The 55,397-nt window shown below is 61.7% G+C and carries 54 protein-coding genes (2 of these 54 running past the window's edge); 26 read left to right on the top strand and 28 right to left on the bottom strand.

Features of this window, described 5'->3' with window-relative positions:
* A protein-coding gene (ptsP, locus tag K5Y35_RS09075) for a phosphoenolpyruvate--protein phosphotransferase (protein ID WP_123454403.1) crosses the window boundary here: on the top strand, positions 1-2,047 show its 3' portion. Its footprint begins 233 nt before the window's first position; 2,047 of the gene's 2,280 nt are visible here — the last part of the coding sequence; the start codon falls outside the window, past its left edge; the stop codon is at positions 2,045-2,047.
* A 357-nt stretch (positions 2,048-2,404) separates the two neighbouring features.
* Here the strand turns inward: ptsP and K5Y35_RS09080 are convergent, their stop codons facing one another.
* Complete coding sequence (locus K5Y35_RS09080) at positions 2,405-3,151, bottom strand: NRDE family protein (RefSeq protein ID WP_128615562.1); 747 nt, start codon at positions 3,149-3,151, stop codon at positions 2,405-2,407.
* Positions 3,152-3,282: 131 nt separating this feature from the next.
* Here K5Y35_RS09080 and K5Y35_RS09085 point away from each other — a divergent pair, with 131 nt between their 5' ends.
* From K5Y35_RS09085 to K5Y35_RS09095, 3 genes are all read left to right on the top strand, one after another.
* Entirely contained in the window at positions 3,283-4,065 is a 783-nt protein-coding gene (locus tag K5Y35_RS09085; protein WP_123469628.1) for a sulfite exporter TauE/SafE family protein, read from the top strand.
* Positions 4,066-4,144: 79 nt separating this feature from the next.
* Positions 4,145-4,960, top strand: a complete 816-nt coding sequence (gene lgt / locus K5Y35_RS09090) for a prolipoprotein diacylglyceryl transferase (RefSeq protein WP_123469626.1) — start codon at positions 4,145-4,147, stop codon at positions 4,958-4,960.
* Positions 4,961-5,010: 50 nt separating this feature from the next.
* On the top strand, positions 5,011-5,982 hold the full coding sequence (locus K5Y35_RS09095; protein ID WP_123469624.1) for a thymidylate synthase: 972 nt from the start codon (positions 5,011-5,013) through the stop codon (positions 5,980-5,982).
* A gap of 125 nt (positions 5,983-6,107) precedes the next feature.
* Here the strand turns inward: K5Y35_RS09095 and cadR are convergent, their stop codons facing one another.
* Positions 6,108-6,557, bottom strand: a complete 450-nt coding sequence (gene cadR / locus K5Y35_RS09100; protein ID WP_016983204.1) for a Cd(II)/Pb(II)-responsive transcriptional regulator — start codon at positions 6,555-6,557, stop codon at positions 6,108-6,110.
* A gap of 84 nt (positions 6,558-6,641) precedes the next feature.
* On the opposite strand from cadR, the gene K5Y35_RS09105 reads away from it, so the two are divergent.
* The 7 genes from K5Y35_RS09105 to K5Y35_RS09135 all read left to right on the top strand — a co-directional run bounded on the left by K5Y35_RS09105 (position 6,642) and on the right by K5Y35_RS09135 (position 15,739).
* Positions 6,642-8,897 carry a heavy metal translocating P-type ATPase gene (locus K5Y35_RS09105; protein WP_222834099.1) on the top strand — a complete coding sequence of 752 codons (2,256 nt, stop codon included), beginning with the start codon at positions 6,642-6,644 and terminating at the stop codon, positions 8,895-8,897.
* A gap of 16 nt (positions 8,898-8,913) precedes the next feature.
* Entirely contained in the window at positions 8,914-9,777 is an 864-nt protein-coding gene (locus K5Y35_RS09110; RefSeq protein ID WP_222834448.1) for a LysR family transcriptional regulator, read from the top strand.
* A 258-nt stretch (positions 9,778-10,035) separates the two neighbouring features.
* The gene (locus K5Y35_RS09115) at positions 10,036-11,112 is read left to right on the top strand and encodes a putative 2-aminoethylphosphonate ABC transporter ATP-binding protein (RefSeq protein ID WP_222834100.1); all 1,077 of its coding nucleotides are present in this window, start codon (positions 10,036-10,038) and stop codon (positions 11,110-11,112) included.
* Positions 11,112-12,836 (top strand): putative 2-aminoethylphosphonate ABC transporter permease subunit, encoded by a 1,725-nt coding sequence (locus K5Y35_RS09120; RefSeq protein WP_222834101.1) that lies wholly within the window; start codon positions 11,112-11,114, stop codon positions 12,834-12,836. Before K5Y35_RS09115 ends, K5Y35_RS09120 begins: the two co-directional genes overlap by 1 nt.
* Before the next feature lie 41 nt (positions 12,837-12,877).
* Positions 12,878-13,903, top strand: coding sequence for a putative 2-aminoethylphosphonate ABC transporter substrate-binding protein (locus K5Y35_RS09125; RefSeq protein ID WP_093429804.1), 1,026 nt, complete (start codon positions 12,878-12,880; stop codon positions 13,901-13,903).
* A gap of 142 nt (positions 13,904-14,045) precedes the next feature.
* Positions 14,046-15,179 carry a TIGR03364 family FAD-dependent oxidoreductase gene (locus tag K5Y35_RS09130; protein WP_222834102.1) on the top strand — a complete coding sequence of 378 codons (1,134 nt, stop codon included), beginning with the start codon at positions 14,046-14,048 and terminating at the stop codon, positions 15,177-15,179.
* Positions 15,179-15,739, top strand: coding sequence for a phosphonate degradation HD-domain oxygenase (locus K5Y35_RS09135; protein ID WP_222834103.1), 561 nt, complete (start codon positions 15,179-15,181; stop codon positions 15,737-15,739). The genes K5Y35_RS09130 and K5Y35_RS09135 overlap by 1 nt, the downstream gene beginning before the upstream one ends.
* A 160-nt stretch (positions 15,740-15,899) precedes the next feature.
* Here the strand turns inward: K5Y35_RS09135 and K5Y35_RS09140 are convergent, their stop codons facing one another.
* Complete coding sequence (locus K5Y35_RS09140; protein WP_222834104.1) at positions 15,900-17,285, bottom strand: GTPase/DUF3482 domain-containing protein; 1,386 nt, start codon at positions 17,283-17,285, stop codon at positions 15,900-15,902.
* Positions 17,278-18,651 carry a DUF2868 domain-containing protein gene (locus K5Y35_RS09145; RefSeq protein ID WP_222834105.1) on the bottom strand — a complete coding sequence of 458 codons (1,374 nt, stop codon included), beginning with the start codon at positions 18,649-18,651 and terminating at the stop codon, positions 17,278-17,280. Before K5Y35_RS09145 ends, K5Y35_RS09140 begins: the two co-directional genes overlap by 8 nt.
* An 85-nt stretch (positions 18,652-18,736) precedes the next feature.
* Between K5Y35_RS09145 and K5Y35_RS09150 the strand changes: the two genes are divergently transcribed.
* On the top strand, positions 18,737-19,249 hold the full coding sequence (locus tag K5Y35_RS09150; protein ID WP_128615986.1) for a dihydrofolate reductase: 513 nt from the start codon (positions 18,737-18,739) through the stop codon (positions 19,247-19,249).
* A gap of 73 nt (positions 19,250-19,322) precedes the next feature.
* On the opposite strand, the gene K5Y35_RS09155 is transcribed toward K5Y35_RS09150, so the two are convergent.
* Complete coding sequence (locus tag K5Y35_RS09155) at positions 19,323-20,711, bottom strand: L-cystine transporter (RefSeq protein ID WP_128615985.1); 1,389 nt, start codon at positions 20,709-20,711, stop codon at positions 19,323-19,325.
* Between the two features lie 241 nt (positions 20,712-20,952).
* Between K5Y35_RS09155 and K5Y35_RS09160 the strand changes: the two genes are divergently transcribed.
* Positions 20,953-22,008: a haloacid dehalogenase-like hydrolase gene (locus tag K5Y35_RS09160; protein ID WP_222834106.1), complete on the top strand. Its 1,056-nt coding sequence runs from the start codon at positions 20,953-20,955 to the stop codon at positions 22,006-22,008.
* A 190-nt stretch (positions 22,009-22,198) separates the two neighbouring features.
* On the opposite strand, the gene ilvD is transcribed toward K5Y35_RS09160, so the two are convergent.
* From ilvD to K5Y35_RS09190, 6 genes are all read right to left on the bottom strand, one after another.
* A complete protein-coding gene (gene ilvD, locus K5Y35_RS09165) occupies positions 22,199-24,040 on the bottom strand; it encodes a dihydroxy-acid dehydratase (RefSeq protein ID WP_007964170.1) in 1,842 nt (613 codons plus the stop codon).
* A 257-nt stretch (positions 24,041-24,297) separates the two neighbouring features.
* Positions 24,298-25,530, bottom strand: a complete 1,233-nt coding sequence (locus K5Y35_RS09170) for an MFS transporter (protein ID WP_222834107.1) — start codon at positions 25,528-25,530, stop codon at positions 24,298-24,300.
* The gene (locus tag K5Y35_RS09175; RefSeq protein ID WP_222834108.1) at positions 25,523-26,500 is read right to left on the bottom strand and encodes a diiron oxygenase; all 978 of its coding nucleotides are present in this window, start codon (positions 26,498-26,500) and stop codon (positions 25,523-25,525) included. Before K5Y35_RS09175 ends, K5Y35_RS09170 begins: the two co-directional genes overlap by 8 nt.
* Positions 26,497-27,570 (bottom strand): SagB family peptide dehydrogenase, encoded by a 1,074-nt coding sequence (locus tag K5Y35_RS09180; RefSeq protein ID WP_222834109.1) that lies wholly within the window; start codon positions 27,568-27,570, stop codon positions 26,497-26,499. Before K5Y35_RS09180 ends, K5Y35_RS09175 begins: the two co-directional genes overlap by 4 nt.
* A 449-nt stretch (positions 27,571-28,019) precedes the next feature.
* Positions 28,020-29,216, bottom strand: a complete 1,197-nt coding sequence (locus tag K5Y35_RS09185; protein ID WP_093429813.1) for a class I SAM-dependent rRNA methyltransferase — start codon at positions 29,214-29,216, stop codon at positions 28,020-28,022.
* A gap of 172 nt (positions 29,217-29,388) precedes the next feature.
* Positions 29,389-29,928, bottom strand: coding sequence for a type 1 glutamine amidotransferase domain-containing protein (locus tag K5Y35_RS09190; RefSeq protein ID WP_123469598.1), 540 nt, complete (start codon positions 29,926-29,928; stop codon positions 29,389-29,391).
* 228 nt (positions 29,929-30,156) lie between these two features.
* Between K5Y35_RS09190 and K5Y35_RS09195 the strand changes: the two genes are divergently transcribed.
* The 3 genes from K5Y35_RS09195 to K5Y35_RS09205 all read left to right on the top strand — a co-directional run bounded on the left by K5Y35_RS09195 (position 30,157) and on the right by K5Y35_RS09205 (position 32,188).
* On the top strand, positions 30,157-30,969 hold the full coding sequence (locus K5Y35_RS09195; protein WP_177490471.1) for an HDOD domain-containing protein: 813 nt from the start codon (positions 30,157-30,159) through the stop codon (positions 30,967-30,969).
* A 12-nt stretch (positions 30,970-30,981) separates the two neighbouring features.
* Positions 30,982-31,794, top strand: a complete 813-nt coding sequence (gene mutM, locus K5Y35_RS09200) for a bifunctional DNA-formamidopyrimidine glycosylase/DNA-(apurinic or apyrimidinic site) lyase (protein WP_025112080.1) — start codon at positions 30,982-30,984, stop codon at positions 31,792-31,794.
* Positions 31,795-31,864: 70 nt separating this feature from the next.
* A complete protein-coding gene (locus K5Y35_RS09205; RefSeq protein ID WP_123469595.1) occupies positions 31,865-32,188 on the top strand; it encodes a multidrug transporter in 324 nt (107 codons plus the stop codon).
* A 150-nt stretch (positions 32,189-32,338) separates the two neighbouring features.
* On the opposite strand, the gene K5Y35_RS09210 is transcribed toward K5Y35_RS09205, so the two are convergent.
* The 5 genes from K5Y35_RS09210 to K5Y35_RS09230 all read right to left on the bottom strand — a co-directional run bounded on the left by K5Y35_RS09210 (position 32,339) and on the right by K5Y35_RS09230 (position 36,999).
* Complete coding sequence (locus K5Y35_RS09210) at positions 32,339-32,590, bottom strand: YfhL family 4Fe-4S dicluster ferredoxin (RefSeq protein ID WP_003195146.1); 252 nt, start codon at positions 32,588-32,590, stop codon at positions 32,339-32,341.
* A 101-nt stretch (positions 32,591-32,691) separates the two neighbouring features.
* Positions 32,692-33,171 (bottom strand): pantetheine-phosphate adenylyltransferase, encoded by a 480-nt coding sequence (gene coaD, locus K5Y35_RS09215; RefSeq protein ID WP_003229157.1) that lies wholly within the window; start codon positions 33,169-33,171, stop codon positions 32,692-32,694.
* A gap of 115 nt (positions 33,172-33,286) precedes the next feature.
* Positions 33,287-34,882, bottom strand: coding sequence for a GMC family oxidoreductase (locus tag K5Y35_RS09220; protein WP_222834110.1), 1,596 nt, complete (start codon positions 34,880-34,882; stop codon positions 33,287-33,289).
* A gap of 111 nt (positions 34,883-34,993) precedes the next feature.
* Positions 34,994-35,539, bottom strand: a complete 546-nt coding sequence (locus K5Y35_RS09225; protein WP_222834111.1) for a twin-arginine translocation pathway signal protein — start codon at positions 35,537-35,539, stop codon at positions 34,994-34,996.
* A gap of 29 nt (positions 35,540-35,568) precedes the next feature.
* Positions 35,569-36,999 (bottom strand): coniferyl aldehyde dehydrogenase, encoded by a 1,431-nt coding sequence (locus tag K5Y35_RS09230; RefSeq protein WP_222834112.1) that lies wholly within the window; start codon positions 36,997-36,999, stop codon positions 35,569-35,571.
* 145 nt (positions 37,000-37,144) lie between these two features.
* Here K5Y35_RS09230 and K5Y35_RS09235 point away from each other — a divergent pair, with 145 nt between their 5' ends.
* Positions 37,145-37,816, top strand: a complete 672-nt coding sequence (locus tag K5Y35_RS09235; RefSeq protein ID WP_123469587.1) for a TetR/AcrR family transcriptional regulator — start codon at positions 37,145-37,147, stop codon at positions 37,814-37,816.
* A gap of 32 nt (positions 37,817-37,848) precedes the next feature.
* Positions 37,849-38,703 carry a sulfurtransferase gene (locus tag K5Y35_RS09240; RefSeq protein ID WP_222834113.1) on the top strand — a complete coding sequence of 285 codons (855 nt, stop codon included), beginning with the start codon at positions 37,849-37,851 and terminating at the stop codon, positions 38,701-38,703.
* Between the two features lie 31 nt (positions 38,704-38,734).
* Here K5Y35_RS09240 and K5Y35_RS09245 read toward each other — a convergent pair whose 3' ends face one another.
* The 5 genes from K5Y35_RS09245 to K5Y35_RS09265 are packed head-to-tail and all read right to left on the bottom strand — an operon-like array spanning position 38,735 to position 44,077.
* Positions 38,735-39,586 carry an AraC family transcriptional regulator gene (locus K5Y35_RS09245; protein WP_222834114.1) on the bottom strand — a complete coding sequence of 284 codons (852 nt, stop codon included), beginning with the start codon at positions 39,584-39,586 and terminating at the stop codon, positions 38,735-38,737.
* Positions 39,583-40,581 carry a hydrolase gene (locus tag K5Y35_RS09250; RefSeq protein ID WP_222834115.1) on the bottom strand — a complete coding sequence of 333 codons (999 nt, stop codon included), beginning with the start codon at positions 40,579-40,581 and terminating at the stop codon, positions 39,583-39,585. Before K5Y35_RS09250 ends, K5Y35_RS09245 begins: the two co-directional genes overlap by 4 nt.
* A 52-nt stretch (positions 40,582-40,633) precedes the next feature.
* Positions 40,634-41,242 (bottom strand): 16S rRNA (guanine(966)-N(2))-methyltransferase RsmD, encoded by a 609-nt coding sequence (rsmD, locus tag K5Y35_RS09255; RefSeq protein WP_123469579.1) that lies wholly within the window; start codon positions 41,240-41,242, stop codon positions 40,634-40,636.
* Positions 41,242-42,729 (bottom strand): M16 family metallopeptidase, encoded by a 1,488-nt coding sequence (locus K5Y35_RS09260; protein ID WP_123469577.1) that lies wholly within the window; start codon positions 42,727-42,729, stop codon positions 41,242-41,244. The genes rsmD and K5Y35_RS09260 overlap by 1 nt, the downstream gene beginning before the upstream one ends.
* On the bottom strand, positions 42,722-44,077 hold the full coding sequence (locus tag K5Y35_RS09265) for a M16 family metallopeptidase (RefSeq protein WP_123469575.1): 1,356 nt from the start codon (positions 44,075-44,077) through the stop codon (positions 42,722-42,724). Before K5Y35_RS09265 ends, K5Y35_RS09260 begins: the two co-directional genes overlap by 8 nt.
* A 344-nt stretch (positions 44,078-44,421) precedes the next feature.
* Here K5Y35_RS09265 and ftsY point away from each other — a divergent pair, with 344 nt between their 5' ends.
* From ftsY to rpoH, 4 genes are all read left to right on the top strand, one after another.
* A complete protein-coding gene (gene ftsY / locus K5Y35_RS09270) occupies positions 44,422-45,921 on the top strand; it encodes a signal recognition particle-docking protein FtsY (protein ID WP_222834116.1) in 1,500 nt (499 codons plus the stop codon).
* Positions 45,918-46,589, top strand: coding sequence for a cell division ATP-binding protein FtsE (gene ftsE / locus K5Y35_RS09275; protein ID WP_009051326.1), 672 nt, complete (start codon positions 45,918-45,920; stop codon positions 46,587-46,589). The genes ftsY and ftsE overlap by 4 nt, the downstream gene beginning before the upstream one ends.
* Complete coding sequence (ftsX, locus tag K5Y35_RS09280) at positions 46,586-47,611, top strand: permease-like cell division protein FtsX (protein ID WP_123469571.1); 1,026 nt, start codon at positions 46,586-46,588, stop codon at positions 47,609-47,611. The genes ftsE and ftsX overlap by 4 nt, the downstream gene beginning before the upstream one ends.
* A gap of 114 nt (positions 47,612-47,725) precedes the next feature.
* Positions 47,726-48,580, top strand: coding sequence for an RNA polymerase sigma factor RpoH (gene rpoH / locus K5Y35_RS09285; RefSeq protein WP_003229146.1), 855 nt, complete (start codon positions 47,726-47,728; stop codon positions 48,578-48,580).
* A 181-nt stretch (positions 48,581-48,761) separates the two neighbouring features.
* Here rpoH and mtgA read toward each other — a convergent pair whose 3' ends face one another.
* Positions 48,762-49,484, bottom strand: a complete 723-nt coding sequence (gene mtgA, locus K5Y35_RS09290; protein WP_123469568.1) for a monofunctional biosynthetic peptidoglycan transglycosylase — start codon at positions 49,482-49,484, stop codon at positions 48,762-48,764.
* A gap of 74 nt (positions 49,485-49,558) precedes the next feature.
* Here mtgA and K5Y35_RS09295 point away from each other — a divergent pair, with 74 nt between their 5' ends.
* The 4 genes from K5Y35_RS09295 (at position 49,559) to trmB (ending at position 51,801) form a co-directional block, all read left to right on the top strand.
* On the top strand, positions 49,559-49,930 hold the full coding sequence (locus K5Y35_RS09295) for a DUF423 domain-containing protein (RefSeq protein ID WP_222834117.1): 372 nt from the start codon (positions 49,559-49,561) through the stop codon (positions 49,928-49,930).
* An 80-nt stretch (positions 49,931-50,010) separates the two neighbouring features.
* Positions 50,011-50,211, top strand: coding sequence for a sulfur carrier protein ThiS (gene thiS / locus K5Y35_RS09300; protein WP_027610571.1), 201 nt, complete (start codon positions 50,011-50,013; stop codon positions 50,209-50,211).
* A gap of 60 nt (positions 50,212-50,271) precedes the next feature.
* Positions 50,272-51,066 (top strand): thiazole synthase, encoded by a 795-nt coding sequence (locus tag K5Y35_RS09305; RefSeq protein WP_110644432.1) that lies wholly within the window; start codon positions 50,272-50,274, stop codon positions 51,064-51,066.
* 9 nt (positions 51,067-51,075) lie between these two features.
* The gene (gene trmB / locus K5Y35_RS09310) at positions 51,076-51,801 is read left to right on the top strand and encodes a tRNA (guanosine(46)-N7)-methyltransferase TrmB (protein WP_016983240.1); all 726 of its coding nucleotides are present in this window, start codon (positions 51,076-51,078) and stop codon (positions 51,799-51,801) included.
* A 131-nt stretch (positions 51,802-51,932) separates the two neighbouring features.
* On the opposite strand, the gene K5Y35_RS09315 is transcribed toward trmB, so the two are convergent.
* The 6 genes in view from K5Y35_RS09315 to K5Y35_RS09340 are tightly spaced (at most 26 nt apart) and all read right to left on the bottom strand, a layout consistent with a single transcriptional unit that may run on beyond the window.
* A complete protein-coding gene (locus K5Y35_RS09315) occupies positions 51,933-52,256 on the bottom strand; it encodes a DUF3392 domain-containing protein (RefSeq protein WP_095186985.1) in 324 nt (107 codons plus the stop codon).
* Positions 52,257-52,278: 22 nt separating this feature from the next.
* Complete coding sequence (gene hemW / locus K5Y35_RS09320; RefSeq protein ID WP_261991436.1) at positions 52,279-53,484, bottom strand: radical SAM family heme chaperone HemW; 1,206 nt, start codon at positions 53,482-53,484, stop codon at positions 52,279-52,281.
* On the bottom strand, positions 53,481-54,077 hold the full coding sequence (gene rdgB, locus K5Y35_RS09325; RefSeq protein WP_128616408.1) for an RdgB/HAM1 family non-canonical purine NTP pyrophosphatase: 597 nt from the start codon (positions 54,075-54,077) through the stop codon (positions 53,481-53,483). The genes hemW and rdgB overlap by 4 nt, the downstream gene beginning before the upstream one ends.
* The gene (locus K5Y35_RS09330) at positions 54,074-54,508 is read right to left on the bottom strand and encodes a DUF4426 domain-containing protein (protein ID WP_222834118.1); all 435 of its coding nucleotides are present in this window, start codon (positions 54,506-54,508) and stop codon (positions 54,074-54,076) included. The genes rdgB and K5Y35_RS09330 overlap by 4 nt, the downstream gene beginning before the upstream one ends.
* 26 nt (positions 54,509-54,534) lie before the next feature.
* Positions 54,535-55,155 (bottom strand): methionine biosynthesis protein MetW, encoded by a 621-nt coding sequence (metW, locus tag K5Y35_RS09335; RefSeq protein WP_123469559.1) that lies wholly within the window; start codon positions 55,153-55,155, stop codon positions 54,535-54,537.
* Between the two features lie 7 nt (positions 55,156-55,162).
* A protein-coding gene (locus K5Y35_RS09340) for a homoserine O-acetyltransferase (protein ID WP_123469557.1) crosses the window boundary here: on the bottom strand, positions 55,163-55,397 show its 3' portion. 905 nt of this gene lie beyond the right edge of the window; 235 of the gene's 1,140 nt are visible here — the last part of the coding sequence; the start codon falls outside the window, past its right edge; it ends in the stop codon at positions 55,163-55,165.

Here is a 55,397-nt window from a genome sequence, read left to right on the forward strand (position 1 = left end):
CGGCACGCGTGAAGAACCCCTGAACCTCGAAAACGCCGCGGATCACCCGCGCTATCGCTACTTCGCCGAAACCGGTGAGGAGCGTTATGCCTCGTTCCTCGGTGCACCGATCATTCACCACCGCCGCGTCGTCGGCGTGTTGGTCATCCAGCAAAAAGAACGCCGCCAGTTCGATGAAGGTGAAGAAGCCTTCCTCGTGACCATGAGCGCGCAACTCGCCGGGGTTATCGCCCACGCCGAGGCCACCGGTTCGATCCGTGGCCTGGGCCGTCAGGGCAAAGGCATCCAGGAAGCCAAGTTCGTCGGTGTGCCGGGTTCGCCCGGGGCTGCCGTCGGTACCGCCGTGGTCATGCTGCCGCCGGCCGATCTCGACGTGGTGCCGGACAAGACCATCACCGACATCGACGCTGAGCTGGCACTGTTCAAGACCGCCATCGAAGGCGTGCGCGCCGACATGCGCGCCTTGTCGGCCAAACTGGCGACCCAGCTGCGTCCGGAAGAGCGCGCGCTGTTCGATGTCTACCTGATGATGCTCGACGATGCCTCGCTGGGCAGCGAAATCACCACCGTGATCAAGACCGGCCAGTGGGCGCAGGGCGCGCTGCGTCAGGTGGTCACTGAACACGTCAACCGTTTTGAACTGATGGACGATGCTTACCTGCGTGAGCGGGCGTCGGACGTCAAAGACCTCGGCCGGCGCCTCCTCGCCTACCTGCAGGAAGAGCGTCAGCAGAACCTGGTCTACCCGGAAAAAACCATTCTGGTCAGCGAAGAGCTGACGCCGGCAATGCTCGGCGAGGTGCCGGAAGGCACGCTGGTCGGTCTGGTCTCGGTACTCGGTTCGGGTAACTCTCACGTCGCGATCCTCGCTCGGGCGATGGGCATTCCGACGGTGATGGGGTTGGTTGACCTGCCGTACGCCAAGGTCGATGGCATCGAGATGATCGTCGACGGCACACGCGGCGAGGTCTACACCAACCCGAGCGAAGTGCTGCGCAAGCAGTTCGCCGAGGTCGTCGAAGAAGAGAAACAACTGGCGCTGGGCCTCGACACCCTGCGCGACCTGCCGTGCGTGACCCTTGACGGTCACCGCATGCCGCTGTGGGTCAACACCGGTCTGCTGGCCGATGTGGCGCGGGCGCAGAAGCGTGGCGCCGAAGGTGTCGGCCTGTACCGCACCGAAGTGCCGTTCATGATCAACCAGCGCTTCCCGAGCGAAAAGGAACAACTGGCGATCTACCGCGAACAGCTCGCCGCGTTTCATCCGCAACCGGTGACCATGCGCAGCCTTGATATCGGCGGTGACAAGTCGCTGTCGTACTTCCCGATCAAGGAAGACAACCCGTTCCTCGGCTGGCGCGGCATTCGCGTCACCCTCGACCACCCGGAAATTTTCCTGGTGCAGACCCGCGCAATGCTCAAGGCCAGTGAAGGCCTGAACAATCTGCGGATTCTGCTGCCGATGATCTCCGGCACCCACGAACTCGAAGAAGCCCTGCACCTGATCCACCGGGCCTGGGGCGAAGTGCGCGATGAAGGCACCGACGTGCCGATGCCGCCGATCGGCGTAATGATCGAGATCCCGGCAGCGGTGTACCAGACCAAGGAACTGGCGCGGATGGTCGACTTCCTGTCCGTCGGCTCCAACGACCTGACCCAGTATCTGCTGGCGGTCGATCGCAACAACCCGCGGGTGGCCGATCTCTATGACTACCTGCACCCGGCGGTGCTGCAAGCCCTGCAAACCGTGGTGCGCGACGCCCATGCCGAAGGCAAGCCGGTGAGCATCTGCGGCGAAATGGCCGGTGACCCGGCAGCGGCGGTACTGTTGATGGCCATGGGTTTCGACAGCCTGTCGATGAACGCCACCAACCTGCCGAAGGTGAAGTGGATGTTGCGTCAGGTGAATCTGAGCAAGGCTCAGGAGTTGCTGGCGGAGCTGATGACCATTGATAACCCGCAAGTGATCCACAGCTCGTTGCAATTGGCGCTGAAGAATCTCGGGTTGTCGAAGATGCATCCGCCGGCGGTCATCAAGGCCCTCTGAAGATCAAAAGCCCCTCACCCTAGCCCTCTCCCAGAGGGAGAGGGGACTGATTGGGGGATGCTGCAGAGGTACGCCGACCTGAAAGTGCATTGCTGAATCCACAATCGACCGGCACCGACCTGAAAGTGCATTGCGGGATCCATAATCGCCCCGCATCGACTTGAAAGTGCAGTGCAGAATTCATAATCGTCCGGCAGCAACTTGAAAGTGCAGTGCAGAATTCATAACCGCCCCGCGCCGACCTGAAGGTGCTGTGCAGAATCCATATTCGGCTCGGTCTTCCAGGTCGGCGTATGGCTCAAGACACCTCGGTCGGCCCCCTCTCCCTCCGGGAGAGGGCTGGGGTGAGGGTAGCTTTCAAGCGTTTATCTCCACCTCGCCCAAATGCCCGCCATAAGGCCCAAAACTGCGCTCCAACATCCGCCGCGTTCCGTCCGCCTGCACCACCAGCGCCGTACTCGCCCGCGTCCCGTAACTCTGGCTGGCGATAAACACACTCGACAACAATGATTCGGTGGCCAACCCGACTCCGGTGTCCGGCAACTCGGCAAACGGCGCCGTCTGCGCATCGCCCAGCAGCTCCAACAACCGCTCAGGCTGCGGATCATCCAGCACGGCGTGCAACGCTGCCTTGGCCTTGAGCAACTTCGGCCACGGCGTATCCAGCCCGGCATTCGATAGCCCGTAAACCCCCGGCTCCAGCATCACTGGTTCGGACGTCCGCGCATTGAAGTGCCACAGCTCGTGGGCATTGCCCAGCAGCAGGTTGAACCCGGCATATTCCGGCGCACGTCCGACCACATCGCTCAAATAATCATCAATCGACGCATCGCCGGTAAGAAACCGCGCCACCAGTTCTCCCCGTGACTTGCGTGCCGGCGGCTGGTGCGGATCGCGGATGTTGGTCAGCGCGGCAAAGCGGCCGTTGGTGCCGATCCCCAGCCACGTGCCGCCCGCTTCCAGGTCGCGTCCGGCATGCACGTGCGGCGCTTCCGGCCATTGCGCCAGCGGCAGGCTGGGCCGGGCGTAGAACTCGTCACGGTTGGCCGCGACGATCAGCGGCTGGGCATGGCCCGGGCGCCAGGCGAAAACAATCAGGCACATAAGGTGGTCCTTGTGTGTTTTTTGCTCACTCTACGCATCCGGCGTCCGTGCATCCATCGCAAGTGGAGCAGGAGGCCATGCATCCGTTACCATGCCGCTCCGGTTTTGGGGATGCGGTCTGGGAGACGGTCATGGAATTTCTGCTCTATCTGGCGCTGGGCGCCTGTGCGGGCGTGCTGGCCGGGCTGTTCGGGGTGGGCGGCGGGATCATCATTGTCCCGGTGCTGGTGTTCAGTTTCACCCTGCAGGGTTTTGATCAGTCGATTCTTACGCATCTGGCGGTCGGGACATCACTGGCGACGATCATCTTTACCTCGGTCAACGCCGTGCGTGAGCATCACCGTCGCGGCGCGGTGCGCTGGCCGATTTTCATGTGGATGACCGTCGGCATTCTGCTCGGCGCCGGTTTCGGCGCGCTGACGGCCGAGGCTATTTCCGGTCCCAACCTGCAAAAAATCATCGGCGTGTTTGCTCTGGTGATCGCTGTGCAACTGGCGCTGGATGTTAAACCCAAGGCCAGTCGAACAGTGCCGGGCAAACTCGGTCTGACCGTGGCCGGCAGTGTGATTGGCTGGGCCTCGGCGATTTTCGGCATTGGCGGCGGTTCGTTGACCGTGCCGTTCCTGACCTGGCGCAGCGTGCCGATGCAGCAAGCGGTGGCGACATCGTCGGCTTGTGGCCTGCCGATCGCCCTGGCCAGTGCCTTAAGTTTCATGATTCTGGGCTGGCATGATCCGTTGCTGCCGCCGCATAGTCTCGGTTTTGTCTATCTGCCGGCGTTGTTGGGCATCGCCCTGACCAGCATGGTGTTCGCCCGCATCGGCGCGCGCCTGGCGCACAAATTGTCGCCGCGCTTGCTGAAACGGCTGTTCGCCGCTTTGCTGTTCTGCGTGGGTTTGAGCTTTCTGCTTTAACCGCGCCGCAATCCTGGCTTAATCCTGAGGTGGCAGCGTCGCCCGGGAATTTTGGTTTCAACTCTAACGAGGAGTCGCAATGCTGCCTTACCCGCAGATCGACCCGGTGGCCCTGGCCATCGGTCCGCTGAAAATCCACTGGTACGGCCTGATGTACCTGATCGGTATCGGCGGTGCATGGCTGCTGGCGTCGCGCCGGCTCAACCGTTTCGACCCGACCTGGTCCAAGGAGAAGCTCTCCGATCTGATCTTCTGGCTGTCGATGGGGGTGATTGTCGGCGGGCGGCTGGGCTACGTGCTGTTCTACGATCTGAGCGCCTACCTCGCCAACCCGACGCTGATTTTCGAAGTGTGGAAGGGCGGCATGTCGTTCCACGGCGGGTTTATCGGCGTGATGCTCGCGGCCTTGTGGTTCGGCAAGCGCAACGGCAAGTCGTTCTTCCAGCTGATGGACTTCGTCGCACCGATGGTGCCGATTGGTCTGGGCGCCGGGCGTATCGGCAACTTCATCAACGCCGAGTTGTGGGGCAAGCCGACCGACGTGCCGTGGGCGATGATCTTCCCGCCATTCAGCGACCCGGCGCAGTTGCCGCGTCACCCGTCGCAGCTGTATCAGTTCGCGCTCGAAGGCGTCGCGCTGTTCTTGATCCTGTGGCTGTTCTCGCGCAAACCGCGTCCGACCATGGCGGTATCGGGCATGTTCGCGCTGTTCTACGGCATCTTCCGTTTTATCGTCGAGTTCGTTCGTGTACCGGACGCGCAACTGGGCTATCTGGCCTGGAACTGGCTGACCATGGGGCAAGTGCTGTGCGTGCCGATGATCGTCGGCGGTCTGTTCCTGATCTGGCTGGCCTATCGTCGTGCGCCGGCAGCGCCGGTTGCCCCGACGGCTTAAACTACGAACCCCGGTGCGCGACGCCGGGGCTCAAAGGACACAGGTAACTCATGAAGCAATATCTCGAACTGGTCTCGCACGTCATCAAAAACGGCACCAAGCAGGCCAACCGCACCGGCATCAACACCATCAGTTTCCCGGGGGCGATGCTGCGTTTCGATCTGCAGGAAGGTTTTCCGGCGATCACCACGCGCAAGATGGCCTTCAAATCGGCCATCGGCGAGATGTGCGGCTTTTTGCGTGGCGTGAACAACGCCGCTGAATTCCGTGCGCTGGGCTGCAAGGTCTGGGACCAGAATGCCAACGAAAACGCGCAGTGGCTGGCCAACCCGTTCCGCCAGGGCGAGGATGACCTCGGCGAAATCTACGGCGTGCAATGGCGCAAATGGCCGGCGTACAAGCAGATCCCGCTGAGCAACCCGGCCGCCATCGAGCAGACCCTGAGCAACGGCTACAAGCAAATCGCCCAGGGCGAAGAAGATGGCCAGGCCTACGTGGTGCTGTACAAAGCCATCGACCAGGTGCGCCAGTGCGTCGACACGATCATCAAGGATCCGGGCAGCCGCCGCATTCTGTTCCACGGCTGGAACGTCGCTCAGCTCGATGAAATGGCCCTGCCGCCGTGCCATCTGCTGTACCAGTTCCACCCGAATGTCGAGACCAAAGAGATTTCTCTGACCCTCTACATCCGTTCCAACGACCTGGGCCTGGGCACGCCGTTCAACCTCACCGAAGGCGCCGCGCTGCTGAGCCTGATCGGTCGCCTGACCGGCTATACGCCGCGCTGGTTCACCTATTTCATCGGTGATGCGCACGTCTACGAGAACCACCTGGACATGCTCAACGAACAGCTCAAGCGCGAGCCGTTCGCCATGCCGAAGCTGAAGATTTCGGATCGCGTGCCGGAATTTGCCAAGACGGGTGTGTATCAGCCGGAGTGGCTGGAGCTGGTGGAGCCGAGCGACTTCTCGCTGGAAGGTTACGAGCACCATGCGCCGATGACCGCGCCAATGGCGGTCTGACAAGTAGTACGCGCGCCCCTGTGGGAGCGAGCTTGCTCGCGAAAGCGGAGTGTCAGTTGATAGAAGTGTCGACTGAACCACCGCTTTCGCGAGCAAGCTCGCTCCCACAGTGTTTTTTGGTGTTCCTAGTGGCCGTGACTGCGGCCTACATGGGAGTGTTCGACTTCCGTCGCAACAACCCCGCCACTCACTTCCAGCCGCTGCAAAATCCCGCACTGATCGGCCATCGGCCCTTCGCCACAGCGTTGGCGCAGGTCGAGCAGCTGTGTCTGCAAGGCCAGCAAGCCGTCAATCCGCGCTTTCACATGCTGGATGTGCTCGTCGATCAGCGTATTGACGCTTTCACACTGATCCTGCGGGCTGTCACGCATGGCCAGCAGGCTGCGGATCTCTTCGAGGGTCATGTCGAGGGTGCGGCAGTTGCGGATGAAGGTCAGGCGTTCGGCGTGGGCCTGGGTGTAGACGCGGTAGTTGCCGTCGCTGCGCGCCGGTTCCGGCAGCAGGTTTTCGCGCTCGTAATAGCGGATGGTTTCCACCGCGCAGTCGGTGAGTTTCGCCAGTTCGCCGATCTTCATGACAGCCATCTCCAAAAGGGTGCTTGACCCTATAGTGGCTACAGGGTCTTTACTTGGCAACAGGCACCTTCATGGACGCGACCAATGAGCGATTCCCGGCACACCCACAAACCCCACGCGGGGCACGATCACAGCCACAAATTGCAGCCTGTGCATAAGCATTCACATGGCGGCGACTCTTGCTGCTCGTCTAAAGCCACCGCGCCTGCGTTGGTGCAACTGAGCGAAAAGACCAGCGCCGATGCGCGCCTGAGCAGTTTCCGCATCGAAGCGATGGACTGCCCGACCGAGCAGACGCTGATCCAGAACAAGCTCGGCAAGCTGCCCGGCGTGCAGCAACTGGAATTCAACCTGATCAACCGCGTGCTCGGCGTCACCCACAATCTGCCGGACACCGCGCCGATCACCGAGGCGATCACCTCGCTGGGCATGCACGCCGAACCGCTGGAGGCGGGTGTCGAAGCGCCGGCCCCTGCGCCGGTGAAAAAACACTGGTGGCCGCTGGCGCTGTCCGGCGTCGGTGCGCTCGCGGCTGAAGTGATCCACTTCACCAGTGCCGCGCCGACCTGGGTGGTGGCGATCATTGCGTTGGTGTCGATCCTCAGCGGTGGCCTGACTACCTACAAAAAGGGCTGGATCGCCCTGAAGAACCGCAACCTCAATATCAACGCGCTGATGAGCATCGCGGTGACCGGTGCGGTGTTGATCGGGCAGTGGCCGGAAGCGGCGATGGTGATGTTCCTGTTTACCGTGGCCGAACTGATCGAGGCGCGCTCACTGGATCGTGCGCGCAATGCCATCAGCGGTTTGATGCAAATGACGCCGGAGCAAGCCACGGTGTTGCAGGCTGACGGCAGCTGGATTGAGCAGGACGTGAAAAGCGTCGAACTCGGCGCCCGCGTGCGGGTAAAACCCGGCGAGCGCATCGCGCTGGACGGCGAAGTGGTCAGCGGCAGTTCGACCATCGACCAGGCGCCGATCACCGGCGAGAGCCTGCCGGTAGAGAAAACCGTCGGCGACAAGGTTTTCGCCGGCACCATCAACCAGGCCGGTTCGCTGGAGTATGCCGTCACCGCTGCGGCGAACAACTCGACCCTGGCGCGAATCATCCACGCCGTCGAGCAGGCGCAAGGCGCACGCGCCCCGACCCAACGCTTCGTCGATCAATTCTCGAAAATCTACACGCCGGTGGTATTTGTCCTGGCGCTGGCCGTGGCGATTATCCCGCCGCTGTTCATGGGCGCGGCGTGGTTCGACTGGATCTACCGCGCGCTGGTGCTGCTGGTGGTAGCGTGCCCCTGCGCGCTGGTGATTTCCACTCCGGTGACCATCGTCAGCGGCCTTGCGGCGGCGGCGCGCAAAGGCATTCTGGTCAAGGGCGGCGTGTACCTGGAGGGCGGTTTCAAGCTCGATTATCTGGCGCTGGACAAGACCGGGACCATCACTCACGGCAAACCGGTGCAAACCGATTACCTGTCCCTCGACCCAACGGCAGATGCCACGGCGCCGGCAATCGCTGCTGCGTTGGCCGGTCGCTCCGATCACCCCGTGTCGCTGGCCATCGCCAACGCCGCTGTGGATAAAAACTTCAAAGCACTGACTGTGGATAACTTCGAAGCGTTGGCCGGTCGCGGGGTGAAGGGGCAGGTCAACGGTCAGACCTATCACTTGGGTAACCATCGTCTCGTCGAAGAACTGGGCCTGTGCTCGCCGCAGCTGGAAGAAAAACTGTTTGCGCTGGAGAAGCAGGGCAAGTCGGTGGTGCTGCTGCTCGACAGCTCCGGCCCGCTGGCGCTGTTCGCCGTGGCCGATACCGTCAAGGAAAGCAGCCGCGAAGCGATCCGCCAGTTGCATGCTCTGGGCGTGAAAACCCTGATGCTCACCGGTGACAACGTGCACACTGCGCAGGCGATTGCCGCGCAGGTCGGCATTGATCAGGCCAAGGGCGACTTGCTGCCGACCGACAAGCTGCAAGCCATCGAAGCACTTTATGCACAGGGGCATCGGGTGGGCATGGTCGGCGACGGCATCAACGACGCCCCGGCACTGGCCCGCGCCGAGATCGGTTTCGCCATGGCGGCGGCCGGCACCGACACCGCGATTGAAACCGCCGATGTCGCCCTGATGGACGACGATCTGCGCAAGATTCCCGCGTTTATCAGCCTGTCGCGTGACACTGCCAGCATCCTGAAACAGAACATCGCCTTGGCACTGGTGATCAAGGCTATCTTTCTTGGGGTAACCTTCGCCGGACTCGCCACCATGTGGATGGCGGTATTCGCCGACATGGGCGTGAGCCTGCTGGTGGTGTTCAACGGTTTGCGCCTGTTGCGTAAATAAACGATGAGGGATGGTTGTGCTGAGTGCCGAGCTGAAAGCGTTTTACATGGTCGCCCGCCTGGGCAGCATCACGCTGGCGGCGAAAAAGCTCGGCCTTAGCCAACCCACCGTGACCACGCAGATCCGTAACCTCGAAAGCCAATACTCGGTGGAACTGTTCTACCGTGGCGGTCGGCGCCTGAGCGTCAGCGACGAAGGCGCGCGGTTGCTGCCGATGGTCAAGGCGCTGTTGCAGCAGGAGGCCGACATCGAGTTCTTCCTGCGCAATAGCGGTCAGGTGCAGGGCACGTTGCGTATTGCCGCGACCGCGCCGTATTACATCCTCGATCTGGTGAAGACCTTTCGCGAGCGCTTGCCGCAGGTGGAAGTGTCGGTGGAAATCGGCAATTCGCAGCAGGTGCTCGAAGCGCTGGAGGACTACCGGGTGGACGTCGCCGCTTCGTCGCAGTTGCTCGACGATGCGCGATTGATTCGCCGGGTGCTGGGCACTGATCCACTGGTGCTGGCGGTACATCGCAATCATCCGCTGGCAACTCATGATCACGTGGCTTTGAGCGCACTGGCCGGGCATACCCTGTTGATGCGTGAAACCGGGTCAACGACGCGGCGTCTGACCGAGGAGTTGCTGGCCAGTGCCGGGGTCAGTTTCGGGCCGTTGCTGGAGATCGGCAGCCGCGAGTCGATCCGTGAGGCGGTGCTGCGCAACATCGGCATCAGCATCATTGCCCGCCAGGAAGTGCCGCATGATCCGCAGTTGCGGGTGCTGACCATCGAGAATGCGCCGCAGATTCCCGAGTACCTGTATTGCCTCAAGGAGCGCAAGAGCGCGCGGTTGCCGGCGGCATTTCTGGGGTTGGCCCAGGAAATGTCCCCGGCCTGAATTCTCGGTTGCCCTTACTGGCCTCATCGCTGGCAAGCCAGCTCCCACAGGTATTTCTGGTGTTCACAAAATTTGTATTCACTGGAGATCTCTGTGGGAGCTGGCTTGCCAGCGATGAGGCCCGATCAAACAACCCAAGACCTGAATCTTCTGAACCAAAATCCCCGAATACCACTATCGGCCGTTTTTGCCTCACTGCCACATGACGGACGCATTACAACTCTAGGATTGGCCCCATCAGCTTGATGAGGTCTGTCCATGAATCCTGCAATCGCAACTGCCCTGACCAATCCCGGTGCGCCGATGAAAGTGCGTGGCGTGCAGAAGCGCTTCGGCGCGTTTACCGCACTGGATAACGTCTCCCTCGATGTCGCGGCCGGTGAGCTGGTGTGTCTGCTCGGCCCCTCCGGCTGTGGCAAGACCACGCTGCTGCGCTGCATCGCCGGGCTGGAGAAACAGGACCGCGGCGAGTTGTACCTCGGTGACCGCGACGTCTCGCACCTCGCGCCGCAAGCCCGCGACTACGGCATTCTGTTCCAGTCCTACGCGCTGTTCCCCAATCTGACGGTCGAAGCGAACATTGCCTACAGCCTCGCCGGCAGTGGTCGCGACGAAGTCCGTCGCCGCGTCGGGCAGATGCTGGAGCTGGTCGGCCTCACCGGCAGTGAGAAAAAGTACCCGGGCCAGTTGTCCGGCGGCCAGCAACAGCGAGTCGCGCTGGCGCGTGCCCTGGCCCCGGCGCCGTCGCTGCTGTTGCTCGATGAACCGATGTCGGCGCTGGACGCCCGGGTGCGCGAGCATCTGTGCACCGAACTGCGCCAACTGCAGCGCAACCTCGGCATCACCACCCTGATGGTCACCCACAATCAGGACGAAGCCATGCTGATGGCCGACCGCATCGCTGTGATGAACAACGGCCGTGTCGAGCAGTACGCCACCCCGCAGGAAATCTACAACCGCCCGGCCACACCGTTCGTGGCCGAGTTTGTCGGTCAGGGCAACTGGCTGCCGTTCCAGCGCAGCAGCGCCAGTCACGCCCGGGTTGGCGGAATGGATGTGCGTCTGGCTGATGGCAGCGTGAGCGGCGCTTCGGGGCGACTGTTCTGCCGTCCGGAAGCGATCAACGTCAATCCCGTGGTGCACGAAGAAAACCTGTTTCCGGCCAAGGTGCGCGAGATTACTTTCCTCGGCAACCGCTGCCGCATGAGCTTCGAACTCGACCAATTGCCGGGGCATCCGTTGCTTGCCGAACTGGCGCCGGAAGCCATGCCGCGCCTCGGCGCCCAGCAGATCATGGTCGCCTTGCCGCCGCGCAGCCTGCAGGTGTTTGCCTGATGAGCGCGAACATCGCACTGCCGCTACCGCACAAGCAGGCGCGGCGAGTGTCCGGTGCCGAGGTCGGTGACCGGATCTTTGTCCTCGGCGGCAAACTCCTGCTGTTGTTGCTGCTCGGTGTTGCGGTGCTGCTGCCCTTGCTGGCGATCTTCTGGCGCGGCTTCAGCAGCGAGGCCGGGCAGGGCGGTGGCTGGCTCGCCGCGAAAGAGCTGGTGACCAGCGCCAATTTCCACTGGCTGCTCGGCAACAGCCTGAAAGTTTCCCTCAGCGTTGCGGCCATTGTCGTACCGCTGGCCTACCTGTTTGCCTACGCGCTGCAACGCACGCTGATTCCGGCCAAGGGCATCTGGCGCGGGATTTCCCTGCTGCCGTTGATGGCGCCGTCGATGCTGCCGGGGATCGCGCTGGTCTATCTGTTCGGCAATCAGGGCATGTTGCGTGGATTGCTCTCGGACAACATCTACGGTTTCTGGGGGATTGTGCTGGGTGAGGTGATTTACACCTTCCCCCATGCGCTGATGATTCTGCTCTCGGCATTGTCGCTGGCCGATGCGCGCCTGTTCGATGCGGCGTCGAGCATGGGCGCCAGCCCGGCCAAGGCGTTTCGCAGCATCACCTGGCCGGCGACCCGCCAGGCGGTGTTTGCTGCGTTCTGTCTGGTGTTCACCCTGACCATCACCGATTTCGGGGTGCCGGTGGTGGTCGGTGGCGACTATCAAGTGCTGGCGCTGGAAGCCTATAAAGCGGTGGTCGGCCAACAGCAATTCGGTCGCGGCGCGTTGATCGGCATGGTGCTGTTGCTGCCGGCGCTGTTCAGCTTTGGTGTGGATGCCTGGCTGCGCCGCCGTCATGGCGATTCAATGAGTGGCCGCGCCCAAGTGTTCAAACCGGTGCCATCGAAATTGCGTGACGGCTGCTATCTGGCGATTGTTTTGCTGATCAGCGCCGCGTTGATTCTGGTGTTCGGCATGGCGGTGTTTTCCTCGCTGGTGAAGTTCTGGCCGTACAACCTGTCGCTGTCGCTCAACCACTATCAGTTCAACGAAACCGCCGGCGGTGGCTGGCTGGCCTACGGCAACAGTTTGAAGATGGCGCTGGGTACGGCGCTGATCGGCAGTGTGCTGATCTTCACCGGCGCTTACCTGATGGAGAAAACCCGCACCCAGCGCGGCCTCAACCTAGCGTTGCGCATGCTCAGTTTCATCCCGATGGCGGTGCCGGGGCTGGTGCTTGGCCTGGGTTACGTCTTCTTCTTCAACCTCACCGGCAACCCGCTGCACGTGCTGTACGGGACGATGACCCTGCTGATCGTCTGCACCATTGCGCACTACCTGACCACCGCACAAATGACCGCGACCACCGCGCTGCGTCAGCTCGACGCCGAGTTCGAAGCCGCCGCGCTGTCGCTCAAGGCGCCGCTATATCGGCATTACTTGCGTGTGACCGTGCCGATCTGCCTGCCGGCGCTGCTGGACATCGTGCGCTACCTGTTCGTCTCGGCGATGACCACCGTGTCGGCGGCGATCTTCCTCTACAGCCCCGACACCATCCTCGCGGCGGTGGCGGTGCTGAACATGGATGACGCCGGCAACGTCGGCGGCGCGGCGGCGATGTCGACCCTGATTCTGTTCACCTCGGCAGGCGTGTCCTTGCTGCTGGCGTGGGCTTCGCGCGGCTTGCTGCGCCGTTCCCAGGCCTGGCGGCAAACCGCGCCCGGTCACTGATTCAAACCTGCAAACCTCAACTCACCTACAGGAAAACGATCATGTTCAAGCCTATGGCCCTGGCCGCTGCTGTGCTCGCTACTTTCAGCCTGAATGCCTTCGCGGCAAAAACCGAGTTGACGGTGTACACCGCCCTCGAAGCCGAGCAATTGAAGTCCTACAAAGAAGCGTTCGAAAAGGCCAACCCGGACGTCGAGATCAAGTGGGTGCGTGACTCCACCGGGATCATCACCGCCAAACTGCTCGCCGAAAAGGCCCGTCCGCAGGCTGACGCGGTGTGGGGCCTGGCCGCTTCGAGCCTGGCGATTCTCGATCAGCAAGGCATGTTGCAAAGCTACGCGCCGAAGGATCTGGGCAAGATCGGCGCGAACTACCGCGACGCCGCCAACCCGCCGGCCTGGGTCGGCATGGACGTCTGGGCCGCGACCATTTGCTTCAACACCGTTGAAGCGGAAAAGCAGGGCCTGAGCAAGCCAGTGAGCTGGCAAGACCTGACCAAGCCTGAGTACAAGGGCAAGATCGTCATGCCGAACCCGGCGTCGTCCGGCACCGGTTTCCTCGACGTCAGCGCCTGGCTGCAAACCTTCGGCGAGAAGCAGGGCTGGGCCTACATGGACGGTCTGCACCAGAACATCGGCCAGTACGTTCACTCCGGTTCCAAGCCTTGCAAACTGGCAGCGGCGGGTGAGTTCCCGATCGGCATTTCCTTTGAATACCCGGCCGTTCAGCTGAAACGCCAGGGCGCGCCGCTGGACATCATCCTGCCGAAGGAAGGCCTGGGCTGGGAGATCGAAGCCACTGCCGTGATCAAAGGCACGCCGCATGAAGAGGCAGCGAAAAAACTCGCGGACTTCTCTGCCAGCGCCGAGGCGATGGACCTGTACAAAGAGAACTTCGCTGTTCTTGCTCAGCCGGGTATCGCCAAGCCGCAAACCGAACTGCCGGCCGACTACGAGCAGCGCCTGATCAAGAACGACTTTGCCTGGGCCTCGAAGAACCGCGACGAGATCCTGACCGAGTGGCGCAAGCGTTATGACGGCAAGTCCGAGAAAGTCGTCGCCAAGTAAGATCTTTATCGACTGACAGGGCCCCATCGCTGGCAAGCCAGCTCCCACAGTTTTCCGGGGTGGATACAGATTTTTGAACACCTCTAAACCTGTGGGAGCTGGCTTTCCAGCGAAAGCGGTCTCTCATTCAGAGCACCTCTAAATGACCCAACACAAAGACCTGCTCATCGCAGGCGCCGGCATCCTCGGCCTGTCTCACGCCTATGCCGCCGCCAAGCGCGGGCTCAAGGTCAGCGTTTTCGAACGCACCGCCACACCTCTCGGCGCCTCGGTGCGCAACTTCGGCCAGGCGCTGGTCACCGGCCAGCCACCCGGCCCGATGCTCGAACTGGCCAAGGCCAGCCGCGACATCTGGGGTGACTGGGCGCAACTCGCCGGTCTGCAGATCAAGCGTAACGGCTCGTACCTGTTCGCCCGCACCGAAGCTGAAGAACACCTGCTCGAAGCCTTTTGCAACGGCCGCGCCGTGGAACACGGTTACAACATCGCGCTATTGCGCGGTGCTGCCCTGCGTGATCTGTACCACGGTCAGTTCAGCCACCACCGCGCGGCGTTGCACGGCATGGACGATCAACAGCTGTACTCGCGTGAAGCGATCCCGGCGCTGATCGACTACCTGCGCCGCGACCTCGGCGTCGAATTTCATTTCTCCACGCTGGTGCGTGACGTCGAGCCGGGGCGCCTACAAAGCACCGCCGGTACGTTCACGGCGAAACAGATCATCGTCTGCTCCGGCCACGATTATCAGACCCTGCTGGCCGAGCCGATTGCCGCGCTCGCCCCGCAAATCTGTCGCCTGCAAATGCTTCGCGCCAAACCGCAGTTCGAACTGAACCTGCAACACGCCTTGCTCACTGGTTTGAGCTGCGTGCACTACGGCGCCTTCGCCGATCTACCGCAGGCGGCAGCGGTGCAGGCGCAGATCCTGCGCGAACAACCGCACTTGCACGACAACGGCATTCACCTGCTGATCAGCCCGACGCCGTATGGCGAGCTGATCATCGGCGATTCGCACCATTACGGCAGCGACCCGTCGCCGTTCAACGCCGAACAAGTGGACAACTGGATGCTGGAACTGGCCGAGCAGACGCTGGGTTGCAAGGTGCACGTGGTCGAGCGCTGGCAGGGCGTCTACGGTGCCCGTGGGCCGGGACCGTTTTCGTTCCTGCGCCCGGCACCGAGGCTGAGTGTGGCGCTGATGCACACCGGCGTCGGCATGAGCGTCGGCCCGGCGCTGGCCGAGCGCAACATCGCGCAGTTGCTGGAGGAAATCTGATGACGGAGCAGCAGCAAGTCGTCGCCCGGGTGTTCGGGTTGTATGAGCGTTTCGGCACTCGCGATTACATCGGCGAACCGGTGTCGCAGATCGAGCACATGTCCCAGGCCGCCGAACTGGCAATCGCCGAAGGCTTCGATGACGAGGTGGTGCTGGCGGCGTTCTTCCACGACATCGGTCATCTGTGTGCCGAGGGCGCCGAGAACATGGGCGGGTATGGCGTGGTCAGCCATGAGCGGCTGGGGGCGGATTATTTGCGTGAGGCGGGTTTCGGCGAGCGCCTGGCGCGGTTAGTGGAGTATCACGTGCAGGCCAAGCGGTATCTGACGTTGCGTGAGCCGGGGTATTTCGAGCGCTTGAGTGAAGCCAGTCGCAAGACACTGGCGTATCAGGGCGGGGTGATGACGGCGGCAGAGGCGGACATGTTTGAGCGCGATCCGTTGTGTGCTGTCAGCCTGCGGATGCGGCAGTGGGATGAGTTGGCCAAGGAGATAGCGGTGCCGGTAATGGATTTGAGTGTGCTAAAGCGCAAGGCTGAGGTTTTGTTGTCGGCTGAGTGATTGCAACCCTCACCCCAGCCCTCTCCCGGAGGGAGAGGGAGCCGATCTTCATGCCTTTCAAACCTGAGTTCGACTGGGTGTCTCAGGTCGATGTATGACCCGAGAACACCACGGTCAGCCCCCTCTCCCTCCGGGAGAGGGCTGGGGTGAGGGGCGGCGTCTAAAGCTCAAGCACCTTTCCCACCAACGCCTCAATCTGCTCCTGCCTTTCCGCCTGATTCAACTTTGCATGCGGATTCAACGACGACCACTGCGGATGCGCCCGTGCCTTGCTCAGTGCCTCGGGCAGCTTGCCCTCGCGCCAAGTCTTGTCCTGCGGGGTGGCGACCTGAACCGCCTCCATCGCCGCGTGTCCGCGTTGATCGAGCGCCAGCAACAGCTGCCGCTGACGCAGCGCCAACAGCCGCAACACGCCGTCATCCACGGTCAGTTCCCGCTGGCCCTTGATCTTGCCGAGCAAGCGACTGCCATAACTGCGCGCCGTTTGCAGCGCGCCGCCAGCGATCGCGCCGGCCAAAGCGGCTGCACCGAGCGTAATCCCGCCCACCAGCAAATCCACACCAGCCCCGGCCGCGGCGCCTGCCGCAATCCCGCCGCCGACGCGAACCCCCAGTTGCTTCAAGGTTTCCGGGTTGAACAAATCATCGCCCCAGCGCCCATCCAGCAACGGCAGATCACTGGCCGCTGCGTCTTGCGGGCGAAACGCGTAGAGCTTGAGCAACGCTTCGACGCACCTCTGCTCACGCTGACGCACGGCTTTGCGCAGTTCGCTGATCGCTTGCTGTTCCTGTTCGACGGCGCTGACCACACTGCGTCGGCACGCCGCGCAGTCGATCAGCAACTCGGCGATCAACCGCGCCGCACTTTGCTGGCGGGCGAGGCGCTGGGCCTGTTGATCGGCGATCAGTCGTTCCAGTTGCGGACGGGCATTTTCCAGTAGCAATGCGAGGCTTTCATACAGCCGCCGCTCGCCGTCCTCCGGTGGTGCAACGCTGTCGAAGCGCACCAGCGCATGCAGGCCGAGCCGCGCCAACGCTTCGCGCCAGTCCGGCTCGCGATGGTTGGCGCTGCTGACAAAATTCAGCACCGGCAGCAGCGGCTTGCCACAACTGGCGAGCACTTCCAGTTCGTCGCGGTATTTGGCCAAAACCGGTTCGCGGGCGTCGATCACATAGAGTCCGGCGTCGGAGGCGAGCAATTGCCGCAGCACTTTCGCCTCCTGTTCGAAACGCTGGCGTGCCTCGCTGCCGTCGAGAAACCGTGTCAGGCGCGCCGGCCCGTCGAGGCGTTCGCCGGGGCGTTCCAGGCGTTCGAGGAAATCCAGCAGGGCGATGGCGTCTTCCAGTCCCGGTGTGTCGTAGAGATCGAGCAACGGCTCGCCGTCCACCGACAACCGCGCACCCTCGACATGCCGAGTGGTGCTCGGCCGATGCGAGACTTCGCCGAAACCGACGTCGCGGGTCAGAGTGCGCAACAGCGAGGTCTTGCCGACGTTGGTGTGGCCGACCACCGCGAGTTTCAGCGGCGCTTTGCGAGCATCAGTCATGACCGTTCTCCAGCCAGTTCAACGGTGCGCAATCGGCGAACGGCAGCTCAAGCTGTTGCAGCGCCACGTGCCAGTCGCCGAGGCGGGCGCTGTCCAGCGCTTCACCGGGCGGCGCTTGCAGCAACCAGACGCGGGTGGCGCTGGCGTTGCGTGCCAGTTCGGCAATCAACGCGAGGCTGCCGCGATCCGGCGAGCGCCGTGGATCGCAGGCGATCAGCAGGCGCGCCGGGGGGAAGCGGCTGAGTTGTTCGAGCAGTTTGTGTCGCGATTCACGGCTGTCGAGGAGGCCGGCGTTGCTCACGGTTTTCGGCAGGGCCGGTGGCCACGGGCGCTGGTCGTCGAGTTCGATGGCCACCAGCAGGGCGCCGTCGCTGGCGTGTTCGCTGACGTGGCTTTCGACCCGATGCAATTGTTCCGGCGCCGCGTCGTTGATGCCAAGGCGTTCGCTGGTCGGCATCAGGCGTTCGCGCAACTGGGCGTAGCCGGGCAGCTTCAGGTCCAGGCTCAGCGCGGCTTTGCCACGGCTCCAGCGCCAGAAACAGAACGCGGCCAGGAGCAGGCGCGGCAGCACACCGTAGACCACCAGCACGCCCACCAGCCAGGTCGCCCAGGCCTGTCGCGCACTTTCGATGTCCAGCGCGGCGTCGCCGCTGGCGCGGATCATCTCCACGCTCGGCACGTTGAAACCGAGCAGCGCCGGCAGCGCGCCGAGGGCCTGGGTCATGTTGATGAAAGTGTCAGCGCTGAGAATGGTGGTTTCCCAGACGAAGCCGTAGCGCCGGGTGGCCATCAGCGTCAGCAGCAACATCAGCGCGCTGAGCATCGCCAGCAGCCACAAACCGTTGACCAAGGTGCCGAGGGCCCAGCGGTTGAGTTTTTTGCGTTGCAGCATCAACAGCAGGGCCGGCGCCAGTTGCGCGGCTTTGGCATCCCGGGCGAATTTTTCGCTGAGCCACAACCACAAGCGGCCAAGGGTGGCGCCGTGTTCGCCGGCAAAGATCAACCCCAGCGCCCAGCTCAGCAGCAGAATCACGTTCAACCCGAGCAGACTGCCCAAGGCCCAGAACACATTGACCGGTGTCTGGCTCAACGCGGCGAAGGCCAGACCGGCACCGCTGAGCACTGCGAAGATCAGCAGCAGTACCAGCGCCAGGCGTGCGCCTTGCAGCCAGTGAGTGAGCGCAGCGCTCAGCCCGTCACGCTCGGCCAGCCACAACGCCCGGCGTTGAATGCGGCTCGGCAGATCGCCGCCGGCCGCGCGGGCCAGACGATTGGCTTCCAGATCCTCCAGCGGCCCGGCGTGTTCTTCGCGCAGGCGGATGGTTTCGCTCAGCCAGAGGTTTTGCAGGGGAGTCAGTTCAGTCACGCGCCATTCCGTTGCTCAATTGAGCCGTGAGCATAACCGCTGTGACGCTTATCGGGTCAAGCGAGGCTCTGGTATCCTCGCCGGCATGACTAAATCACTCCCCCTCAGCCTGATCGCAGCCCTCGGTGAAAACCGCGTGATCGGCGTCGACAACAGCATGCCCTGGCACCTGCCGGGGGACTTCAAATACTTCAAGGCCACGACCCTCGGCAAGCCGATCATCATGGGCCGCAAGACCTGGGATTCGCTCGGTCGTCCGCTGCCGGGCCGCTTGAACATCGTGGTCAGCCGTCAGGCCGATCTGGTGCTGGAGGGGGCAGAGGTCTATCCGTCGCTGGAAGCTGCGGTGGTTCGCGCCGAGGAATGGGCGAAAGCGCAGGGCGTCGATGAGCTGATGCTGATTGGCGGTGCGCAGTTGTATGCGCAAGGGCTGGCGCAGGCCGATCGTCTGTACCTGACCCGTGTGGCGCTGAGCCCGGAAGGCGACGCGTGGTTTCCGGAGTTCGATCTGAACCAGTGGAAGCTGGTGTCGAATGTGCCGAATCCGGCGGAGGGCGACAAGCCCGCGTACAACTTTGAGGTCTGGGAGAAAAGATAGCTTCAAGCTTCGAGCTGCAAGCCACAAGTGAAAGCGGGAATGCTCTTCTTGCAGCTTGCAGCTTGCTAGCTGGCTAGCTCGCTAGCGCCGCATGCTCATCCGCATCCAGCAGCGCTTTATCCGTCTGCTGCATCACCTGACTGGTAATCGCACCCGCGGTAATCGAGCCACTCACGTTCAACGCCGTACGCCCCATGTCGATCAGCGGCTCAACCGAAATCAGCAACGCCACCAGTGACACCGGCAAGCCCATCGCCGGCAGCACGATCAGCGCGGCAAACGTCGCGCCGCCGCCCACACCGGCCACACCGGCCGAGCTCAGGGTCACAATCGCCACCAGCGTCGCGATCCACAGCGGATCCAGCGGATTGATGCCCACGGTTGGCGCAACCATCACCGCCAACATCGCCGGGTACAGACCGGCGCAACCGTTCTGGCCGATAGTTGCGCCGAACGAGGCGGCGAAACTGGCCACCGACTGCGGAATGCCCAGACGACGGGTCTGCGCTTCGATGCTCAGCGGAATGCTCGCCGCGCTGGAGCGGCTGGTGAATGCGAAGGTCAGCACCGGCCAGATCTTGCGGAAGAAGCGCAGCGGGTTGATCCCGGCGGCCGACACCAGCAAACCGTGGACCACGAACATCAGGCCGAGGCCGAGGTACGAGACCACGACGAAACTGCCGAGCTTGATGATGTCCTGCAGGTTGGAACCGGCGACCACTTTGGTCATCAGCGCCAGGACGCCATAAGGGGTCAGCTTCATCACCAGACGCACCAGACGCATCACCCAGGCTTGCAGGGTGTCGATGGCGTTGATCACTTTCTGACCTTTCTCGACGTCATCCTTGAGCAGTTGCAGCGCCGCCACGCCGAGGAACGCAGCAAAAATCACCACGCTGATGATCGAGGTCGGCTTGGCCCGTGCCAGGTCGGCGAACGGGTTCTGCGGAATGAACGACAGCAGCAGTTGCGGCACATTCAGGTCGGCGACCTTGCCGGCATAGTCGGTTTGAATGGTTTGCAGGCGGGCCATCTCCTGAGTGCCGGCAACCAGGCCTTCGGCGGTGAGGCCGAACAGGTTGGTCAGGCCGATACCGATCAGCGCCGCAATCGCGGTGGTGAACAGCAGGGTGCCGATGGTCAGGAAGCTGATCTTGCCCAGCGACGAGGCGTTGTGCAGACGCGCCACCGCGCTGAGGATCGAGGCGAATACCAGCGGGATCACGATCATTTGCAGCAACTGCACGTAACCGTTGCCCACCAGATCGAACCAGCCGATCGAGGCTTTCAGCACCGGATTGCCGGCGCCGTAAACGCTGTGCAGCGCAACGCCGAACGCCACGCCCAGACCCAGCGCGAGCAGGACTTTTTTCGCCAGGCTCCACGTAGTGTGGCGGGTTTGTGCCAGACCGAAGAGCAGGGCGAGGAACACCAGCAGATTGAGGATCAGCGGCAGATTCATGAAGACTCCGATAAGACTTGTGCCAGTCGCATTCTTGAGCAACTGCGAACCGGCAAGCCTAACAGTTTGATTTCCAATGAATTAATACCGAAATCGAAGGTCGTCCGTCGTTTTTGGAATAAGCCACTGTCGCTCTCGGCAATGCAACTGGCGTTGAGGAGACGTAAGCGGTCGCTGACAGACGAGGACTGTCACACTTATTTGTTAGCGTCGATGTCTTTCAGTCAGGGAGAAAACGCCGATGAAGTTCGCACCGAAAATGCTCGCTGTGGTTCTTGGATTGGGCTTGGCCGCTCACGCATTCGCCACCGATCTGAAGCACTGGCCGGCGGATCAGGCCAAGTCGCTGGACGCGATGATCGCGGCCAACGCCAACAAGGGTAACTACGCGGTGTTCGACATGGACAACACCAGTTACCGCTACGACCTCGAAGAGTCGTTGTTGCCGTTCATGGAAAACAAGGGGCTGATCACTCGCGACAAGCTCGATCCTTCGCTGAAACTGATGCCGTTCAAGGACACCGCCGACCACAAGGAAAGCCTGTTCAGTTACTACTATCGCCTGTGCGAAGTCGACGACATGGTCTGCTACCCGTGGGTGGCGCAGGTGTTCTCCGGCTTCACCCTCAAAGAGCTGAAGGGCTACGTCGATGAGCTGATGGCTTCGGGCAAACCGGTGCCGGCGACTTATTACGAAGGCGATGTGGTGAAGAAACTCGACGTTAATCCGCCGAAGATCTTCACCGGCCAGCAAGAGCTGTACAACAAGCTGATGGAGAACGGCATTGAGGTCTACGTGATGACCGCCGCTTCCGAAGAACTGGTGCGGATGGTCGCGGCCGATCCGAAGTATGGCTACAACGTCAAACCGCAGAACGTGATCGGCGTTTCGATGTTGCTCAAGGATCCGAAGACAGGCGAACTGACCACTGCGCGCAAGCAGATCACCGCCGGCAAGTATGACGAGAAGGCCAACCTCGGCCTCGAACTCACCCCGTACCTGTGGACCCCAGCGACCTGGATGGCCGGCAAACACGCGGCGATCCTGACCTACATCGACGAGTGGAAAAAACCGGTGCTGGTGGGCGGCGACACCCCGAGCAGCGACGGCTACATGCTGTTCCACGATGTGGATGTGGCCAAGGGCGGTATCCACCTGTGGGTCAACCGCAAGGACAAATACATGACTCAGCTCAACGGCATGATGGCCAAGCACGCTGCGGCGCAGGCCAAGGAAGGCTTGCCGGTGACGGCGGACAAGAACTGGGTGATCGTCAAGCCTGAAGACATTCAGTAAGACCGGGTCGCTCCCATCGCTGGCAAGCCAGCTCCCACAGGGATTTATGGTGCTCTCACTCTGTGTGTTTCACCTTGGACACTGTGGGAGCTGGCTTGCCAGCGATGGGGACCTTCACGTCCACCGGTTAAATCGGCTAGACAAAAAATGCCCCGCACTTGGCGGGGCATTTTTATTCGGCGGCTAAAACTTACAACCCGTCGAGCATCGCCTTGTTACGCACCGCACCCTTGTCGGCGCTGGTCGCCAGCAGGGCGTAGGCCTTCAGCGCAGTGGTCACTTTGCGTGGACGCTGCTCGACCGGTTTCCAGCCTTTCTTGTCCTGCTCGACCCGGCGCGCAGCCAGTTCTTCATCGCTGACCAACAGGTTGATCGAGCGGTTCGGAATGTCGATCAGCACTTTGTCGCCGTCCTGCACCAGACCGATTGCGCCACCGGCCGCAGCCTCTGGCGAAGCGTGGCCGATCGACAGACCGGAAGTACCGCCGGAGAAACGACCGTCGGTGAGCAGTGCACAGGCTTTGCCCAGGCCTTTGGACTTCAGGTACGACGTCGGGTAGAGCATTTCCTGCATGCCCGGGCCGCCTTTCGGGCCTTCGTAGCGAATGATGACGATGTCGCCTTCCTTCACTTCGTCGGCGAGGATGCCGCGCACCGCGCTGTCCTGGCTTTCGAAGATCTTCGCGTTGCCTTCGAAGACGTGGATCGACTCATCGACGCCGGCGGTTTTCACCACGCAACCGTCGAGGGCGATGTTGCCGTACAGCACGGCCAGGCCACCTTCTTTGGAATAGGCGTGCTCGAAGCTGCGGATGCAGCCGTTTTCCCGGTCGTCATCCAGGGTTTCCCAACGGGTCGACTGGCTGAACGCGGTTTGCGTCGGAATGCCCGCAGGACCGGCCTTGAAGAAGTGGTGCACCGCTTCATCGGTGGTCTGGGTGATGTCCCACTTGGCGATGGCTTCTTCCATGCTGCGACTGTGCACGGTCGGCAGGTCGGTGTGCAGCAGGCCACCACGGGCCAGCGAACCGAGGATGCTGAAGATGCCGCCAGCGCGGTGCACGTCTTCCATGTGGTACTTCTGGATGTTCGGCGCGACTTTGCACAGCTGTGGAACGCTGCGCGAGAGACGGTCGATGTCGCGCAGGTCGAAATCGATTTCGGCTTCCTGGGCGGCAGCGAGCAGGTGCAGGATGGTGTTGGTCGACCCACCCATGGCGATGTCGAGCATCATCGCGTTCTCGAACGCCTTGAAGTTGGCGATGTTGCGCGGCAGCACGGATTCGTCGTTCTCGCCGTAGTAACGCTTGCACAGCTCGACAATGGTGCGGCCGGCCTGCAGGAACAGCTGTTCGCGGTCGCTGTGGGTGGCCAGGGTCGAACCATTGCCTGGCAGCGCGAGGCCCAGGGCTTCGGTCAGGCAGTTCATCGAGTTGGCGGTGAACATGCCGGAGCACGAACCGCAGGTCGGGCAGGCGCTGCGTTCGTACTCGGCGACTTTCTCGTCAGAAGCGCTGGAGTCGGCGGCGATCACCATGGCGTCGACCAGATCGAGGCCGTGGGAAGCGAGTTTGGTCTTGCCGGCTTCCATCGGACCGCCGGATACGAAGATCACCGGAATGTTCAGGCGCAAAGCGGCCATCAGCATGCCCGGGGTGATCTTGTCGCAGTTGGAGATGCAGACGATGGCGTCGGCACAGTGGGCGTTGACCATGTACTCGACGGAGTCGGCGATGATCTCGCGGCTCGGCAGCGAATAGAGCATGCCGTCGTGGCCCATGGCGATGCCGTCGTCGACGGCGATGGTGTTGAATTCTTTCGCGACGCCACCGGCGCGTTCGATTTCACGGGCCACCAGTTGACCGAGGTCTTTGAGGTGCACGTGGCCTGGTACGAACTGGGTGAAGGAGTTGGCAATGGCGATGATCGGCTTCTTGAAGTCGTCATCTTTCATCCCGGTGGCGCGCCACAGTGCGCGGGCGCCGGCCATGTTGCGGCCGTGGGTGGATGTTTTCGAGCGGTAATCTGGCATGGAGCACTCCGGGCGGCTAATCAGGTATCAAAGGGGAGTGAGCTTCTATTGACGTCTGGAACACTCAGAAATGGCCGTGTGTCCGTGAAGTTGCCGATGACGTTGCGGGATCGCCGCTGGTCTCAGCCTGAGCTCATAAACCCGCCGGGGGATGAATGGCGATGAATCAGCCGATTCTACACCGCTGGCGTCCGGAGGGAATGGCGCAAAGCATTGTTCCAGTGCCGACGGTGCGTGTGGCATGACGACCGGCAGGCTCAATCGCCGCCCGTAGAGGTGATGGCACTGCGGTCGAGCACTCTGGCGCGACGGCTGATCCGCCTGTTCAACGCCAGTGCGATGCCACTGAGCAGGACAAAACAGTAGCCGAGGGTCGCTTGCAGGTTGCTCGGACTCAGGCTGATCAGCGCGCTGATCAACCCGCCACACACGAAGATGATCGTGCTGCCGGCCGAGGCCGACGTCCCGGCTATTTCCGGGAACAGGGCCATGGCTCGCGAGGTGGCGGCCGGGCGCGCAATGGTGGTGCCGGCGGTGCAGATCAGCATCGGAATCAGCACCGTGGCCGGCGAGCGCGCGAAGTGCTGCGCCAGAAACAGCATCACCAGCCCCGCCAACAGGATCAGGCTCAATCCGGCGACGATCTGTTGTCGCGCATTGATCCGTCGGCTCAAAAGCGTGGCCGCGATACCACCGAACACATACGCCGCGCCGTAGATCAGCAGAATCAGGGAAAAGTCATAAGTCGTCAGTTGCAACTGATCCATGAAAATCAGCGGCGAAATCACGATGAACGAGAAGTGACAGGCGAAGGCGAATGCCGAGATCAGCCAGTAGCTGACAAACTCGAAATCGCTCAGCACTCGCCGGTAAGCCCTGACAAAACCAAGGTGTGCTGCGCTGGACGTCGGGCGACCGCTGTCCAGAAACAGCCAGGCCTTGATCATCACCAGTGCCGACAGCGCGGTGAACACCCAGAAGCTGCCGCGCCAGCCAAGGGTGGCCTGCAGGAAGGCGCCGGCCAGCGGCGAGAGCGAAATGAAGATACCGGTGGCCGTGACCATCAGGATTCGCAAGCGATCCCGTTGCTCGCCTTCGAACAGATCCTGAACCAGGGCCTGAGATAACACGAAACAACCGCAACCCAAGGCTTGCATCACCCGGAAAATCAGGAACAACGAATAATCTGCGGTCATCACGCAGCCGATGGCGCCGAGCATCGACACGCCAAGGCCGGCGAGCAGCAAGCCCTTGCGCCCGATCCTGTCGGACAGCGGGCCGATCAATAGCTGCGCAAACGCGATTCCCACGGCAAACAGGCTGATCGACAGTGCGATGTCCGCCGGCGTCCGGCTAAAGTGCGCCGCCAGTGCCGGGAATGATGGCAGCAGAACGTCCAGGGGAAATACGCCGAGCAGTACCATCGCCAGCAACAGGCCGACAGCGCCGCGACGCTGGCGAGAGGTGACCACGGATGTGCCTTCAGTCATCGATCAGTCCTGCCTTGGCAAAAAGTGTCTGGTTATGGGGCAGCGCAAAAAAACCGGCTTGGCGCAATGCATCCAGGGTTGCCACGCAGCCTGAGCGTGCACGTGCACGACTGGCCTGCGCCGTGGCCAGGCCACTGACAATCAGGGTTACGTCGCGGTCGGCGATGCCGGCATCGCGCAGGCTCTGTCGCAGCCAGGGTTCATCGGTCTCGAAGAACATCCCGATGATCTCCAGCAACGTTTTGCTGGCGAATGCGCGCTGGCGACTGTTCATCGACAGCCAGACGTAGTGGAACACTTCGGCAAAGTAGCGACTGTGGCGGGCTTCATCGGCCAGGTGGTCACGCAGCATGTCGCTGACGCTGGACACCAGACTGTCGCGGCAAACGTCCAGCAACTCACGGGCAATGATGGTTTCCGAGACGAAACCGAGCAGCAGCCATGCCAGTGCGCGGTGCTTCTGCGGTGTGCGGGCGATCAGTGCGTTCATGCGGGTGATCCGTTGCGGCATCACGGGGCGTGCGCTGAACCCGTAGACCCCGGCGATCTGCTCCGCCAGACGGTTGGAGAACAGCGCGTGATATCCCTCGTCGGTGTAGAGCTGCAGCGCCGCGTGTTTCATCGCCTGAGGTACGTAGACCGGCAATTCCCGGTGCACGATCACCTCCACCGCACGATTGACGATGCGGTGCTCGAGCAGCGTGGTGTAATCGAGAAAGTGCACCAGATGGCTGGCGGTCAACCGGTGCAACGTTTCGCGTCCTGCCGCCTTGATCGCGGGGTGCGCCAGATACGGCAGGAAGGCCGGTGGAAACCAGTGGCGGCTCTGCAACTGTTGCTGCACGTCTTCCGGCAGTCGGTAGTCGTGAGTGCTGCTGCGCACCGAAGCCCGGTTCTCCCAGTCTCCGAGGGTGAATTTGAGTGCCCATGACACGGGTGCCTCGTGCGGATCGGCAATGAGCAGCGTCATGCCTGCACCTCGCGCAAAAGCGTGCGCATTTCTTCACACATCACCTGGCCGTCGCTTTTACCGCAGCCGACAAAAAACAGCGGTTGTTCGGCACTGCCCACTAGGTTGAGCAGCGTTTCGACCTGGGCGTCTGCAAACGCACCGGTCAGCCAGGTATTGAAACCTGATGCCGTGGCGACCAGTTGAAAGGTTTGTGACAGATGGCCGGCTTCAATGAATGCCATGCGATAGGCGCGCGAGTGTCCATATTTCCACCAGAGCCGATCGAATCGCGCCGTGATGAACAATCCCAGTGGCAGGTTATTGATGAAGTGCTGGCCACCGAGCAGGTCGCCCAGTGCCGCTTCAGGCAGTGGATTGACAAAACGCAGGCTGTGCTCGGCGGGGTCATAGGCATACAGGCCGGGAGTCAGGCCTTCGACATTCTGTACCAGCAGAAAACCTTCACACGCATTCAGACCTCCGCCGGAAGGGCTGCTCCGGCGTGCGTCGAGACCTTGGGCGACGGTGTCGTCCTCGTCTTCCCCGCGCTCGCTGAGATAGCCAAGGGAAAGGTACAGCAATGTGCCGACATCATTCAGTGTCATGGCTGCGCCGGTAAAGGTGCGGCAGGTTTTACGCCGCAGCAATGCGTTCGCCAGACTGTCGTTGCTCAAGACATCCCGAGCGGGCAAGGCAATGCGTTGCCCGGTTCCAGACTTCGGACGGGCCGCCTCCGGTGCCGGGGTGGCCAAAACGTCATCGCAGTGCGCCAAATACTGTCTGGCCCATTCATCAATATTCCGAGGTGTGTGTTCGCAGGGAATATTCTGAGTGCCGATATGATAAATCTTTGACAGTTCATCCCAGCCCCATGTTGGGCTGTCTGTTTTTGATACGGATAGAATGCCCGCATTTAATAGTTGTGTGTCTATTATGTTTTGCGCGTCGAACAGGTTGGGGTTGCTTATTAGTTGGGCGAGGCGCGAGGAATAATCAAGATCAAGTTCGTGCTGGGTATGGTCTTTGTAGTTCCAGACTATTTGCCCGGGTGAGCGCGGCAATATAAACAGGTAAGGATTGATGTGCATGAAGTGGCTTCACTCTGGATAAAAACGATAAGGACGCCGGGTGCCGGCACTTCCCGGCGTCCTGACTTACTTAGCGGGTTTTATGGGCAACCAGAAAAGCCAGGTTTGCGAGTTTGTTTGTTTCCAGAGAAATACTTTTCATGATGTGAACTCCTTGTTCGATTTAGTTAAGTCACCTCGTGGTGACAACTTCATAATAGTTTGTAATGGATTATTCGCAAGAGGATATTAAGTAGGAATATTCCAGTAATTTTGTCGGAGCGATCTTTAGCGAGGATTAGAGTTGTAGGGTGTTTTTTAATAATTAAAAGACGTAAGGAAATGTCCTGCATGTATTCAGGAAAGAAAATGTAGGAAGTCGCGAGTGTCGAGGATGGACAGCACTCGCGGAAAGAGTGCCGGAGAACGGCATAAAGTAAACGGGGAGCCTGTTGGCTCCCCGGTGTCGATCAGCTGTTTGGCAGCAGACGGCAGGTGATGCTCTTGATATAGCGGGTTTCGGCGATGGCCGGGTGTACCGGGTGATCCGGCCCCTGACCGCCACGTTCCAGCAACTGGATGTTGCGATCCAGGTGACGGGCGCTGGTCAGCAGGATGTTCTGCAGGTCGTCTTCCGGCAGGTGCATCGAGCACGAAGCGCTGACGAGGATGCCGTCCTTGTTGAGCAGGCGCATGGCTTGCTCGTTCAGACGACGGTAGGCGCCTTCGCCGTTTTTCATGTCTTTCTTGCGTTTGATGAAGGCCGGTGGATCGGCAACGATCACGTCAAAGCGCTCTTCGCTGGCCTTGAGTTCTTTCAGGGCTTCGAAGACATCGCCTTCGATGCAGGTCATCTTGTCGGCGAAGCCGTTCAGCGCAGCGTTGCGCTCGACACCGTCGAGGGCGAAGGCCGAAGCATCGACGCAGAACACTTCGCTGGCGCCGAATGCGGCCGCCTGCACGCCCCAGCCACCGATGTAGCTATAAAGGTCGAGCACGCGTTTGCCTTTGGCGTAGGGGGCCAGGCGTGCGCGGTTCATGCGGTGGTCGTAGAACCAGCCGGTTTTCTGACCTTGAATGACGGGGGCTTCGAACTTCACGCCGTTCTCTTCCAGCGCAACCCATTCCGGCACCAGGCCGAACACGGTTTCGACGTAGCGGTTGAGGCCTTCGGCATCGCGGGCAGCGGAGTCGTTCTTGAACAGGATGCCGCTTGGCTTGAGGACCTGGGTCAGCGCCGCGATCACGTCATCTTTATGCGCTTCCATGGTCGCCGAGGCGATCTGCACCACCAGGATATCGCCGAAACGATCAACGACCAGGCCTGGCAGCAGGTCGGAATCACCGTAGACCAGACGGTAGAACGGCTTGTCGAACAGGCGCTCGCGCAGCGACAAGGCGACGTTCAGGCGATGCACCAGCAACGACTTGTCCAGGGCAACCTTGATGTCGCGCGACAGCAGGCGCGCGCAAATCAGGTTGTTCGGGCTCATCGCAACGATGCCCAACGGCTTGCCACCGGCGGCTTCGAGGATGGCCTGGTCGCCCGCATTGAAACCGTGCAGTGGCGTGGCCGCCACGTCGATTTCGTTGCTGTAGACCCACAGATGGCCGGCGCGCAGGCGACGGTCGGCGTTGGCTTTGAGGCGCAAGCTAGGCAGGGACATGACGTCGCTCCGGAAAAAAGAGCGGGAGTATACCGTGTTGGGGCTGGTGCCGGGATTGGAGTGCGATGAAACGCAGATGGCCTCTTCGCGAGCAAGCTCGCTCCCACAGGGGATTTGTGACCGGCACAGATCAGTGTGGGAGCGAGCTTGCTCGCGAAGGCAGTCCTGAGAGCTACGCAGACAGCGCGTTGATCAGCTCCTTGTTGAACGCCGGAATATCATCCGGCTGACGGCTGCTGATCAGGTGACCGTCCTTGATCACTTCTTTATCGACCCAGTTGGCCCCGGCATTCACCAGGTCATCCTTGAGCGTCTTGTAGCTGGTCATGGTCTTGCCGTTGACCAGCCCGGCGGAAATCAGCAACCAGCCGCCATGGCAGATCACCGCGATCGGCTTGCCGGCGGAGGCGCCGGTCTTGACCAGATGCTGGGCGTCCTGGTCGATACGAATGGTGTCGGAGTTCTGCACGCCGCCCGGCAGGACGATCGCGTCGTACTGTTCGCTGCTGGCGCCTTGAAACGTCTGGTCGACTTTAAAGTCGTCCGCCGGTTTGTCGTGGTTCCAGCCTTTGACCTTGCCGGCCTCGGCGGAAAGGATATCGACCTGAGCACCAGCCTGCTCCAGGGCCTGCTTGGGGCCGGTCAGTTCGACCTGTTCGAAACCGTCTGTTACCAAAATGGCGACGCGTTTGCCGTTGAGAGAAGTAGCCATCGTTAAGCTCCTGAATCGTCGGGAAATTGCCGCCGCAATGGACTGCAATCGTCCATCGGGCCTTACAGACTCCGAAGCCGGGGCGGGAATGAAAGTTCCTGACAATTGCCCACTGGTGTGTCGTCGAGCGGTTTTTAGAGGTTAGAATCGCCGCCTGTCCCAGAGTGTGTACTTATGTCCCAAGAGCTGACCACCGAACAGATTCAACAATCCCTGCAAGGCATCAGCGTGCCGGCGCAGCCGCAGATCATGGTGGATCTGCAAATGGAGCAGTACATGCCCGACCCGGACCTGGAGGTGATCGCCAAGCTGATCGCCCAGGATCCCGGCCTGTCCGGTTCTCTGCTGAAAATCGTCAATTCGCCTTATTACGGCCTGAGCAACAAGATCACCTCGATCCAGCGCGCGGTGAACCTGTTGGGCAGTCGTTCGATCATCAACCTGATCAACGCGCAGTCGATCAAGGGCGAGATGAACGACGACACCATCGTCACCCTCAACCGTTTCTGGGATACCGCCCAGGATGTTGCGATGACCTGCCTGACCCTGGCCAAGCGTGTGGGCACCCAGGCTGGCGACGAGGCCTATGCACTGGGCCTGTTCCACGATTGTGGCGTGCCGTTGATGCTGCAACGCTTCCCCAACTACATGTCGGTGCTGGAAAAGGCTTACGCCAATGCCAGCGCCGAGTGCCGCGTGGTGGACACCGAAAATGCCGAGTTCAACACCAATCACTCGGTGGTCGGTTATTACACCGCCAAGTCGTGGCGTCTGCCGGAGCACGTCAGTTCGGCGATTGCCAATCACCACAATGCATTGGCGATCTTCAGCGACGAGTCCTCGCGCAACAGCCAGATGAAGAATCTGCTGGCGATCCTGAAAATGGCCGAGCACATCTGCGCGTCGTACCGGGTGCTCGGCAACCAGGCCGAAGACCAGGAGTGGAACAGCATCGGTGCGCTGGTTCTCGATTACGTCGGCCTGTCGGACTACGACTTCGAAACGCTCAAACAAACGATTCGCGACCTCGGCGCGCATTGATCCGAGGACGCCATGCCTGAACTGCCGGAAGTCGAAACCACCCGCCGGGGCATTGCCCCCCACCTGGAAGGCCAGCGCGTCAGCCGGGTCATCGTGCGTGACCGCCGGCTGCGCTGGCCAATCCCCGAAGACCTCGATGTGCGCCTGTCCGGGCAGCGCATCGTGCTGGTCGAGCGGCGCGCCAAGTACCTGTTGATCAACGCCGAAGTCGGTACGTTGATCAGTCATTTGGGCATGTCGGGCAACCTGCGCCTGGTCGAGGTCGGCTTGCCGGCGCTCAAGCATGAGCATGTCGATATCGAGCTGGAATCCGGGCTGGCCTTGCGCTACACCGATCCGCGACGCTTCGGTGCAATGCTGTGGAGCACCGATCCGCTCAATCATGAACTGCTGATTCGCCTCGGGCCGGAGCCATTGACCGATCTGTTCGACGGCGAGCGCCTGTTCCAGCTGTCGCGCGGGCGTTCGATGGCGGTCAAACCGTTCATCATGGACAACGCGGTGGTGGTCGGGGTCGGCAACATTTACGCGACCGAAGCGCTGTTCGCTGCCGGCATCGATCCACGCCGCGAAGCCAAGAGCATCTCGCGGGCGCGTTATCTGAAGCTGGCGATCGAGATCAAACGCATCCTCGCCGCCGCCATCGAGCGTGGCGGCACCACGTTGCGTGACTTCATTGGCGGTGACGGGCAACCGGGGTACTTCCAGCAGGAGCTGTTTGTTTATGGTCGTGGCGGTGAACACTGCAAAGTCTGCGGCACCGGCCTGCGGGAGGTGAAGCTTGGTCAGCGCGCCAGTGTGTTCTGCCCGCGCTGTCAGAGCTGAGGTAAACCGTTCGAAAACATCCTACGGTCTATAGTGAGTTGTCTCACTGCCTAGCCCGAAGGATCGTGCCATGAAATCCCTGCAAGTCCTCTGTGCCGCACTGCTGCTGTGTTCCAGTCTGGCTGTCCAGGCCACGGAAACCGGCAGCGGTGATCCGCGTTACACCATCCAGAACCCACCGGCCTACGCCATGCTTGGCGACTTGCTGATCGCCCGACCTTTGCTGGTGGTGGCGACGGTAATCGGTGCGGGGGCGTTTGTGGTGTCGTTGCCGTTTACCGCGCTGGGTGGCGGAATTGGCGAGGCAGGGCAGGCGCTGGTGGTTGACCCGGCGAGGGCAGCGTTTGTGCGGTGTCTGGGGTGTGTCGGGGAGGGTTTTGAGCAGCGCGAGTAAGCTGATCCGGGTTTTGCGGTGTTGCCGATGGCCTCATCGCGGGCAAGCCCGCTCCCACAAGGTTTTGGTGTTCACACAATTTTTGTTCCACCACAGAACCCTGTGGGAGCGGGCTTGCCCGCGATGGCGTCGCCAGCGGCGCTGAAGAACTCAGGCCTTGCCGGTAATCTTGCGGTACTTCTCCATCAACTGTTCTTCAGTCTCCGGATGGGCTTCGTCCAGCGGTATGCAATCCACCGGGCAGACCTGCTGGCACTGCGGCTCGTCGTAGTGGCCAACGCACTGGGTGCACAGGTTCGGGTCGATCACATAGATCTCTTCGCCTTGGGAAATGGCGGCGTTCGGGCACTCGGGTTCGCAGACGTCGCAGTTGATGCAATCGTCGGTGATGATCAGGGACATGCTAACTCCAGCCGGGGCGGCAGGCCCGGGCGCAATAATCAATGCGCGCAATTGTGCCGCATTGGCGCCCGCAGTGCACGCGGGCGCCGTTTGAACGGTCGTTACTTCTTGAAGCGCAGGGTCAGGGCGTCGGCCACGGCCGGGTGGACGAACTTGCTGATATCACCGCCCAGCGCAGCGATTTCCCGCACCAGCGTCGAGGAAATGAACGAATAACGCTCGGACGGTGTGAGAAACAGGCTCTCGACGTCCGGCGCCAATTGGCGGTTCATGTTGGCCAGCTGGAATTCGTATTCGAAGTCCGACACCGCGCGCAGACCACGCAGGAACACATTGGCGTTCTGCTCTTTGGCGAAATGCGCCAGCAGCGTCGAGAAACCGACCACTTCCACGTTCGGCAGGTGTTTGGTGACCTCGCGAGCCAGTTCGACCCGTTGTTCCAGCGGGAACAGCGGGTTTTTCTTGGGGCTGGCGGCGACGGCGATGATCACGTGATCGAACAGGCGCGAGGCGCGTTCGACCAGATCGCCATGGCCCTTGGTAATAGGGTCGAAGGTACCTGGGTACAACACTCGGTTCATCGCGTCGTCCTGGCGGGAGTCCGTTGGGGAGTCGGATGGTATCGCAGCCGTCCCGGTCGGCCAAGTCGCCTGTTGGGTAAGAAAGCACTATAGACGACGCGATAAACCGGTTTTTTCACGGATTTCTCAGCCGATCAGCGAGGGACGTCGCCAATTGTGCAGTCAGTCCATACACGGACAATTGCGGGTTGGCACCGATGCTGGTGGGGAACAACGAGCCGTCGTGAATCGACAGATTGCTCAGTTGATGATGCCGGCCAAGGCTGTCGGTGACTGCGTTTTTCGGGTCTTCGCCCATCGCGCAGCCACCCATGACGTGGGCACTGCCCAGGCGTGTGCGGTACAGCTCAAGGCTCAAACCGTCGATCAAGGTGCGCACCTCGGCCAGGGTTTTCACGTAACGCGCATCGGCGTGCATCGGCATCACCGCTTGCGCGCCGCCGGCAAACTGGATCTCGGCCATGCTGTGAAAGGCGCGGCGCAAGCCTTCCCAGGCGTAAGGCGAGACCTGATAGTCGAGCACCGGCGAGCCATCGCCGCGCAATTCGACATTGCCGCCAGGGCTGTCCGGGTGGAAACCGTCGCGCAGCAGCGCCAGCATCGCGTGGGTGTGCGGCAGATCAGCCATGTGTTCGGCGTTCTGCGTGCCGAAGCCGCCCAGCAGCGTTGCCGCCAGCGCCGGGTGCAGCGGTGGCACTTCGAGTTTGTAGCCCATCGGTCCGCTGGTGCCGTCCTTCCACTGGAAATAATCCGAGTAGATCGACTGCGGCGCACCGTAGAACGGGTTGATCACTTCGTCGAAGCGCCCTGCGGACATGTTCACCAGATGCAGGAAGGTGCGTTTGCCGAGGCGCTGATGCGGGTCTGGCGCGTCCGAGCGCAAGAGTAGGGCGGGGCTGTTGATGCCGCCGCCGGCCAGCACGTAGTGCCGCGCCTTGACCGTAATCGTGCGCCCGGTCGGTGCGACGCAGCGTTCGTCCATCGCCACACACTGCAGGCCGAAGACCTTGTCGCCGCTGATCAGCAGTTTTTCCGCGCGAGCCAGGTAGAGCAGCTCGCCGCCCTTTTCCAGGGTCGCCGGAATGGTGGTGACCATCATCGACTGTTTGGCGTTGGTCGGGCAGCCCATGCCGCAATAGCCGAGGTTCCAGCAACCGCGCACATTGCGCGGAATCAGGTGCCAGCTGTAGCCGAGCTGTTCGCAGCCCTTGCGGATCACGTCGTTATTGGCGTTGGGTGGCACCATCCAGGGTGCCACACCCAGGCGTTGCTCCATTTTCTCGAACCACGGCGCCATCTCGGCAGGGCTGTGGCCTTTGACGTTGTGTTCCTTGGCCCAGTGCTCGAGGGTCGGTTCCGGGGTACGAAAGCTCGATGTCCAGTTGATCAGCGTCGTGCCGCCGACCGCGCGGCCCTGGAGGATAGTGATCGCGCCGTCCTTGCTCATGCGGCCGATACCTTCCTGATACAGGCTGCTGTAGGCCTGGTCTTCGAGCATTTTGAAATCGGAGCTGGTTTTCAGCGGGCCTTCTTCGATCAGCAGCACCTTGTAGCCGGCAGCGCTGAGAATTTCCGCGGTGGTGCCGCCACCGGCGCCGCTGCCGATGATGGCGACGTCGGCTTCAAGGCTGAGGTCGGCACTGAGCTGCGCGCCGTTGTAGGTTTTCCAGCCTCGTGCGAGGCCTTCGCGGAACGGGTCGGGTACGGGCATCGATCAGGTTCTCTTTATTATTCTGGCTGTGGTGGTGAGGCGGCTGGCGCCTTCGCGAGCAAGCTCGCTCCCACATTGAAATGCATTCCCTTGTGGGGGCGAGCCCCGGTTTCAAACGTTAGGCGGGCCGGGGTAGCCGCAGTGCGCCCAGGACTCGGCGCGGGTGTACCAGGCCATCATCACCATTTGCTGCAGGGAGCTGTGGCCCATGCGCAGCAGGCTCAGCGAGCTGTTCTGCCAGCGTTCGAGAAAGTGACGCATGGCCTCGGGGCCGGCGTTTTCCCAACTGCCCCAGATTCCGGTGAGCGGCCCGCGCGTGACGGCCATGCCGAGCACGTCGAACAGTTGCCGGGTGAGTTTGAGCATTTCCGGCGACAGGTGATCAAGGCTGTAGTCCAGCGACTTGAGGGTGCCATCGACGGCGCCGGGCATTTTTTCGCTCGCCACGGCGCCCTCGAGCATCACTGGAATCAAGGCGCGCAGAAACAACAGATCACCGTCGCGCAATGCGGCGAACCCGTTGGCGGTCACGCTCGACGAACAGCCACTGAGGCTGGCGCCGAGTCCGGCAGTGGCAAGAAACGCGGTGGCGCCGAGGCTGAACTTCAGCAGGCCACGGCGCGACAGCGCAGGTGTTTCAGTCAGGCTTGGGTGCATTGTTTTTATTACCCGGCGGTGACAAGGGCTTAGCGGATGAACAGCTTCTGGATCAGTTTCTGAATCGATTTGCCGTAGGGCGGGTAAATCAGCCTGGACGCATTGAAGCGCTGCTTGATCAACACACCTTTGGCTTTACTGAATGTGAGGAAACCTTCATGGCCGTGGTAATGGCCCATGCCTGACGGGCCGATGCCGCCGAATGGCATATCGTCCTGTGCCACATGCAACAGGGTGTCGTTCAGGCACACGCCGCCGGAGTGGGTTTCGTGCAACACGCGGTGCTGTTCGCGTTTGTCGTAGCCGAAGTAGTAAAGCGCCAGAGGACGTGGTCGCTGATTGATGTAAGCGAATGCCTGCTGCAGATCCTGGTACGGCACGATCGGCAGCAGCGGGCCGAAGATTTCGTCCTGCATCACGGTCATTTCGTCGCTGACATTCAGCAACAGGCTGTGCGGCATGCGTCGGCCCTGACCGTGTTCGAACAATGGAATCAGCAACGCGCCTTTGCTGGTGGCATCACTGATGTAGCCATTGAGGCGTGCCAGTTGGCGTTCATTGATGATCGCCGTGTAATCCGGGTTGTCGGCGAGAGTCGGGTAAAAACCCTGGACGGCCTGGCGATAGGCTTCGACGAACCCGCCGACGCGGTCTTCCGGCACCAGCACGTAGTCTGGTGCGACGCAGGTCTGCCCGGCATTCAGGGTTTTACCGAAGGCGATGCGTTCGGCGGCGTCCTTGAGCGGTACGTCGTGGGAGACGATGGCCGGCGACTTGCCGCCCAGTTCCAGGGTGACCGGCGTGAGGTTTTCGGCAGCGGCGCGCATCACGTGCTTGCCAATGCTGGTGGCGCCAGTGAACAGCAAGTGATCGAAGCGCAACCGGGAAAATGCCACGCCGACGTCCGCCTCTCCGAGCACCACGCAGACCAGGTCTTCAGGGAATACGCGGGCGAACAGTTGCTTGAGCAATTGCCCGGTCGCCGGTGTTGATTCGCTGAGTTTGAGCATCACCCGGTTGCCCGCCGCCAACGCGCCGACCAGCGGGCCGATGGCCAGATAAAGCGGGTAGTTCCACGGCACGATGACACCGACGACGCCGAGCGGCTGGTACACCACTTTCGCCGAAGCCGGCTGGAACGCCATGCCGACCTTGCGCCGCGAGGCCTTCATCCAGCCTTTGAGGTGGCGGCTGGCGTAATGAATGCCATGCAGGCTCGGCATCAGCTCGGCGAGCAAGGTTTCATCGGCGCTGCGATGGCTGAAATCGGTGCTGATGGCGTCGATCAGGGCCTGACGTTCGCTGCTGAGCAAATCGCGCAAGCTCTTCAGCCATTGCTGGCGTTGCGCGGCGGGGGGCATCGGGTTGACGGCGTAGGCGGCACGTTGCGCGGCGAACAACCGGTCGAGCGCTTCAAGTGGCTCTTGCAAGGTTTGCAGGTAAGCAATATCGGCAGTCATTGAAGGCTCCGGTTTTATTATCGTGAGGACTTTCTAGAGTCTATGCTCTAGAAAGTCAAATGACTTCCTTGCGCAGCTTTGTTTTATCCCGCTCCGGATAGGTCGTAAGATGCCGGTCACCGCACTCTGAATTAAAGCTCAAGCCATGGCCCCACGAATAAAAACCAGCGAGCGCATCGTGCAGAACAGCCTGGAGCTGTTCAATCAGCAGGGCGAGCGCAGCGTCAGCACCAACCACATTGCGGCCCACATGGAGATTTCTCCGGGCAATCTGTACTACCACTTCCCCAACAAGCAGGCGATCATCGCCGTGCTGTTCAGTGAGTACGAAGCCCTGGTCGACAGCTTTCTGCGCCCGCCGCAGGGCCGCGCCGCGACGGTGGAAGACAAGCGTTTCTATCTCAAGGAATTGCTGTCGGCGATGTGGCGTTACCGTTTTCTGCATCGCGATCTCGAGCACCTGCTCGACAGCGACGCCGAGCTGGCGGCCCGTTATCGGCGTTTTTCCCAGCGCTGCGTGATTCAGGGCGCCGCCATTTACGAAGGTTTTGTCGCGGCCGGGATCCTGAAAATGGATCGCGTGCAGATCGAATCCCTGACCCTCAATGCGTGGATCATCCTGACGTCGTGGGTGCGCTTCCTGTGCACCACCCGGGAAAACTCCAATCACCTCAGCGAACAGGCCGTCAAACGCGGCGTGTATCAGGTGCTGGTGCTGGAAGCCGGGTTCGTCACCGATCAGGCGCGCGAGCAGGTCAACGCATTGTTCGAGGAGTTCTACGTGCCGCTGGCCCAGGCCCTCGAAGACGTGAAGTAAACCGTATCGCCGACATCCCACAGGAGTCCGTCATGCCGATTGCGCAACTGATCAGCCCCGTCGCACTGGATGCCCGCAAGGAGCAGCCGGGGCTGGTGATTCTCGATTGTCGTTTTGCCCTCGAAGACCCGGATTACGGTCAGCGCAGCTACGCCGAAGGGCACATTGCCGGCGCGCATTTCGCCGACCTGGAACGTGACCTCAGCGGGCCGCTGGTCAAGGGCGTAACCGGACGTCATCCGCTGCCTGAGCCGGCGGTATTGATCGAGCGGCTGCAAGCGTGGGGCATCAATGCCGACAGCGATGTGGTGCTCTATGACGACGGTCCCAGTGCCTACGCGGCGCGGGCGTGGTGGTTGCTGGCGTGGCTGGGCAAGCGCGAGGGTGTGTTCATCCTCGATGGCGGACTCAAGGCCTGGCACGGTGCGGGGTTACCGCTGAGCCTGGATGCACCGGCGAACAGCCGTGGCCATTTCAGCGGTCAGGCGGACATGGGCTTGCTGCTCAGCGCCGAACAATTGCAGCAGCGTCTCGGCCAGCCGGCGCTGACGCTGCTGGATGCGCGGGCCTTGCCGCGTTTCAAGGGGGAAGTGGAGCCGATCGACCCGATTGCCGGGCACATTCCCGGTGCGCAATGTGCGGCGTTTACCGAGAACCTTGGCAGCGACGGGCGTTTCCTGCCGGCGGACCAGCTCAAGCAGCGGTTTGCCGCCAAACTCGGCGATCGCTCGCCCGCGGCTCTGGTGGCGTATTGCGGGTCCGGGGTGACGGCGTGTCACAACCTGTTTGCGTTGTGCCTGGCGGGGTATCCGTTGGCTTCGTTGTACGCCGGGTCGTGGAGCGAGTGGATCAACGAGCCTTCCCGAGGCATCGCGACCGGCGAGTGATCCCCACGAGGTTCTCCCGGCAGGCTCACGCCTACACCGGTTGTTCGGTGTTTGATGGTCTTTGTCTGGCACTGCGATACGCCGCTGGCCCCACGCCGTACACCTGCTTGAACTGCCGACTCAGATGGCTCTGATCGGCAAACCCCAGTTGCATGGCAACTTCCACCGGCAGACAGCCGCTCTGCAACAGGCCGCGCGCTGTGGCGATGCGCTGTTGCATTAGCCAGGTGTGCGGCGGCATGCCCGTGGCGCGGCGGAACACCCGGGCAAAATGGAACGGCGACAGATTGACCGCCGCAGCCAGTTCCTCCAGCGACGGCGGTGCAGCCAGTTGCGCATGCAGCAGCTCCTTGGCCAGCACCACCGCGCGATGTTCCTTGCCCGGTTTGCCGCTGATCTGCACCGCCGCGTGGCGCTGCAACAGCAGCAGCATCATCTCGCGCCACACCGTCTGCTGTTGCAGGGCGGTGGCGGGGCTTTCCAGCAAACGGTGCAACTGGCAGAAACCGTTGACCAGATCCGGATCGCGGTACAGCGTCGCGCCGAAGGCCGGCATCGGTGCGGTCGGCAATTCCAGCTCCTCGAGCAACGAAACGATCTGCCCGGTATCGGGATAAAACGCCCGGTACAGCCAGCCGTCCTCGGTGCCTTTGTGACCGGTGTGCAACTCATCCGGGTTGATCAGCACCAGCGTGCCGCTGCCGGCCAGGTGTTCGGCACCGCGATACCGGTAGCGCTGGGCGCCGGCCATGATCATGCCGATCACGTAGCCGTCGTGGACGTGGGGGGCGAAGCGATGGTCGATGTAGCGCGCCGATAACAGTTCGACCCCGGCCAATGGCGCGGTTTGCCAGAAACGGATCGACTCGCCCGTCTCGTTCATGGCGTCACACGGGCCAGCCATTGCGGGATACGCCGTTCCAGGTAGTAACCGGGCTGGCGGAACGTGCCATCGACAAAGCCGACATGCCCGCCCTTGGCCTGCAGTTCGAATTGCGTGGTGGCGGACAGCTCCTGCGCCGAAGGCAGGCTGTGGGGGAAGACAAACGGATCGTCGGCGGCCTGAATGATCAGGGTCGGCGTGCGGACTTCACCGAGGAAATAGCGGCTCGAGGCGCGGCGATAGTAATCCTCGGCGTCGGTAAAACCGTGCAGTGGCGCGGTCACCCGGCCATCGAAATCCCAGAAGGTACGCATGTTTTCCAGCGAGCCGAGAGCGGCCAGCGCGGCGAGGCCATCCTCGCGTCCGTCATGCTGGAATTGCCGTTGCTTGTTCTTGATGTAGGCGACCATCTCGCGCATGAAGTGCGCCTGATAGACCCTGGAAAAGCCCTGGCCGATGCGGTCGGCGCATTGATCGAGACGAAACGGCACCGACACGGCGACCGCACCGAGTACGCCGCTGTCGCTGCCGGTTTCTCCCAGATGCTTGAGCAGCACGTTGCCGCCGAGCGAATAACCGACTGCATACAGCGGCGCCAGCGGCCGTTTGGCGCGCAGGTGTCTGATGGCTTCGGCAAGGTCTTCGCTGGCGCCGGAGTGGTAACTGCGCGGCAGCAGGTTCGGTTCGCCCGAGCAGCCACGCCAGTTCAGCGCAACACTGGCCCAGCCTTGACCGGCCAACGCCTTCTGAATGCCTGCGACGTAAGGTGAATTGGAGGAGCCGGTCAGCCCATGCAGCACCAGCACCAAGGGTGCCTCGGCACTGTGCGGGCCATGCCAGTCGAGGTCGAGAAAGTCGCCGTCCTCAAGCCATAAGCGTTCGCGCTCGCGTTCGATATGCACGGTTTTGCGCCACAGCGGCCCCCACAAGGTTTGCAGGTGCGGATTGCCGAGGCCGAAGGCCGGGGTGAAGCGTTCAGTTTCCAGAGGGCACACACCTTTTGTGGCGAGGGAGCCAGCTCCCGCGCCACAGGGTTCTTCAATACTTTCAGTTAACTGCCATGCGTTGCCACAACGCGTAATAGACCCGCCCGGATTTCTGCTCGCGGTGCAGGCGCCAGTTGCCCGGCAGGCCCAGGGTCGACGGCGCGGTTTCGCTTTCAGTGTAGATCCACGAATCGGGCGCCAGCCATTCGCGCTCTTCCAGCAATGTGCAAACGGCCGGCAACAGGTTCTGGTTGAACGGCGGATCGAGGAACACCAGGTCGAACGGCGTGGCGACCTGGGTTTCCAGGTAGCGCAAGGCGTCGGCGGTCTGCACCTGGCCGTTGGTGCAGCGCAGGGTGCCGAGGTGTTCTTTCAGGCTGGATACCGCGACATGGCTGGCGTCCAGTGCCTGCCCCATGGCCGCGCCACGGGACAGTGCTTCGAGAAACAGTGCGCCGCTGCCGGCGAACGGATCCAGCACCTTGGCCCCGGCCACATACGGCGCGAGCCAGTTGAACAGGGTTTCACGCACGCGATCCGGCGTCGGGCGCAGGCCCGGCGCGTCGGGGAAGCTCAGTTTTCGGCTGCGCCATTCGCCGCCGATGATGCGCAGTTGGTTCACGCCGTTGTGCACGTTTTGCGCAGGTTTTTTCGGTGTACGAGTTGCCATTAATGCTCCGGAACCCCGAGCGGTTGCTCGGCAGGTTTATCAGATGGGGCCGGTAACGGCTTTTGTGGCACGGTCGGGCCAGCGCTGACGATGACCATTTTGTCCGTGCTCAGGTGTTTGTTCAGGGCGTCGCGCACCTGTTCCACAGTCAGGCTCTGGGACTGTTTCATGAAGTCGTCCAGATAACTCAACGGCAAATTATAGAAGCCCATGGCGCCGAGTTGGCCGACGATGTCGGCGTTGCTCGCGGTGGACAGCGGGAAGCTGCCGGCCAGTTCGCGTTTGGCGTCGTCGAGTTCTTTCTGCGTCGGGCCGGTTTTCAGGTAATCGGCGAGTACGTCCTGCACCAGTTTCAGGGTGCCTTCGCTCATTTCCGCGCGGGTCTGCAGGTTGATCATGAACGGGCCACGGGCCTGCATCGGGCTGAACGCCGAATACACGCCGTAAGTCAGGCCGCGTTTCTCGCGCACTTCGCTCATCAGGCGCGTGCCGAAACCACCGCCACCGAGGATCTGGTTGCCCATCGACAGTGCCGCGTAATCCGGGTCATCGCGGTCGATGCCCAGTTGCGCGAGCATCAGGTTGGTCTGCTTGGACGGGAACTCGATGTGGCCGGTGCTGGCCTTCGGTTCTTGCGGCGGCGCGATCTTCGCCAGGGCCGGGCCTTTCGGCAGGGCAGAGGACACTTGATTGGCGATGGCCTCGGCGTCGGCGCGGGACAGATCACCGACCAGCGCGATCACCACATTGCCGGCCGCGTAGGCTTTGGCGTGGAACTCACGCAGTTGCGCCAGGGTGATCTTCGGTATGCTTTGCGCGTTGCCGTCACTCGAGTGCGCGTACGGGTGGTCGCCGTACAGGCGCTTCATCAGTTCGAGGGTGGCAAGTTTGCCGGGGTTCTGTTTCTGGTATTCGAAACCGGCGAGCAACTGGTTCTTGATCCGCGCAAACGAGTCTGCCGGGAAGGTCGGCTTGCCGACCACGTCGGCGAACAGCTTGAGTGCCGGTTCGCGCTTATCGGCGGCGCTCAGGCTACGCAGCGAAGCCAGCGCCATGTCCTTGAAGGCACCGTTGCCGAAATCCGCTCCCAGACCTTCGAAGCCCTGGGCAATTGCACCGACGTCTTTGCCGGCGACACCCTCATTGAGCATCGCGTTGGTCAGCACCGCCAGCCCCGGCACGTTGCCGTCCTGACTGCTGCCGGCAGCAAAGATCAGGCGCATGTCGAACATCGGCAGCTCATGGGCCTCGACGAACAGCACCTTGGCGCCTTCGGCGGTGTGCCAGGTCTGTACGTCGAGTTTGCGGCTGGCCGGGGCCTTGCCGTCGAGTTCGGTCAGCGATTGCAGTTTCTGGCTCGACTTGGCGTTGTCCAGTGCTTCGCTGGCATGGGTCCCAGTGTCGGGTACCAGATAAAACGCGGCGGAGCCGATGACTGCCACGGCAATCAGGCCAAGTAGCAGGCGTGGGGATTTGCGCTTACTCATGAGTCGTCTCCAGTGGCAGGACGTGGGCGACGCTGAGACGTTCGCGGGTGAAATACAGCTTGGCGGCGTTCTGGATGTCTTGCGGGGTCACGCTTTCCAGATCGGCCAGTTCGGTGTCCATCAGTTTCCACGACAGACCGACCGTTTCAAGCTGACCGATGGCGGTGGCCTGGCTGGTGATCGAATCACGTTCGAAGACCAGGCCGGCGATGACCTGCGCACGCACGCGCTCCAGTTCTTCGGCGGACGGCGCGGTGGTCTTCAACTGTTCCAGCAGTTTCCACAGACCGGCCTCGGCTTGCGCCATGGTCTTTTTCTTCTGGGTGTTCGGCGTCGCCGACAGGGTGAACAGGCTGTCGCCACGGGTGTAGGCGTCGTAGCTCGACGAGCCGCCGGAGACCAACTCTTCGCCGCGCTCCAGTTGCGTCGGGATGCGTCCGCTGTAACCGCCGTCAAGCAGCGCCGAGATCAGGCGCAGAGCGTTGACCGAGCGTTTATCTTCGGCTGTGGCAATGCTTGGCACGTTGAAACCGAGCATCAGGCTGGGCAATTGGGTCTGCACGTGCAGGGTGATCTGGCGTTCGCCGGGTTCGGCCAGTTCCAGCGGCTTTTTCGCCGGTGGCACGTCGCGTCTGGCAATCGGGCCGAAATAGCGCTGGGCGAGGGTTTTGACTTCGTCCGGAGTGACGTCGCCGACCACCACCAGCGTGGCATTGTTCGGCACATACCAGGATTGGTACCAGTGGCGCAGCTCCTCGACCTTCATCCGGTCGAGGTCGGCCATCCAGCCGATGGTCGGCGTGTGGTAGCCGCTTGCCGGGTAAGCCATCGCTTTGTAGCGTTCGTAGGCCTTGGACATCGGCTTGTCATCGGTGCGCAGGCGGCGCTCTTCCTTGATGACTTCGATTTCCTTGGCGAACTCGTCAGCCGGCAGGCGCAAATTGGCCATGCGGTCGGCTTCCAGCTCAAAGGCCACGCCCAGACGGTCGCGGGCCAGCACCTGGTAATAAGCGGTGAAGTCGTCGCTGGTGAAGGCGTTCTCTTCGGCGCCGAGGTCGCGCAGGATCAGCGAGGCTTCGCCGGGGCCAACCTTTTCGCTGCCCTTGAACATCATGTGCTCAAGCGCGTGGGACAGACCGGTCTGCCCCGGGGTTTCGTAGCTGGAACCGACCTTGTACCAGACTTGCGACACCACTACTGGCGCGCGATGGTCTTCGCGCACGACGACCTTGAGACCATTGTCGAGGGTGAATTCATGGGTCGGTTGCGGGTCGGCCGCCAGGGCCGAAAGGGGCAGGCAGACTGTGCTGAGCAGCAGGCCAGCAGCGCGGCGGGCTAGAGCATTCATTCGTTTTTTAACCTGTTGGGCTGCCCGCTTGGTCTTAGCCTAGGCGGGCGAGGAGGTGCTAGGATACTGATCCGTTTTACCGGCGACCACGCCTATCAGGTTTTCAGGCTTGATACGGCTGTATAGGTTGGCGGCAGAAAGCTGCGGTTTATCGACTAGACTTCGCTTTTTCGCCGATTTTGCCGGTTGAGTCCTTCGTTTATACGATTCTTTGGGGTGCCGCTGGCGCCTCGACAACATGTTGCGCGTGAACAAGCTGGATGAAACACAGTCTGTTCTGCATCGAATATTTATTTGCCGGGGCGCCCTTATGGCGCGTCGCTACCGTGAGATAGCCGTCCTCCATGTTTGGTTCCAACGACGACAAGAAGACCCCAGCTGCGGCTGGCGAGAAGAAAAGCCTGTTCGGATGGCTGCGTAAGAAACCGCAGGAACCCGTTGTCGAACAGCCGCCTGCGATTCCTGAACCAGCCCCCGCGCCGGCACCCATCGTAGAAGAAGAGCCAGCCCCGATCGTTCTGCCGATCGCCGAGCCGGTGTTGCAACCGGTTGAGCCAGAGCCAGAACCGGAAGTGCCTGTGGCAGGCGGGGTGTCGCTGACGCCGGCCGCCGAGCCGTGGCTGACCTTGCCGGTGGCGGAAGAGCCGGTGGCGCTGGTTGAAGAAACTGCGCCGCACGTGACGCCGCCGATTCCTGCGCCTGCTGCGTTTGTTCCTGAAGCTGCACCGGCGCCGGTGCTTGAGCCCGTCGCCGAGCCTGCGCCGGCGGTGATTGCTGAACCTGTTGCGCCTGTGGTCGTTGCCCCGGTTGTTCAACAACCTGCACCTGCACCTGCACCTGCACCTGTCGCCAATGTGCCGGTTGCGGTGCCAGTTGAAACGCCGGTCGAAGCGCCACGCACCGAAGAAACCAAGGCCGGCTTCTTCGCCCGCCTCAAGCAAGGCCTGTCCAAGACCAGCGCCAGCATCGGCGAAGGCATGGCCAGCCTGTTTCTCGGTCGCAAGACCATCGACGACGACCTGCTCGACGACCTAGAGACCCGTCTGCTGACCGCCGACGTGGGCGTCGAAGCCACCACGCAAATCATCCAGCGCTTGACCCAGAAGGTCGCCCGCAAAGAATTGGCCGACGCCGACGCGTTGTACAAATCCCTGCAGGCCGAGCTGGCGGCGATGCTCAAACCGGTCGAACAACCGCTGAAGATCGTCTCGCAGAACAAGCCATTCGTGATTCTGGTGGTCGGCGTCAACGGTGCCGGCAAGACCACCACCATCGGCAAACTGGCGAAGAAGCTGCAACTGGAAGGCAAGAAAGTCATGCTCGCCGCCGGTGACACCTTCCGCGCCGCGGCCGTTGAGCAACTGCAGGTCTGGGGCGAACGCAACAAGATCCCGGTGATCGCCCAGCACACCGGCGCCGACTCGGCTTCGGTGATCTTCGACGCCGTGCAGGCCGCCAAGGCCCGTGGCATCGACGTGCTGATCGCCGACACCGCCGGTCGCCTGCATACCAAAGACAACCTGATGGAAGAACTGAAAAAGGTTCGCCGGGTGATCGGCAAGCTCGACGCCGACGCGCCTCACGAAGTGCTGCTGGTGCTCGATGCCGGTACTGGCCAGAACGCCATCAACCAGGCCAAGCAATTCAACCAGACCGTCGAACTGACCGGCCTGGCGCTGACCAAGCTCGACGGCACCGCCAAGGGCGGGGTGATTTTTGCCCTGGCCAAGCAGTTTGGCCTGCCGATCCGCTACATCGGCGTCGGTGAAGGCATCGACGATTTGCGCACCTTTGAAGCCGAACCCTTTGTCCAGGCACTGTTTGCCGAGCGGGAGCGTTCATGATTCGTTTCGAACAGGTCGGTAAGCGCTACCCGAACGGTCACGTCGGCTTGCATGAGCTGAGCTTTCGAGTCCGTCGTGGCGAATTCTTGTTTGTGACCGGTCACTCCGGTGCCGGTAAATCCACCTTGCTGCGCCTGTTGCTGGCGATGGAGCGTCCGACCAGCGGCAAGCTGCTGCTGGCCGGGCAGGATCTGAGCACCATCAGCAACGCGCAGATTCCGTTCCTGCGTCGGCAGATCGGCGTGGTGTTCCAGAATCACCAGTTGCTGTTCGATCGCACGGTGTTCAACAACGTCGCGTTGCCGTTGCAGATTCTCGGGCTGTCCAAGGCCGAAATCGCCAAGCGTGTCGATTCGGCGCTGGAGCGCGTGGCGCTGTCGGATAAAACCGATCTGTACCCGGGCGACCTGTCCACCGGTCAGCAACAGCGCGTCGGCATTGCCCGGGCCATCGTTCACCGTCCGGCCCTGCTGCTGGCGGACGAACCGACCGGTAACCTCGACCCGCGTCTGGCGGCCGAGATCATGGGCGTGTTCGAAGACATCAACCGGCTGGGCACCAGCGTGCTGATCGCCAGTCACGACCTGGCCCTGATTGCGCGCATGCGGCATCGCATGCTGACCCTGCAACGCGGTCGCTTGATCGGCGACGGGGAGGCCAGCGTATGAGTGCGACACGCAGTCCGAAGGTTTCCGAACGTGTGGCCCCGAAGGCCGCCGATCCGCAGCCACCGAAGAAGAAAAAACACGACGAAGACGACGGTCCCGACTTTGCCACGCTGTTTCGCGCCTGGGTCGAAAGCCATCGCGCCAGCCTGCTCGACAGCCTGCGGCGTCTTGGCAAGCAGCCGATCGGCAGCTTCTTCACCTGCATGGTGATGGCCGTGGCGCTGAGCCTGCCGATGGGCCTGTCGCTGTTGCTCAACAACGTCGAGCGTCTGGGCGGTTCGTGGCAGCGGGCGGCGCAGATTTCGCTGTACCTGCAACTCGATGCCAGCCCGGAGCAGGGCGAGTCGTTGCGCGAACAGATCAAAGGCATGCCTGGCGTGGCGGATGCTGAATATGTCGGTCGTGATCAGGCGCTGGAAGAGTTTCAGCAACAGTCCGGCCTTGGCGAAGCCCTGCGCGAACTGCCGGAGAACCCGCTGCCCGGCGTGGTGCTGGTGACGCCGAACGAGGTCGACAAGCCGACCCTGGAAGCATTAAGACAAAAACTTTCCGAGCTGCCCAAGGTACAACAGGCGCAACTTGATCTAGTCTGGGTCGAGCGTCTGGCCGCGATCCTCAAGCTCGGCGACCGGTTTGTCTTCGGTCTGACGGTGCTGCTGGTTTCTGCATTACTTTTGGTGATAGGCAATACCATTCGTCTTCATATTGAAAACCGCCGAATCGAGATCGAAGTGATTAAACTCGTCGGCGGCACTGACAGCTATGTGCGACGTCCCTTCCTTTATATGGGCGCGTTGTATGGTTTCGGTGCCGGGCTGTTGTCCTGGGGCGTATTGGCGTTTGGCCTGAACTGGCTGAACGATGCGGTGGTTGGACTGGCCGGCTTGTACGGCAGTGATTTCGCGCTGGCCGGAGTGCCAGTTGCCGACGGTCTGTCGCTCTTGCTTGGCGCGGTGCTGTTGGGTTATATCGGTGCATGGATTGCAGTCGCGCGTCATCTCAGGGAGCTGGCGCCGAAGTAGAATCTTTTTTGCGCGTGATTGGCCTTGTGGTTTTTTGGGAACTTGTACCTGAGTTCCCGGTCAATTTTTCGCAGTGCTGAAAGGCACGAGTATGTAAGTCGGAGGTTTTTTCGCATGACCAATTCTTTGCAACCTGCGTATGCGCTGGTTCCGGGTGCGAACCTGGAAGCCTATGTACACACCGTCAACAGCATTCCATTGCTGACGCCGGAGCAGGAGCGTGAACTGGCCGAGAGTCTCTATTACGAGCAGGATTTGGGGGCGGCTCGGCAGATGGTGCTCGCCCACCTGCGATTTGTCGTACACATTGCCCGTAGCTATTCCGGCTACGGCCTGGCTCAGGCTGACCTGATCCAGGAAGGTAACGTCGGCCTGATGAAGGCCGTGAAGCGCTTCAACCCGGAAATGGGCGTGCGTCTGGTGTCGTTCGCCGTGCACTGGATCAAGGCGGAAATTCACGAATTCATTCTGCGCAACTGGCGCATTGTGAAAGTCGCGACCACCAAGGCCCAGCGCAAGCTGTTCTTCAACCTGCGCAGCCAGAAGAAACGCCTGGCGTGGCTGAACAACGAGGAAGTCCACCGTGTGGCGGAAAGCCTCGGCGTCGAGCCGCGGGAAGTGCGCGAGATGGAAAGTCGCCTGACCGGCCATGACATGGCCTTCGACCCGGCCGCCGAAGCGGACGACGACAGTGCTTTCCAGTCGCCGGCCAACTACCTGGAAGACCACCGGTACGACCCGGCGCGTCAACTGGAAGATGCCGACTGGAGCGACAATTCCAATCACAACCTGCACGAAGCGCTGGAAGTGCTGGACGAACGTAGCCGCGACATCCTCTATCAGCGCTGGCTGGCAGAAGAGAAAGCCACGCTGCACGACCTGGCGCAGAAGTACAACGTGTCGGCCGAGCGGATCCGTCAGCTCGAGAAGAGCGCGATGAACAAGCTCAAGTTGTCGATCGCCGCATAACCGGCGCTCAGGCAACAAAAAACGCCCCGATCAGCGATGATCGGGGCGTTTTCATTTCAGGCTTCACACAAAGCCCATGTGGGAGCGAGCTTGCTCGCGAAAGCGGAGTGTCAGTCACCGCCACTGCTGAATGATCCACCGCATTCGCGAGCAAGCTCGCTCCCACAGGGGATCTTCAGCGTTATTCAGACCAAGGCGCCCGGCGCGAATCATCGAGCCCCAGCAGATAACTGGTTCCGCCCAATTGACTCATCTGCTGCCGAATCCACCCGGCCCGGCGCGACACATAAGCCGTCGGATGGCTTGCGCTCCAGACGCGGGGGTTGGGCAGAACGGCCGCCAGATAACTCGCCTGCTGTCGTGTCAGCGACTTTGCGCTTACGCCAAAGTGATGGCGGGCCGCAGCCTCAGCGCCAAACACCCCGTCGTCCCACTCGACGCTGTTGAGGTACACCTCAAGAATCCGTTGCTTGGGCCAGAACACCTCGATCAGCGCGGTAAACCAGGCTTCCAGGCCTTTGCGCAAATAGCTGCGACCCGACCACAGAAACAGGTTCTTCGACACTTGCTGGCTCAAGGTGCTGGCGCCGCGAATCGAACCACCCAGCTCGTTATGCGCCAATGCGGCCTGGATCGCACTGAAATCAAAGCCCCAATGCTCCGGAAACTTCTGATCTTCACCGGCCATGACCGCGACTTTGAGGTCGTCGGAGATCTCGTCCCACGGTTTCCACGTGCGTTGCAGGTCGATCGGTTCGCCGTCGACCCAGGATTCGACTTTGCGCTCGACCATCAGCGCCGTGCCGGGCGGCGGCACGAAGCGGAACAGCAGGACCAGCACGACGCTGCCACCCGCGAACCAGAGCAGGGCCTTCGTGAGGCGACGGAAAATTGTACGCAGCATAGAGATGGCTTGGCCGAACCCGTGGAGCGGGCCATTATACAGACCCTGCCGATCGCGTCTGACTGGAGTTCCCAATGCTGCGTGGCTTTCTGATGCTGGCCGCTTTTTTCGGTTTCACGGGTGTCGCCCTGGGGGCCTTTGCTGCCCATGGCCTTAAAGCCCGCCTGACGCCTGAGTATCTGGCAATTTTTCACACTGGCGTCACCTATCAACTGGTGCATGCTCTGGCATTGTTCGGTGTAGCGCTGCTGGCGACGCAGATACCAGGCCGACTGGTGACGTGGGCCGGGGTTTCTTTCACTGTCGGCATCCTGCTGTTCTCCGGCAGCCTGTATGTGTTGACCACCACCGGCATCAGCAAGCTCGGCATCATCACGCCGTTCGGTGGCCTGGCGTTTCTGGTCGGCTGGTTGTGCCTTGGACTTGCCGCCTGGCGCCTGCAGTAAACCGCTTGACGCTTGGTGCTGACCTTTAGGTCATGATCGGGCTAGAATGCCACCCCCTAAAAATGATGGCGGCCTAGCGCATGCGCATTCAGTTGAACGGCGAATCCCTTGAACTGCCCGACGGTGAAACCGTTGCGGCCCTGATCGCCCGTATGGACCTGACCGGTCGCCGGGTGGCAGTCGAACTCAATCTGGATATCGTCCCGCGCAGCCAGCATGCCGACACCGTTCTCAACGACGGCGATAACGTCGAAGTGGTGCACGCCATCGGCGGCGGCTAATCGCCCGGTTCGCAAGGGCACAGAATTCTGCAAGACCCTCACCCCTCAAGAGGACTCCCCATGAGCATCGTTCGTAGCGACAAGCCTTTCGTCCTGGCCGGTCGTACTTACCAGTCGCGTTTGCTGGTCGGTACCGGCAAGTACCGTGACATGGAAGAAACCCGCCAGGCCATCGAAGCCTCGGGTGCCGAGATCGTGACCTTCGCTGTGCGCCGCACCAACCTGGGCCAGATCGAAGGCGAGCCGAACCTGCTCGAAGTGCTGTCGCCGGAGCGCTACACCTTCCTGCCGAACACCGCTGGATGCTACGACGCCATCGAAGCCGTGCGCACCTGCCGCCTGGCCCGTGAGCTGCTCGATGGCCACAACCTGGTGAAGCTGGAAGTGCTGGCCGATCAGAAAACCCTGTTCCCCAACGTGATCGAAACCCTCAAGGCTGCAGAAACGCTGGTCAAGGAAGGCTTCGACGTGATGGTTTACACCAGTGATGACCCGATCATCGCTCGCCAACTGGCGGAAATCGGCTGCATCGCGGTGATGCCGCTGGCCGGTCTGATCGGTTCCGGTCTGGGGATCTGCAACCCGTACAACCTGCAGATCATCCTTGAAGAAGCCAAGATCCCGGTGCTGGTGGATGCCGGTGTCGGTACCGCTTCCGACGCCACCATCGCCATGGAGCTGGGTTGTGATGCCGTGCTGATGAACTCGGCCATCGCCCACGCCCAGCAACCGGTGATGATGGCTCAAGCCATGCAGCACGCCATCGTTGCCGGCCGTCTGGCGTACCTCGCCGGCCGCATGCCGAAAAAACTCTATGCCAGCGCCTCTTCGCCGCTGGATGGTCTGATCAAGTAAGAGCCATTGATGACTGAATCGAACGACACGCCTATCCAGACGGAAGAAGGCGACGAGCGCCAACACCGCCGCATCAAGAGTTTCGTGATGCGCGCCGGGCGCATGACCGAAGGCCAGCAGCGCGGTCTGGACCAGGGCGCGCCGCTGTACGTGCTGCCGCTGGCCGACGCGCCGGTGGATTACGACCAGGTGTTCGGCCGCTCGGCGCCGCGCTCGCTGGAGATCGGTTTCGGCATGGGCCACTCGCTGCTGGAAATGGCCGCGGCCGCGCCGGATCAGGACTTCATCGGTGTTGAAGTGCACCGTCCGGGTGTCGGCGCGCTGCTCAATGGCGTGCTGACCCAGGGCCTGACCAACCTGCGGGTCTACGATTGCGACGCGATCGAAGTGCTCAACCGTTGCATCGCCGACAACAGCCTCGATCGCCTGATGCTGTTCTTCCCGGATCCGTGGCACAAGAGCCGTCACCACAAGCGCCGTATCGTTCAGGCCTCGTTCGCCGAGCTGGTGCGCAGCAAGTTGAAGGTTGGCGGCATTCTGCACATGGCCACCGACTGGGAACCGTATGCCGAGTACATGCTGGAAGTGATGAACGTCGCCCCGGGCTACCGCAACCTCGCCGAAGACGGCAAGTGCGTACCGCGCCCGGCCGAACGCCCGATCACCAAGTTCGAACGCCGTGGCGAACGTCTTGGGCATGGCGTGTGGGATCTGAAGTTCGAGAAACAGTCCTGATCTCAGGCTGTAGATGAACCTGTGGGAGCGGGCTTGCCCGCGATGAGGCCATAACATTCAACATTTTTGTCGACTGTTATGCCGCCATCGCGGGCAAGCCCGCTCCCACAGTGTTTTTTGGTGCATTAGATTCAGCGGCGGTCGGCGACTACGCCGATGAGGACGAGGACTACCAGCAGGACGGGCGCCAGGCTGTAGTTGTTGAACTGGCTCAAACCCTTGATCACCCACGGCGTGGCGTAGATCAGCGCGGCGCCGCTGCCGATCATGCACAGCAGCGCCATCAGCGGCACGCGCAGGGCGCCGGCGATGCTGCCCAGGCGTTGCTCGACCCAGCCTTTGAAGTCAGCGCCGAACAGCACCAGCAGGCAGCCCACCAGGGCCAGGGCAATTTCCGAGAGGTTGCTGCGGCTCCAGCGGGACACCGTGGCGAGCAGGTCGAGTATCAAATCCATGCGTTTTCCCTTGGGACTGAAGTCAGGTCAGAAATTGTTGCAGCAAGTCATTGAGAAACAGCTGTCCGCGCTCGGTGGCCGCCAGACGTGACGGTTCGACCTGCAACAGACCGCTTTGTTCTGCCGCGGCCCGGCCTTCGGCAAGCGTGTCCAGCGACAGGCCGGTGCGTTCCGGGTACAGATGCGACTCGACGCCGGCGGTCAGGCGCAAGGCATTCATCAGGAACTCGAACGGCATCTCGTCATTGCTCAGGGCTTTCTCGCCAGCCTGGAAGCTCTTGGCCGGGTTGAGATAGTCCTTCGGCAGGCGCGTCTTCCAGGTGCGCACGATGCGCCCGTTCGGGTGGCTGAGCTTGCCATGCGCACCCGCGCCGATGCCGATGAAGTCGCCAAAACTCCAGTAGTTGAGGTTATGCCGCGCCGGGCGACCGGGCTGGGCATAGGCCGACACTTCGTATTGTGCGTAACCGTGCTCGGCCAGCAGCGCTTGCCCGGCCTCTTGAATATCCCACAGCGTATCGTCTTCCGGCAGCACCGGCGGCTGGTTCCAGAACACGGTGTTCGGCTCCAGTGTCAGCTGATACCAGGAGATGTGCGTCGGTTTCAGTTCGATCGCCTGGCGCAGATCGCTCAAGGCATCTTCCAGCGACTGATCGGGCAAGCCATGCATCAAGTCGAGGTTGAAGTTATCGAACCCGGCCTGCCGCGCCATACCGCCCGCGCGCACCGCTTCGTCGCCGTTGTGGATGCGTCCAAGGGCCTCAAGCTTCTGCTGCTGGAAGCTCTGGATGCCGATCGACAGGCGATTGATCCCCAGCTTGCGGTACGCGACGAACTTCTCTTGTTCGAAGGTGCCGGGGTTGGCTTCCAGGGTGATCTCGATGTCGTGGGCGAACGGAATGCGTTGCTCGACGCCTTTGAGCAAGCGCCCAAGCGCCTCGGCACTGAACAGGCTCGGCGTGCCGCCACCGAAGAAAATCGAGCTGATTTCACGGCCGTAAACGGCGTGCAGGTCCTGATCGAGATCGGCCAGCAACGCGTCGACGTATTCCTCTTCTGGCAGTACGGGGCTGGCGGTGTGCGAGTTGAAATCGCAATACGGGCATTTGCGCACACACCACGGGATGTGGATGTACAGCGCCAGGGGCGGCAGCGTTGGCAGCGGCGCCCGAGGCGAAGAAGCGGCGCCGCCGATGATCAGCGACGACGCAGAGGGGCTGTCGGTCATTTCAGGCCCAGACGCTGGCGCAGCAGATCCATTGCACGGGCGCGGTGGCTGATCTGGTTCTTGTCGGCCGGGCTCAGTTCGGCGCTGGAGACGTCACGTTCCGGCACCCAGAACAGCGGGTCGTAGCCAAAACCGTGCTCGCCGCTGGCGGCGGTGAGGATGCGCCCGTGCCACAGGCCTTCGCAAAGGATCGGCAGCGGATCATCAGCGTGGCGCACCAGGGCGAGCACGCAGACGAACTGCGCGCCGCGCTCGGCTTGCGGCACGTCTTTGAGGGCGTCGAGCAGCTTGGCATTGTTCGCCGCATCGCCCTTGCCGTCGGCGTAGCGCGCCGAGTAGATGCCCGGGGCACCGCCAAGGAAGTCCACTGCCAGGCCGGAGTCATCGGCCAGCGCCGGCAAACCGGAGATGCGCGCGGCATTGCGCGCCTTGAGGATCGCGTTCTCGACGAACGACAGGCCGGTTTCTTCCGGCTCGACCTTGCTCCATTCGCCGATCGAGCGCAGTTGCACCGATTCGCCGAGCATGGCCTGGAGTTCTTTGAGTTTGCCGGCGTTATGGCTGGCCAGTACGAGTTGCTTGAGGTTCATCATTCGCCGGGGAAAAGCTCTTGGTTGAAATTGATGGTGTGGATCTTGTCGCCGTTCTGCACCTTGATTTCAAAGGTGCGGGTTTCCTGCTGCTCCACCGGGTACTGGGCGATGTAGTAGATCGCGCCCTGTTCGATGACCTGGCGGAAATTCAGCGGCACGCTCTGGCTGGTCAGGTCTTTGACCGTGCCGGTGACGTTGGCGCTCAACGGTTTGCCGTCCTTGATCACCGAGACATTGATCACGCCCTGGTTCTTGCTGCGGATCAGCTCGGCCGCTTTGGCGATGTCGGGTGTCAGGAAGGTCGAGTTGAAGGTGTTGTAGTGCACGGTGACGTCACCGAACACTTCCTTGCGTTCGCCCTTGATGGCATCGGCGGCCACCGCCGACAGACTCAGGCAGGCGGCCAATAGCACAGTAATCAAGCGACCCATGATCGTTCTCCTCGAAATGTCGTGGTTCAGACCGCGATCCGGTGATCTGCAAGCACCGGGCTGCTGACGCGGTAGATACCGATCTCACCTAACAGATTAGGCCATAGCTTACTGGCCCACCCGTGGCGGTGCTGTTGATCCACGGCAAGCCGATCAATGACCTTCGCATCACGTTCGCGACAAAGTTCTTCAAAGTCTTCGAAGGTGCAGAAGTGGATGTTCGGCGTGTTGTACCAGGTGTACGGCAGGAACTCCGACACCGGCATGCGGCCCTTGCTCGCCAGGTACCAGCGGCAGCGCCAGTGACCGAAGTTGGGGAAGGTGATGATGCACTGGCGCCCGACCCGGAGCATTTCGTCGAGGATCCTGTCGGGATAATGCACGGCTTGCAGTGCCTGGGTCATCACCACAATGTCGAAGCTGTTGCTGGCGAAGTTGCCCAGGCCCTTGTCCAGGTCCTGTTCGATGACGTTGATGCCCTTGGCCACGCACTCGGCGATGTTGTCCGGGTCGTTTTCCAGGCCATAACCGGTGACTTGCTTATTGTCGCGCAGCCAGGTCAGCAGTTCGCCGTCGCCGCAACCGAGGTCGAGCACGCGGCTGCCGGCGGGGATCCATTCCTGGATGATTTCCAGATCAGCTCTCATGGCTTGTTCACACCGTAATTCGGTTCATGTAATTACCGAACGCCTGCAAATAACGCGGAATCGGAATCAGGAAGGCGTCGTGGCCCTGTGGCGCGTCGATTTCCAGGTAGCTGACGTCTTTGCGCGCCGCCATCAGCGCGTCCACCAGCTCCCGCGAGCGGGCCGGGGAGAAGCGCCAGTCGGTGGTGAACGACATCACGCAGAACTTGGCTGTGGCGTTCTCGAAGGTTTTCGCCAGGTTA

Origin of the sequence: Pseudomonas sp. SC3(2021) (assembly GCF_019856535.1) — a bacterium.
GTDB classification, from domain to species: Bacteria; Pseudomonadota; Gammaproteobacteria; order Pseudomonadales; family Pseudomonadaceae; genus Aquipseudomonas; species Aquipseudomonas monsensis.

Coding starts and splice junctions, on each gene's coding strand:
- K5Y35_RS09080 (WP_128615562.1), bottom strand. CDS start 3,151: ATGTGCCTGATTGTTTTCGCCTGGCGCCCGGGCCATGCCCAGCCGCTG.
- K5Y35_RS09085 (WP_123469628.1), top strand. CDS start 3,283: ATGGAATTTCTGCTCTATCTGGCGCTGGGCGCCTGTGCGGGCGTGCTG.
- lgt (WP_123469626.1), top strand. CDS start 4,145: ATGCTGCCTTACCCGCAGATCGACCCGGTGGCCCTGGCCATCGGTCCG.
- K5Y35_RS09095 (WP_123469624.1), top strand. CDS start 5,011: ATGAAGCAATATCTCGAACTGGTCTCGCACGTCATCAAAAACGGCACC.
- cadR (WP_016983204.1), bottom strand. CDS start 6,557: ATGAAGATCGGCGAACTGGCGAAACTCACCGACTGCGCGGTGGAAACC.
- K5Y35_RS09105 (WP_222834099.1), top strand. CDS start 6,642: ATGAGCGATTCCCGGCACACCCACAAACCCCACGCGGGGCACGATCAC.
- K5Y35_RS09115 (WP_222834100.1), top strand. CDS start 10,036: ATGAATCCTGCAATCGCAACTGCCCTGACCAATCCCGGTGCGCCGATG.
- K5Y35_RS09120 (WP_222834101.1), top strand. CDS start 11,112: ATGAGCGCGAACATCGCACTGCCGCTACCGCACAAGCAGGCGCGGCGA.
- K5Y35_RS09125 (WP_093429804.1), top strand. CDS start 12,878: ATGTTCAAGCCTATGGCCCTGGCCGCTGCTGTGCTCGCTACTTTCAGC.
- K5Y35_RS09130 (WP_222834102.1), top strand. CDS start 14,046: ATGACCCAACACAAAGACCTGCTCATCGCAGGCGCCGGCATCCTCGGC.
- K5Y35_RS09135 (WP_222834103.1), top strand. CDS start 15,179: ATGACGGAGCAGCAGCAAGTCGTCGCCCGGGTGTTCGGGTTGTATGAG.
- K5Y35_RS09140 (WP_222834104.1), bottom strand. CDS start 17,285: ATGACTGATGCTCGCAAAGCGCCGCTGAAACTCGCGGTGGTCGGCCAC.
- K5Y35_RS09150 (WP_128615986.1), top strand. CDS start 18,737: ATGACTAAATCACTCCCCCTCAGCCTGATCGCAGCCCTCGGTGAAAAC.
- K5Y35_RS09155 (WP_128615985.1), bottom strand. CDS start 20,711: ATGAATCTGCCGCTGATCCTCAATCTGCTGGTGTTCCTCGCCCTGCTC.
- K5Y35_RS09160 (WP_222834106.1), top strand. CDS start 20,953: ATGAAGTTCGCACCGAAAATGCTCGCTGTGGTTCTTGGATTGGGCTTG.
- ilvD (WP_007964170.1), bottom strand. CDS start 24,040: ATGCCAGATTACCGCTCGAAAACATCCACCCACGGCCGCAACATGGCC.
- K5Y35_RS09170 (WP_222834107.1), bottom strand. CDS start 25,530: ATGACTGAAGGCACATCCGTGGTCACCTCTCGCCAGCGTCGCGGCGCT.
- K5Y35_RS09175 (WP_222834108.1), bottom strand. CDS start 26,500: ATGACGCTGCTCATTGCCGATCCGCACGAGGCACCCGTGTCATGGGCA.
- K5Y35_RS09180 (WP_222834109.1), bottom strand. CDS start 27,570: ATGCACATCAATCCTTACCTGTTTATATTGCCGCGCTCACCCGGGCAA.
- K5Y35_RS09185 (WP_093429813.1), bottom strand. CDS start 29,216: ATGTCCCTGCCTAGCTTGCGCCTCAAAGCCAACGCCGACCGTCGCCTG.
- K5Y35_RS09190 (WP_123469598.1), bottom strand. CDS start 29,928: ATGGCTACTTCTCTCAACGGCAAACGCGTCGCCATTTTGGTAACAGAC.
- mutM (WP_025112080.1), top strand. CDS start 30,982: ATGCCTGAACTGCCGGAAGTCGAAACCACCCGCCGGGGCATTGCCCCC.
- K5Y35_RS09205 (WP_123469595.1), top strand. CDS start 31,865: ATGAAATCCCTGCAAGTCCTCTGTGCCGCACTGCTGCTGTGTTCCAGT.
- K5Y35_RS09210 (WP_003195146.1), bottom strand. CDS start 32,590: ATGTCCCTGATCATCACCGACGATTGCATCAACTGCGACGTCTGCGAA.
- coaD (WP_003229157.1), bottom strand. CDS start 33,171: ATGAACCGAGTGTTGTACCCAGGTACCTTCGACCCTATTACCAAGGGC.
- K5Y35_RS09220 (WP_222834110.1), bottom strand. CDS start 34,882: ATGCCCGTACCCGACCCGTTCCGCGAAGGCCTCGCACGAGGCTGGAAA.
- K5Y35_RS09225 (WP_222834111.1), bottom strand. CDS start 35,539: ATGCACCCAAGCCTGACTGAAACACCTGCGCTGTCGCGCCGTGGCCTG.
- K5Y35_RS09230 (WP_222834112.1), bottom strand. CDS start 36,999: ATGACTGCCGATATTGCTTACCTGCAAACCTTGCAAGAGCCACTTGAA.
- K5Y35_RS09235 (WP_123469587.1), top strand. CDS start 37,145: ATGGCCCCACGAATAAAAACCAGCGAGCGCATCGTGCAGAACAGCCTG.
- K5Y35_RS09240 (WP_222834113.1), top strand. CDS start 37,849: ATGCCGATTGCGCAACTGATCAGCCCCGTCGCACTGGATGCCCGCAAG.
- K5Y35_RS09245 (WP_222834114.1), bottom strand. CDS start 39,586: ATGAACGAGACGGGCGAGTCGATCCGTTTCTGGCAAACCGCGCCATTG.
- rsmD (WP_123469579.1), bottom strand. CDS start 41,242: ATGGCAACTCGTACACCGAAAAAACCTGCGCAAAACGTGCACAACGGC.
- K5Y35_RS09260 (WP_123469577.1), bottom strand. CDS start 42,729: ATGAGTAAGCGCAAATCCCCACGCCTGCTACTTGGCCTGATTGCCGTG.
- K5Y35_RS09265 (WP_123469575.1), bottom strand. CDS start 44,077: ATGAATGCTCTAGCCCGCCGCGCTGCTGGCCTGCTGCTCAGCACAGTC.
- ftsY (WP_222834116.1), top strand. CDS start 44,422: ATGTTTGGTTCCAACGACGACAAGAAGACCCCAGCTGCGGCTGGCGAG.
- ftsE (WP_009051326.1), top strand. CDS start 45,918: ATGATTCGTTTCGAACAGGTCGGTAAGCGCTACCCGAACGGTCACGTC.
- ftsX (WP_123469571.1), top strand. CDS start 46,586: ATGAGTGCGACACGCAGTCCGAAGGTTTCCGAACGTGTGGCCCCGAAG.
- rpoH (WP_003229146.1), top strand. CDS start 47,726: ATGACCAATTCTTTGCAACCTGCGTATGCGCTGGTTCCGGGTGCGAAC.
- mtgA (WP_123469568.1), bottom strand. CDS start 49,484: ATGCTGCGTACAATTTTCCGTCGCCTCACGAAGGCCCTGCTCTGGTTC.
- K5Y35_RS09295 (WP_222834117.1), top strand. CDS start 49,559: ATGCTGCGTGGCTTTCTGATGCTGGCCGCTTTTTTCGGTTTCACGGGT.
- thiS (WP_027610571.1), top strand. CDS start 50,011: ATGCGCATTCAGTTGAACGGCGAATCCCTTGAACTGCCCGACGGTGAA.
- K5Y35_RS09305 (WP_110644432.1), top strand. CDS start 50,272: ATGAGCATCGTTCGTAGCGACAAGCCTTTCGTCCTGGCCGGTCGTACT.
- trmB (WP_016983240.1), top strand. CDS start 51,076: ATGACTGAATCGAACGACACGCCTATCCAGACGGAAGAAGGCGACGAG.
- K5Y35_RS09315 (WP_095186985.1), bottom strand. CDS start 52,256: ATGGATTTGATACTCGACCTGCTCGCCACGGTGTCCCGCTGGAGCCGC.
- hemW (WP_261991436.1), bottom strand. CDS start 53,484: ATGACCGACAGCCCCTCTGCGTCGTCGCTGATCATCGGCGGCGCCGCT.
- rdgB (WP_128616408.1), bottom strand. CDS start 54,077: ATGATGAACCTCAAGCAACTCGTACTGGCCAGCCATAACGCCGGCAAA.
- K5Y35_RS09330 (WP_222834118.1), bottom strand. CDS start 54,508: ATGGGTCGCTTGATTACTGTGCTATTGGCCGCCTGCCTGAGTCTGTCG.
- metW (WP_123469559.1), bottom strand. CDS start 55,155: ATGAGAGCTGATCTGGAAATCATCCAGGAATGGATCCCCGCCGGCAGC.